Here is a 57,671-nt window from a genome sequence, read left to right as displayed (position 1 = left end):
ACGAGGGTGAACTGATCGAGAACACGCTCGACAGCACCGAGCTGATCGAAAGGTTCACGCAGGATTCCAATGCGCTGCTCGAGGCAGCGGGCTTTCGTAGCTGGACGGACTGCGCCGTTGGCGTTGGCAGCACGGTCGCTGCATGTGGCCAGGCCTGGGCCTCGAAGAAGGACTGGAAGGCCTGGACGGCGTGTGCGGCCACTGGCGGAGGCGCGGCGAAGACGTGCTACGACGCTGCGAAGGAGTCGGTCGGCGGTGGAACCGGCGGCACCGGGGGCACCGGGGGCACCGGCGGCGGCACGCAAGGTACGGACGGCGGCTCGGGTGGTACGGACGGCGGCTCGGGTGGTGGCTACGGCTCGGATGGTGGCTACGGCTCGGACGGTGGCTACGGCTCGGACGGTGGCTACGGCTCGGACGGTGGCAACGGCTCCGACGGCGGCTATGGCTCGGACGGCGGCGGCTACGGCTCGGACGGCGGCGGCTACGGCTCCGACGGTGGTGGCTACAACAGCGACGGTGGCTACAACAGCGACGGTGGCGGCTACGGGTACGGCTACGCGCCGGTGGAGCCCGGTCGCGGGCGCTTCGCCGCGAGTATCCCGACCGACGGTGCCGTGTTCTCGCCGGCGTTCGGCGACGCTGCCCCCCTGGAGGGGCCCGTCACGATCTCGTCGTGGAACCTCGACGCTTCGCGTCGGCGATGAGCTCGAGCCGCGCGGTCATCCGGGAGCCGGCTGGCCTTCGGTCAGCTGGATCTGCCGCCACGCACCGCTGCGGAAGCGCCAGCCGAGCACCAGCGCCAGCGCGGCCAGATAGGCGACCAGGCACGCGATCGCCCCGACGGGCCCCGCGCCCGTGCGCAGCACGACGAGTCCGGCGAGCGGGACGAACAGCACCCACGCCAGCACGACGCGCGCCCACATGCACCACGCGGTGTCGCCGGCGGCCCGCAGGGTCTCCGACAGCGTGATGCTGATGGCGTCGAACAGCTGCCACGCGGTGCTGACCAGCAGCATCGTCGCGCCGATCTCGACCAGCTCGGCGCTGGCGCGCTCGCGCGCGAAGATCGACATCACGCGGTCGGGCATGAGCGCATAGACCAGCCCGACGAAGAGTTGCCAGCCGCCCGCGACGACCATCGTGCGCCGGACCAGGCCGGGGACCGCGTCGCGATCGTCGCTGCCGATCGCCTGGCCCACGAGGATTGCACCGGCCGATGCGAGTCCGAACGCGGGCATGAACGCGATCGAGTTGACCTGCACCACCGCCATGAACGCCGCGACTGCGGTGGTGCCGAGCTCGGCCACGACCACGTTCACGAAGAAGGTGAACGCCGCGAACTCGAGGAACCAGTTGATGCCGTTGGGCAGCCCGAAGCGCAGCATGCGGGCCAGCTCGGACCACCGCAGCGGCCCTCGACTGCCCTGCGCGACCACGCCGATGCGGCGCCAAAACGCGAACGCGACCAGGGCGAATGCGCACCAGCTGGCGAGCGCGCTGGCCCACGCCGCCCCCGCGACGCCCAACGCAGGGGACCCGAGGTGGCCATGGATGAACACCCAATTGAACCCGACGTTCAGCACCATCGCGACCAGGTTCACCATCATCGGCAGCCGCGTGTTGCCGACGCCGGCGTACCACGCACCCAGGGCTTCGATCCCGATCACTGCCGCGCAGGAGGTCAGGCGGATCGCCATGTAGTCGACCAGCAGCTGCTGCACCGCGGGTGTGTAGCCGAGCAGCGCGACGGTGCCGGGCAATGCCAGCGTCGCGAGCCCGGTGAGCAGGCCCGCCGCCAGCGCCACGCCGAGGCCGTACCACGCGAAGCGACGCGAGCCGGCGGCATCGCCCGCGCCGGTGAGCTGCGCGGAGAAGCTCTGCACGATGAACGCGATGCCCATCGGCAGGATGAACACGTTGAACGAGTTCGAGGCACCGGTGGTCGTGGCTGCGATCGCCTCGTCGCCCAGCGACGCCACCATCGCAGCGTCCGAGAAGCCGATCACCGCCTGTGACGCGCGCGACAGCACCACCGGCCACGCCAGGCGCAGGAGGGTCGCGTAGTCGTGCCGTGCCGCCATCCGAAGCGGCGGGACGATAGCAGCGGATCACCGCCCGCGAGCGTGGGCGAACGGTGGTGAAAGCGTCATCGTTGCCGGCTCGGCTTCACAGCCGCGCCACGCACTCGACACAGGACCACGCCCGCGGCGCCGTGGGGTCGTCGCGCAGGCCCACGAAGGCGCGTTCACCCGCGGGCAGGGCCGCGCCACAGCGCGCACAGGTCGACGCGCGGTTGGGCACGACTTCGTTCCACGCGTAGACATCGGCGAGATCGTTGGACGTCGGCGAGCGGGTCGCGCCTGCTGCGGGCGCGGCGGTGTCGCCGGGTGCGGCCGCATCCACGCCGGCGGTGGCGCTGGCATCGTCGGCGCTGGTGGGGTCGTCGGTCGCGCTCGCATCCGTGGGTCGGCGGCCCCGCGCCCGCGCGACACCCTGACCGACTTGCCGACCGAGCTCGATCGAGTCCTGCACGATCGCGTCGACGCCATCGACCACGCTGCCGACCATGTGCAGCGTGTCCTCGAGGATGTTGCGGACCAGCTGCGAGACCGGCAGCCGGCGCCGCGTGGCCTCCTGCTTGAGCGCCGACTCGAGGCTCTCGGGCACCCGCGTCTGGATCAGCCGGTCCTTGCGCTCGCGGTCCGTCATGGCCTGCACTGTACCGCGTGCCGCCGACGCGAGGACAGTGATGACATCGTTTGTATGACAAAATATACGTGCGATTCCAGACAGTTTGGAGATATCGCTTGCCGTTGTTCGCGTTCGTATTACAAACGATGACATGAAACAGCGCAACACGCGCCAAGCCGAGCCGACGCTCCCCCGGGACTTCGTGTCGCTCGATGACCCCCGAGTCGAGCCCTTCGGACGCGATCTCGACGAGCTACGGCAGCGCATCGAGGCCGAGGTCGGGGCGGACGATCTCACCCGCGTGCGTCGGCTCGATCGGCTCTCCCGCGGTCTCGAGATCACCGGCCGCGTCCTGCTCCACTTCAGCTTCGAGCCCGTCGGCTTCGTCGCCGGGGTCGGCGCGTTGTGGCTGCACAAGCAGCTGCAGGCGACCGAGATCGGACACACCGCGCTGCACGGCGCCTACGATCGCATCGAGGGCGCCGGCCGCTTCCACGCCAAGCGCTTTCGTTGGGACGTGCCGATCGACGAGCGCGCGTGGCACCACAGCCACAACGTCGAGCACCACCAGTACACCAACGTCGCCGAGCGCGACCCCGACCTGCGCTACGGCATGGTGCGGCTCAGCCCACGGGTGCCGTTTCGTGCCCATCATCGGCGGCAGCTGTGGTCGGTGGTGTACACGTGGCTGGGCCTGGGCTTCTTCATGAACCTGCACGCCACCGGGCTCGACCGCGTGATCATCGACGGTGACGCGGGGCCCCAGCGCGCCGACGAGCCGGCCGGGCAGACGCTTTCCGATCGCCGTCACGCAGCGTTGCGAAAGTACGCGCCGTACTATCTCTACAACTTCGTGCTGTTCCCCGCGCTCGCGGGTGCAGGCTGGTGGAAGGTGCTGCTCGGCAACTGGATGGCCGAGACCCTGCGCGACGTGTACTCCGCGGCGTCGATCTTCTGTGGGCACGTCGGTGCCGACGTGAGGGACTGGCCCGCCGACACGCGACCCAAGGGGCGCGCGCAGTGGTACGCGATGCAGGTGCAGTCGGCGAACGACTTCCGGGTGCCGTACGTGCTGTCGGTGCTGTGCGGCGGGCTCGACTATCAGATCGAGCACCACCTGTTCCCGCGGCTGCCGCCGGAGCGCCTGCGGCAGATTGCGCCCGAGGTCGAGGCGCTGTGCGAGAAGCATGGCATGCCGTATCGCGTGGCCTCGTGGCCCGCGACGCTGGGCAAGGTGTTCCGACGTCTGCGCAGCCTCACTGCCGAGTTCGTCGCGCCCGCCGCCGGTGTCGCTGCCACGCGCGAGCAGGCCGACGCGGCGTGACGGCGACGGCCGCCCGGTGTGCAGCCACGCGGTGCGAAAGTTGGCTATCGTGCGCGCCACGATGATTCCGCGGCTGCTGCTCACCGTCGTCCTCGCTGCCACCGCTTGCACCGGCAAGACCTCCGAGGGGGCACCTGCCGGTGACGCGGCGCCGACGGCCGATGGCAAGGCCGCCAATCCCAAGCCCGCCGCCGACCCCAAGCTGCTCGATCCCGACGCTGCCACCGCGCAGGCGCCCGCGACCTATCGCGTGAAGTTCGACACCACCAAGGGTCCGTTCACGATCGAGGTCGTGCGACAGTGGGCGCCCATCGGCGCCGATCGCTTCTTCAATCTCGTCGAGCTCGGCTTCTACGATGACGTCGCGTTCTTCCGCGCGATCGATGGCTTCATGGTCCAGTTCGGCCTGCACGGACACCCCGATGTGACGCGGGCGTGGAAGGCCGCAGATCTGCGCGACGATCCCCGCACGCAGCGCAATGCGAAGGGCACCATCAGCTTCGCCAACCGCGGACCCAACACGCGCTCGACGCAGGTGTTCATCAACTTCAACGACAACGCGCCGCTCGACAGCATGGGCTTCGCGCCGTTCGGCCGCGTCGTCGAGGGCCTGGACGTGGTCGAGTCGCTGCACACCGGCTACGGCGAGGGCGCGCCACAGGGCGCGGGCCCGGATCAGATGCAGATCGAGCGCGAGGGCAACGACTACCTGCGGCGGCGTTTCCCGAAGCTCGATTGGATCAAGACCGCGGTCGTCGAGAAGTAGGCGCGGGCGAGGCGCGGGGTGCGCTACAGGCGCCGAGCGAGACGGCGCCGCAGGGGCGGGCGTGGGCGCGAGACGGCGGGGACTTGCCCGCCGGCCCTGGATCGTGCGAGAAAACGCCCACGACTTTGACTGACACCGGTGTCAGTGACGGTCGTGTCCAGTCGGACTCCCGCTCCCGCACTGCCTCGAGGACTCCCCATGGCGACCACGTCCGAACATCGCAACGACCTGCTCCGCGTCATCCAACAGCCCGCCGTGCAGCAGCTGCTCGACGACGCCCGCGAGCGCTTCTCCGCCGAGGCCGGCGTCAGCTTCCGGTCGATCAACACCCAGTTCCAGCGCCCGGTCGAGTTCGACTTCACCGCGCAGCAGCGGGCCACCACCACGCTGCTCTTCGGCGGCTTCACGTTCCGGCACGAGTACCTCATCAAGTGCGCGTTCGAGAACCTCGGCTACAAGAGCGCGGTCCTGCCGACGCCCAACACCGATGCGTTCCAGGCCGGTAAGGAGTACGGCAACAACGGGCAGTGCAACCCGACGTACTTCACGGTCGGCAACCTCGTGCAGTACCTGCAGTGGCTGCGTGACGAGAAGGGTCTGTCGACGCAGGAGATCATCGACGGCTACTTCTTCATCACCGCCGGTGCCTGCGGCCCGTGCCGCTTCGGCATGTATGAGGCCGAGTACCGCCTCGCGCTGCGCAACGCCGGCTTCGATGGCTTCCGCGTGCTGCTGTTCCAGCAGAAGGGCGGCCTCAAGCAGGCCGACGTCGAGGCGGGCCTCAACCTCAACACCGACTTCTTCATGGGCATCGTCAACGCCATCAACATGGGTGACCTGCTCAACGAGCTGGCCAACCAGATGCGACCCTACGAGGTCGTGGCGGGCGAGACCGATCGCGTGCTCGATGCCTCGCTGGCGTTCCTCGGCGAGGCCATGAAGCAGAAGCGACCCGCGGCGCTGTCCGGCAAGATCCGCGAGCTCATGTCGGACTCCGCCGACAAGCTCGACCTGCTGGTCAAGTTCCTCGACATGGTCACGACCGACGACTACACCGCGCCGCTGCGCGAGGTCGCCCGTCGCATGAACGAGGTGCAGCTCGATCGTCTGCAGCCCAAGCCGATGGTGAAGGTCACCGGCGAGTTCTGGGCCCAGACCACCGAGGGCGACGGCAACTTCAACATGTTCCGGTTCCTCCAGACCGAGGGCGCCGAGATCATCACCGAGCCGATCGCGACCTGGCTGACCTACATGTTGTGGCAAGAGAAGATCAAGGCGCGCGACCGTCGGATGATCGACGAGACCGAGGCGGATCTGAAGTGGTGGCAGGTCGGCAAGCGCCTCAAGCTCGACAGCAAGTACCTGAAGAAGCGCACCGCGATGGAGATCGCGGACCGCATCTATCGCCGCGAGTACGATCGCATGCGCGAGGCGCTGGGTGGCACCACCCACGAGATCGTCGACATGTTCGAGATGGAGAAGCTCGCGCACCAGTTCTATCACACGCGTTCCGAGGGCGGCGAAGGCCACCTCGAGGTCGCGAAGAACATCTACTACACGGTCAAGGGCATCGCGCACATGGTGCTGTCGCTCAAGCCCTTCGGCTGCATGCCCTCGACGCAGTCCGACGGCGCGCAGTCGGCCGTCATCAACCACTTCAAGGACATGATCTACCTGCCCATCGAGACCTCGGGCGAAGGCGAGATCAATGCCCACAGCCGCGTGCAGATGGCACTCGGCGAGGCGAAGGCGAAGTGCAAGCGCGAGTTCGCCGACACGCTCGCGAAGCTGCCGTACTCGCTCGACGAGCTGCGCGCGTGGGCGGAGCGCAACCCCGAGGTGAACCGGCCGCTCTACCACCTGCCGCACTACGAGGGTCTCACCGGCACCGCGGCTCGCACGGCGCGTCACATCGCCGAGCGCATGCAGGCCGAGGGCATCGCGCCGGGCGCTCGTCGCCCGAGCGACGCCGAGCTCGCCGCCGAGTGATTCCACCGTGGGGGCCCCGCCGGCCCCTGTAGTGTTGGTACGGACGATCGCGGCCGCTGGCCGCGATCGTCGTTTGTGCGCTCGATCGCGTGGCCTTGGCGAACCGCGGCGATGACGGGGTCACCAACAGCATGAGTGGCCGCTCCCCGCACCTCCGTCGTTGCTCCGTGGGTCCCATGCCGCCGATGGCGCTGTGCCTGGCCGCTGTCCGCGGCGCTGGCGTGCACCGTCAGCGGCCACGCGGAGCTCGAGGTCTCGGCGACCGACGTCGCCAGCACCGACGACGGCTCGGACGCGACACAGGGCGAGAGCGCTTCGCACGGCGGCAGCATGTCCGCGAGCGCGGCCGACGGTGACAGCTCGCAGGGCGACGGCGGTGACGCGAGCGCCGACAGCAGCACCGGCGAGGGCAACGACACCGATCCACCGCCGGAGTGGCTCGGCGCCTCGATGGGTTGTGGTGGGCAGCCGGGGTCGATCCTCGACGGCGTGATCGACGTCGGCGGCGTCGCACGCGAGTACATCATCGAGCTGCCGACTGACTACGATCCCACGCGGGCGTACCCGCTGGTGTTCGGCTTCCATGGTCTCACCGAGAACATGTCGACCTCGCAGAGCCGCTTCCGCGTGCAGCAGGAGTGGGACGGCGAGGCCATCGCGATCTACCCCAATGGCCGCATCCTCGCGCAGTTCGGTGGCGTCAGCGGCTTCGAGTATGGCAACCCCAACTCGGCCGATGTCGACATGTTCGACGTGCTCGCCAACACCGCGGCCAACCAGCTGTGCGTGGATCTCGACCGCCTGTTCGTGATGGGCTTCTCCGACGGCGGCTACTTCACGCACTCGCTGATGTGCTATCGCGGCGCGTACGTGCGCGCGGCCGCACTCGGAGGTGCAGGGCTCGGCGGCACCTCGGCGCAGCCCGAGAACTGCCACGGGCCGGTGCCGGCCTGGACGATGCACGCGACCAACGACGAGATCGTGCCCTTCGTCAACGGCGAGGCCGTGCGCGATTTCTGGCGCGCCGAGGACGGCTGCGGCACCGACACCACGCCGATTTCGCCCACCGACCGCTGCGTCGAGTACCAAGGTTGCACCGGCGAGAACCAGCTCGTGTGGTGCGAGTCCGATCAGGGCCACTGGTGGGTCGAGGACTGGGCCTCACCGGCCGCGGCCGAGTTCCTCCAGCGCTTCAGCTCGCCCAACTCGCCCGACTGACCCCCGCGGGGCGGGCGATGGCTTGACACTGCGCGCGCGCGGGTGATAGCCCGATTTCCGCATGCGCATCCTCGTCACCGGCGGTGCCGGCTTCGTCGGCAGCCACGTCGCCGAGGGGCTGGTGGCGCAAGGACACGAGGTCGTCGTGGTCGGTGTCGCACGCGAGGAGGGCCCCAATCGCGTGCCCGACGGCGCGGCCTTCGAGCAGGTCAGCGTCACCGATCGCGAGGGCATCGAGCGCGCGTTCGCGACGTGGAAGCCCGAGGTCGTCAGCCATCACGCGGCGGTCGCAAACGTCACCCGCAGCGTGCGCGACCCGCTGCACGACGCCGAGGTCAACGTCATGGGCTCGCTGGTGGTCCTGCAGGCGTGCCTGCGCCACGGCGTCTCACGGCTGGTGTTCGCGAGCACCGGCGGGGCGATCTACGGCGACGTGCCCGAGGGCACCAAGGCCAAGGTCGACTCACCGGTGTTCCCGATGAGCCCGTATGCCTGCAGCAAGCTCGCGGTCGAGTACTACCTGCGTGCGGCCGCGCGCGAGCACGGGCTGGCGGTCAACATCCTGCGCTACGGCAACGTCTACGGCCCGCGGCAGAGCAAGCACGGCGCGGCCGCGATCGCGGTCTTCTGCGCGCAGATCCTCCGCGGCGAGCCCATCACGATCACCGCGCGGCGCGACAGCGGTGACGACGGCTGCATCCGCGACTACGTCTACGTGCGTGACTGCGTGCGCGCGAACGTCATCGCCGCCGCCGGCGAGCTCGACGTGCAGGTGCTCAACGTCTGCACCGGCGTGCCCGCGACCACCGCCGACATCGCGCGCGGCCTGATGCGCGCGCTCGGGCGTGAGGTGCCGTTGCTGCGTGCGCCGCGTCGCCCCGGTGACGTCGAGCGCTCCGCCATCGACGAGCGCGAGTTCGTGCGACTGGTCGGCGAGCCGACCCCGCTCGACGAGGGGCTTCGCCTCACCGCCGAGTGGTTCGCGGCCAACGTCGATCCCAACGCGCCGCTCTGAGCGGCCGCGCGCGAGCCCGCACTCACCGTCGGGGCGCTTCGCCGGTCGCCCAGCGCGTGAGTACGTCGGCGACGCCGGCCGGCAGCGGCTGGTCGGGTGGCATCTCGCCGGCCGCGACGCGTCGACCGATCGCCGCCGAGTGCAGCAGCGCGGCGGCATCGCTCTCGAAGGTCGCGAAGGCCTCGGCGGTGCCGTCGGTGCCGTGACATCGCACGCAGTGCTCGCCGAGGATCGCCCGTACTTCGTCGGGCACGCGCGCGGTGCTGGGGATCGGCTTGCTCTCGACCTTGGGCATGTCGTCGAGCGTCAGCGGCTCACGGCTGTAGAGCGTGGTGAGCGGGACCTCGCTGGTGTACGCGTGGCACACCACGCAGTTGCCGAGGTCGCTCGGCCACGGCGGCATCAGCTCGAGCTTGCCGTCGTAGTAGTCGAGGTTGCGCAGGCGCTCGGCCGCCACGAATGCGATCTGCTGCTTGGGGCGCGTGATGGGCTCGCGCAGCTGCGTGAGCTCCTCGTAGATCGGTCGCGCGCGGTCGAGCTCGCCGAGCGTCACATGCCCCTCGGCCAGCTCGAACATGAAGTTCTCGTAGGTGTTGGGGCATTGCTCGGGATCGCGGGCACCCTCGCGCAGCTGGGACCACCGCGCGCGCAGCTGGGTGAAGTAGTTCACCGCATCGCGCACGCGCTGCTTCTTGCCGCTGGGAATGTTGCCGGCGAAGAAGAACGAGAAGTTGCCCGCGACCGCGAGCAGCTCGATGTCCTCGGGGTCGCGGGTGGTCCGCTCGCGCAGCTGGTCCTCGAGCTGCTTGACCACGCCGTAGGCCGCGAGCAGGCGGCCGCGGTTGCGTAGCTCGAGGATGCGGCCCAGCTGGGAGAACGCGTAGGCGACGAACTGCTCGGAGCGCATCTCGCCGACCGCGACGTCGCCGAGGTACGCACGGTAGGCCTCGATCTGCGCCCCCGCCTTGCTGCCGTCGCGCTCGACCGCGCGCATGTTGTAGAAGCGACCGAGCGCGCGTGCCAGCTCGCGATCGTCGCGATCGAGCCGGAGCGCGGCCTCGAGGTCGAGCTCCGCCCGCTCGCGCAGCGACAGCACGCCCGAGAGTGCGAAGCGCATGTGGGCGAGGCCCGAGGCCTTGCGGGCCTGCGCATCGTCGGGGTGCGCGTCGGCGTTCGCGGCCAGCTTCGCGAGGTACTCGGTCTGCGCGGGCGTCAGCGCGAGGTCGCGTCGCAGCGCCGGGTCGGGCGCGCGGTGGTCGGTGCCGGTACGCGTGGGCTCGCCCCGGGGATGGCAGCCGAGCAACACCGCCAGCGCCCCCAGTGCGAGCACCCGCGCCCGCGCATGGCCGCTCATGTCTGGTCTTCTTCGCGCAGGCGAATCGGGCCGAACTTCTCCGGGTCCTGGGCCATCGGCGCGGCGTTGCCGTAGAACGCTCGGATGCGGTCCATGTCGACGTGCACGTCGCCGGTCATCTCGATCGGGTCTGCGAAGCCGCCGACCTTGTTGCGATAGTCGAGGAAGCCCGGCACCACCGGCACCTTGGCCCCGAGCGCGATGCGATAGAAGCCGGACTTCCAGTACTCCGTCCGCTTGCGCGTGCCCTCGGGCGGGATGACGAGGTAGAAGTCGTCGCGGCGCTCGAACTCCCGCACCATCTGATCGACCATGCCGTGCTTCGCGGAGCGATCGATGGGGACCCCGCCGACGCCGCGCACGAGCGGGCCGGTCAGGCCCTTGCCCCACGCGTCCTTCACCATCCACGAGATCGGCAGGCCCACGGACTGCGACAGCAGCACCAGCAGCACCCCGTCTTGGTTGGCGGTGTGCGGCACCGCCAGGCACACCGCCTTGCGCGGCGCAGGCAGCTCGCCCACGTAGCGCCAGCCTCCGAGGGCGGCGAGCCCTGCACGCGCGATGCGTGCGTTCCAGCTGTCGCGGTTGCCCTTGGCCACGGTGCTCCTCGGCGCAGCGGAGCGTAGCGCGGCCACGGCGACCCAGGGGGAAAGCCGCCGTGGGGCCGCGTGCGCCCACGCAAGCGGGGCACCAGGGATCGAACTGCCGCCCCGCACGACTACGAAGCGCACGCGATGGCCGCGATCGGACGCTTCTGGGTCGGGACCCTCAACGCAGAGACACTGTGCCATGCGGGACAGCGTCTGCTGCAGACGCCCACGTGGCCGGGCTACGACCGCGGCAGCTACGGCGCCAAGGTGGCGTGGCTGGCCCACATGCTCGACGAAGGGCCGCTCGACGTGTTGGGTCTGCAGGAGCGCCACAGCCGTCAGGCCCTCGACGACGTGCTGCATGCGTCGAAGCTCCGGGGGGCCGAGGTCTTCGCGCCCGGCCTCGACGCCGAGGTGCCCCACCACGACGATGGCGTGGCGTTCGTCGGCGGACCCCACAACGCACTGGTCACACGCGTGGAGATCGTCGACGCCGAAGCCATCGTGGACTTCCCGGCCAGCGTCCGCGCGGGGGTCTGCGAGCTCGCCGACGGCGACCCTGCGCACCTGCGACGCTTCGGTCGCGCGATGCTGCGGGCCACGCTGCGGCTGCACGGCGGCGCGGCGGTGACGGTCTTCGTCGCGCATCTGCACTCGCGACGCGGCCGCTTCGACGATGGCGTCGATCGCTCTCACCCGGTCGGCGTCGCGTTGGCGGCCGCGCGGGCGCACGTGGTGCGCACCGCCGAGGCGGTCGCGCTGCGGGCCCTGGTGGTCGAGCAGCTCGAGACCAGTGAGCAGCCGGTCATCGTGCTGGGCTGCTTCAACGACACGCTGTGGTCGACGACCACCCAGCTGGTGGCGGGGCCGGTCGCCGCACGGCTCGGCGACATCGAGGCCGGCGAACGCCTGCTCCACAGCGCCAACGAGCTCGACGACGGAGGCGACTGCGACCCCGACGAGTACTCGCACGTGTTCGATGGGCGCGCGCAGCTGCTCGATCACGTCTTGGTCAGCGAGCAGCTGCAGCGGCGCAATCCCAACCGCATCGGTCGGGTCCGCAACGTCCGGGTGCTCAACCAACACCTCCTCGATGCCGGCCACTCGGTCGCCAGCACCCCGCCGCCCTCGGTCCGCACCGACCACGCGTTGGTCGCCGCGCAGATCTCGTTCGACTGACGGCGTCGCGCTCCAGGATCGCGGCCAGCGGGCTCTGCTACGCTGCGGGCGTGTCGTCGCGGTCGCTGTGGTTCGCCGCACTGTTCCTGCTCGGCTGTCGCTCGCAGGGTCTCGCGCTCGTGTCGGTGGCCCCTGCGCCCCCGCAGCCGTCGATGCCTGCGCCGGTGCCCGCCGCACTGCCGCCCCCGGTCGCGACCACGGCGGCCGACGAGTGCAACGCCGAGGTTGCCCAGCTCGAGCGCCACGACGGTGATCTCACCGTGCACGCACCACCGGACCCGCCCGCGCAACGCGAGTTCCGCGGCCGCCTGCGCACGCACGTCGAGGGTGGACTCGCGAACGGCATGGCGCGCACGTGGGTCGGACCCAACGTGCCGCAGTTCGTCCCGCTGATGACCGACGGCGCGGAGCTGTTCCTGCTCGAACGCGATGGTGACGACTACGTCGCGCTCTACCGCGAGCCGTACGACCGCGGCCGCTGTGGCGGCAGCGATGCCCGCAACTGCACCTTCGTGGTGCGCGGCTTCTCCCGCTGCGGCGAGGAGCGCTTCCGGCTCGACCTCGATCGCTACCTCTCGCGGCCCGATCACCTCGAGGTGCAGGACCTCCGCGTCGCGGGCGGCGTCGTCTACTTCAACGAGGCCTGTCAGAGCTACGCCGCCGAGGCGCGGGGCCGCTGCTCCGCGCTGGTCGCGGTCGACGCCACCAGCGGCGAGCTGCGCTGGCGCAGCGCAAACCTGGTCTCGAACAACCGCTTCCTCGTGCTCGGCGACTGGATCGTCAGCGGCTATGGCTTCACCGCCGAGCGCGACGTGCTCGTGCTCGTGCGGCGCAGCGACGGCGAGGTCGTTCAGCGCGTGCGGCTCGCGAAGTCCCACGAGGATCTGTGGGTCGACGACGACGGCCAGCTGGTGGTCGTGCTGTACGGCGGTCAGCAGCGGGTGTTCGAGCTGCGCGGCTTCGATGGCGACGCTGCCCGGCTGGTACCGCGGTAGCGGCCGCGCAGCGCCCGTGCAGGGCGCCCGCTATCGCTTCGACCGCGAGGCGCGGCCGTCGGGGCGGGCCTCGCTGGTCACGCGCACGCTGCCGGCCTTGCCGGCCTTCTCCTGCTGTCCACGCTCGGCCACGAGCTGGGCAAGCTTCGATCGGGCCGAGGGCGAGGCACCGATCTCGCGCTCCAAGATGTCCATCAGGGTCGTCAGACGCATCGCAGATCGAGGTACCGCGATCAGGGAGATCGGATCCATCGTCGCGCTTCGCACAGATCCTCCGAGATCTGCATCGCAGCGCCGATCTGCGATCCCGACGTCGAATCTTGGCTCGATCCGATCTCCGATCAGATCTCGGCGACCGCTCGCGGCGACGCGAGATCTCGGGTTGGAGATCGCTTCGAAGGCAGCGATCTCGCTGCTTGTTCGTGCAGTCCTGACGCCGACACGCTCGCGCCGCTAGCGATCTGCGCGCGACCCAGGTGCACGACGTTGCCGCGCGCGAGTCGGTGCTCCGCGCCGCCGGCCAGTCGCACCAGCTCGGCGTGGCGCGACGATACCGACAGCGCGACGTGAGCCTCCAACAGCAACTTGCCGTGCGCGACGTGGAACCGCGCGGAGCGAGGGGGACAGTCGGCGATGCGGAGATCGTCGTCGGGACCGCTGCCGACCCACAGCCCGCGCTCGCCCACACCGAAGATGCCGCCCCCACTGTGGCGCAGAACCCACGAGGGGGCGAGCGCGTCGACGCTCGTCGATGCCCTGAGCGTCACCGTCAGTCCGGGGAACGTCGACGAACGTCACGACGCGATCCCGTCAGTACCCGAGGTCGTGTTTCTGCGCCTCGGCGAGCGTGTGATGGAGCCGTCGGGCCACGCGCCGAGGCTCGCGAGCACGAAGTGGCCGGCCGCCGTCGACACCCCAACGCCTCATTCGCGCAGCCCCGGTGGCGGCAGCACGGGCCCCCCGCCCGGTGCGTCGTCCTGCACGGCGAGGCACTGCGCCACCGCACCGAGGCCCGGGATCGCATCGAACACGGTCGCGAGCGCCGAGGAGGCGTCGGTGAGCATGCCTTCGCCGAAGCCGACCAGCACCGGATCGATGATGTTGAGGTAGCAGGGGTTGGCCGGTGCCAGCACGGCCTTGGCCTCGTCGCGCCACCAGAAGTAGAGCGAGCGCGCGGTCCACAGGTACGTGAAATCGTAGGCGGTCGGGTTCGGTCGCCACGCGGCGATGCGATCGGGGTCGACGCGATAGTTGGCCTCGTGGGCCAGCACCAGCGCTTGCGCGTCGTCGAGGGCGTCGCGGGCGACCTGCAGCCGCGCCGCGAGCTCGGCATCGTCCTGGTCGTAGATGCCGTCGACGTAGTTGTAGAGCGCATGCACCTGACGGGCACGCAGGGCGGTCATGCGCGCACCGACGGCGAGATCGGCGAACAGCGGCGCGGCCTCGCTCGGGATCTCGGGCGCGAGTTCTTCGAGCTGGTCGGCGATGTCACCGAAGCGGGTCTCCATCTCGGCCAGCAGCGGATCGAGCTGCGACGAGTAGGCCGGCGGTGAGTGCAGCGGGTTGCGCATCTCGACCAGGCCGAGCTTCTCGGGCTGGGTCATCGTGAAGCTGATGCCGGGGATGTCCTGCCCGAGATCGGTGAGGTCGTCGAAGGGCTCCCAGCCCTGCAGGTAGGCCTGCCCATTGCGTCGCACGATGTCCGACGGCGCCGTGCCATTCACGCGGCCTTCGATCAGGAGCTCGTGCTCGGCCTTGGACAGCTGCACCAACAGCGACGCGACCTGGGGCCCGACGGTGCCGAACGGCTGCACGATGGGCTCGAGCGCGGCGAACAACGCCGCGTCGTCGTCGAGATCGGTGCGAGGGTTCCATGCCGCTCGGGCGGCGACGACCTCTTGCACCCAATAGCCCCACTCCCAGCCGCTCGAGAAGGTGAGCTGGCCGTCGATGGGCGCGCCAGCGTGCTCGTCGCAGCCAGTGAGGCCGGCGTCCTCGGCCTGTGCGATGAGCCGCGCGTCGTGCAGGCGTCGCTCGGCGTACACCGGCAACAGCAGCGGCACGTCGACGTCGAAGCTCACCCAGTACGCGGCCTCCGGGTGCCACACCACCGTGCGTCGGCCGGCCTCCTCGGCGAGGAACTCGAACATGAACGCGAAGTCGGTGTTGCCGTAGGTCGGCGCCGGATCGTCGACCGCGTAGTGCTGCACGGTGTGCGGCATGATGCCGAGCCGCGCATCGGCGTAGTGGGGCAGGAAGTTGAAGTTGAGCGGCTCGCCGGTGTCCGGGTCGGTGTAGTTGGCGACGGTCTGGCCGCTCGACGTGTGGATCTTGATGAGCGCGGTGCGGCCGTGGGCCTCGTCGAGGTGGCGCGCGAGCTCGTCCATCCACGCGACCATGCGGGTGTCGTCGGGCGCGGTGAACTCGGTGGTGCCGCTCTCGGTGGCGAGGTAGTCGAACTGCGCCGCCATCAGCCAGTCGACCCGATCGCGCAGCTCGGCGAGCTCCTCGTCGAGCACGCCCGAGTCGGTTCGCACCAGCCGCCAGGTGTTCTGCTGGTGCAGGCGGATCGGCACGTCGACGCCGACCCAGATGCCGAACGCGTGGGCGCGCTCGACCATCGTCTGCAGCCGGCCGCGTCGCTCGTCGCTGTCGGCGAAGGTCGCCCAGCCCTCCGAGTACAGCAGCAGCCAGTGCACGCGGTTCTGTCGGTTTGCGAGCATCCACTCGAGGAACGCGTCCCACTCGCCAAGGCTCGCCTGCCAGCCGGCGAAGTCGTCGGGGCCACCGGGGCCCCAGCCCTGCAGCATCTCGGTCAGCTCGAGCGGGTGCATGGTGTGCAGCTGCACGCCGCGAATCGGCCATCGCGGCGCATCGGTGCGGTCGATGCTCGGCAGCGTGTCCGGCAGCGCCGCGGGGCGCGTCGGTGCCAGCGGGTGGAGGAACGCGAAGCCCAGCGACTCGAGCAGTGCATAGCTGCCGTAGCCGAGCCCGAGCTCGGCGTGTCCGAACGGATCGGGATCGATCGCGGCGCCGTCGGTCACCAACGCCGCGGCGCCGGCCACCGTGCCCGAGCGCAGGATGAAGCCTTCGCTGGGTACGCCGGCGAGCTCGTCGGCGCTGATCAGCGCGCGCGTCGAGCTGTTGTCGCCAAAGCCCAGCACCCAGCTGTCGGGATGCACGTCGTCGATGCTGTCGCCGGCGTCGAGCTCGACCACGGGACGATCGGCCACGGCTTCGATGTGCTCGACGACGCGGGCGCGCACGGTGGTCGAGACGTCGTCGCCGAAGTGCAGCAGGATCTGGGGTGTCCCGGGATCGACCCCGGTGGTGCCGCCGTCACTGCTGTCGGCGGGGCTGGTCGTGGTCGACAGGGTCCCCGACCCGGAGCCCCCCGTGGTGTCGGCACCAGTGCTGTCGTCGCCCGAGCCATCGGCGGCGCTCGAGTCGTTGCGGCAGGCCGCGAGGGCCAACAGGAGCGGAATCGAACCGTGGAGCCGTGCGCAGCCGCGATGCATGGGACGCCCATGATGCCCGGGATGCGCGGCGGTTGCCTCGCACCGACGCGAGCTGTCGCACGCGATCTCATCGCATCCCCGCCGCAGCGGCGACCTGCTCGCGCGCCCACGCCAGGAACGGGTCGTGCTCGTGTCGCTCGTGCCAGAACATCGACACCGGGAAGCCCTCGATCGGCAGCGGCGGCGCGACCACCTCGAGCGCGAGGTAGCGTCGCACGGACTCCGCGGATCGCTGGCCGCACGTCAACACGGCGTCGGAGCCCGCGACGATCTCGGCCGCGACGTGGAAGCTCGGCACCACCGCGGCGATGCGACGCCGCAGGCCTCGCTTGCGCAGCGCGAGGCCGACCGAGCCGATGACCTTGCCGGCCGGCGAGATGAGCACGTGGTCGAGCGCTGCGAAGCGCTTGACGGTGAGGCGCGTGCGCAGGGCGGGATGCCCGCGCCGCAGCACGCACACGAAGGGCTCGCGGTGGATCTCGCGGCTGCGCAGGCCGGTCACCGTGCGCGAGCCCGAGATGCCGAGATCGATCTCGTCGCGGGCGAGCGCGGCCGCGGACGCAGGCTGGAACGGCAACACCACCAGATCGACGCTCGGGGCTTCCCGCTGCAGCGCGCGGTGCAGCGGCGGCACCACCAGAGCCTGGGCGAAGTCCACCGCCGCGAGCCGCAGCGGGCGACGCTCGGCGGCGGGATCGAACCGCTTGGGCGCTGCGACCACGCGCTCGAGCAGGGCGAGGCCGTCGCGCAGGGGCACTGCCAACGCCTGCGCGCGCGCGGTCGCGGCCATCTGGCGTCCGACGCGAACGAGGATGGGGTCGTCGAGCAGCGCGCGCAGGCGGGCCAGCGTGTGACTCATCGCCGACGGGCTGACCGACAGCCGCCTCGCCGCACGCTCGACGTGACGAGTCTGCAGCAGCGCGTCGAGGGCCACGAGCAGGTTGGTGTCGAGCGCGGCGAGTTGGCTGCGTTCCATGCTGGCCGAGCATACCTGCATGCGGTGCAGGTATGGGCCTGAGTATCTTGCATTTGGATTCATGCCTGGGCGGCCGCAGCTTGGGGCCCACCAGAGGGACCACGACCATGCGACACACCATTGCCCATGCATTCTTCTCGCTCCTGCCCGTGATGGGCGCCTGCACCACCGACGACCCCCAGGACGACGACGTCGGCAGCAGCACCGGCGCGGACACCAGCGGCAGCACCGGCGCGGACACCACGACCACCGCGACGACCACGATGAGCACCGACGGCACCGGCAGTACCGATGGCGGCAGCACCGACGGCGCTTCGAGTGACGGCGGCTCGGACTCGGGCTCGACCGGCGGGGGCGCACCGCTCGAGCTCGAGCCGGTGGTGGTGTTCGATCCCGCCGCGTTCGAGCTGCCCGAGGGGCTCGCGATCGACGGCGGCGACGCGCTGGTCGGCTTCGCGTTCACGGGCGCGATCGAGCGCATCACGCTCGCTGACGGCGCTCGTTCCGTGGTGGCCACGACCCCGCCGCCGCCGCCGAACACGAGCTTCGTCACCGGCATCACCACCGACGGCGACGGCCAGATCTACGCCGCGGTGGTCTCGTTCACCGCCGAGCTCGCGGCCGGCATCTACCGTGCGCCCGCCGAGGGCGGCGACGCGGTGTTGTGGGCCAGTGATCCCGCGATGGTGTTCCCCAACGGCTTCGCGTGGTCGGCCGCGGATACCCTGCTCGTGACCGACTCCGTCTACGGCGGCGTGTTCGAGATCGATGCCGACGGCCTCGCGACGCCGTGGCTGCAGCTGGCCTCGCTGGAGGGTGATGCGAGCAACTGCGGCGGCACCAGTGACATCGCGGTTGGGGCCAACGGCATCGCGCGCGATGGTGATGTGCTGTGGGTGGTCGGTGGCGACCAGGGGGTGGTCGTGCGCGTGCCCATCGAGCCCGACGGCAGCGCCGGCCTGCCCGAGACCGTCGCGGGGCCGGACTGCGAGCTCGCGGGCCTCGACGGCATCGTGCTCGACGACGACGGCAGCGTGATCGCGGCCGTCAACCGCAGCAACCGCATCGTTCGCGTCACCGCCGACGGCGACGTGGCGGTGCTCGCCGAGGGCCCACCGCTCGACTTTCCCGCCAGCGTCGCGATCACCGACGATGGCGGCGAGCGAGCGCTCGTCGTCACCGGCTTCGCGCTCGGGGAGTTCCTCGCCGGCGGTGCGCCGGCGCCAGCACTGCTGCGCGCGGCGTTGCCGTAGCCGCCGCGTACGCCCGGCCCCGCGGCTGCAGCTGCGGGGCCGTAGGGCGGTCGCACCGTCCGCCTGCGACTGTCGCCGTGAGTGCTGCGGTCGCGTGCATTCCGACGATCGCTCCAGCAGCGACCGCTCGTGCCGCGCCGCTCGATCGCAGGAACAGTGGGCTGGCGCGGGCAGTCGACCCATCGCCGGCACGAACGGCGAAGGGGCGACAGGAGATGGCGGGAGGAGCATCGGGGGCGATCGCGTTGTGGGCGAGGGACGTCAACCGTCAGCTTCGCGAGCTCAATCGCGGCCGTGCGAAGCGAGTTCACGTGCGACCAACCGGTGTGGGCGCGCGCATGCACGATGCCGTGCCCGTGGATCTGTCTGGGCTGCGGTTGGCTCGACGACGGGCCGCGCGCCGGTGATCCGATGCGCACGGAGGGCACGCGTACGCCAACGTACCCGTGTCGTCACTGCGGCAGTCCGGCGTGGCTCGATCTCGGCGATGCGGCCGCGGCCGCGAACCTGCGGGAGCTCGAGCTCGCCGACCTCGGTGCGCGACGACGACGACTGACCGACGGCGCGCGCACGCTGGCCCTCGCGGTCGGAGGGCTGACGCCGGCGCTGCTCGGTGCGCCGCTCGGGGTGGCGATCGTCGGCGGGGCCATCGGCTGTGCGATGGCATCGCGCAGGTTGATCGCGTTGCTCCGCGATTCAGAGCGAATGCGCAGCCCGTGGCGCTGGCGATTGCCCGAGCTGGCCTCGCCGCGTGTCGGCGAGGTGACACGTACCGGCGTCGTGACGGCGGACAGCCGCACGCGCGCGCCGTTGAGCGGTCGGCCGTGCGTGGCCTGGCGCGTCGACGTTCGCCACGCCCGCGCCCAGCGAGGCGCGGTCGCCCTCGCGGAGCAGGGCAGCGTGCCGCTCGCGATCGACGGCACGTGGCTGCCGGCCGCGCCGCTGCTGGCGCTGCCGCTCGAGCCGTGCCCCGGCTCCGAGGCAGCATCGACGTTCCTCGCGTCCAGGGGCCTCGATCCCAATGATGCGCTCACGCTGCACGAGGCGGTGCTCGACGCCGACACCGTGGTGGCGCTGCACCACGTCCATCACCGCGGCGCGGGCATCCTCTGCGCCCATCGCGGGTGATGCCACCGCAGGCGACGGCAGCGTGTGCGTCGGCGCCTCGCCACCCGCGAGCTCGCGCCCGGCAGCCGGGGCTGCGGCGAGCGCCTCACAACGCCGCCATCCGCAGCACACCGGCGGTGTGATTTCGCAAGACATCAGGGGTGCCACGGGACTAGCCTCGCCGCCCACGTGGCCGAGCACGACGACCCCGAAGAACCCGGCGACTCGTCGCGTGCGAGTCATCGCGAGACCTCCGCGCGCATGCGAGCGATCGCCTTGCTCGCAAATCGCCTGATCGGACTCAAGCCCGGGGTGCTCGCGAGCGTGCCGCTGACGCCCGAGCTCGACGAGGCCGTGCGCGCGTGCCAGGGCTTCACCAAGAACGCCCGCGCGCGCCAGCTTCGACGCATCGGCTCGCTGCTGCGCGCCACCGACCTGGCACCCATCGAAGCCGCCATGCGGGAGATCGAGACCGGCCGCGGCGAGCGATCGCGTCGCGAGCAGAGCTACGAACACTGGCGCGTGCGGCTGCTGAAGGAGGGCGACCCCGCGATGACGGCGTTCGTGCGCGCGCACCCCAGCGCCGATGTCCAGGCGCTGCGACAGCACGTGCGCATGGCCGTGCGTGAGCCCGAGAGCCCGCGGGGCAAGGGCGCCGCGCGTGAGCTGTTGCGGGCGATCCGTGCGCTCGGCGAGGGCGCGCAGGCCAGCGCCGAGCCGGACGCATCGACCGACGACGACGACGCGACGTGACACGTCGCCGTCGCGCTCGACGGCTCACGGCGTCGTGAGGGTGATGGCGACCCGATGGGTGACGCCGCCGCCGTCCCAGCAGTCGACGTCGGGAAGCTCGGTCGCATCCGCCACGTCGCTGGGCTTGGTGGTCACGTTGAGGCCCGCGAGGTTCTTCGAGAGATCGACGGCGCCCTGGCGGAGGTCCTTTGCAGAGTGGCGACCTTCCAGCACGTGGGTGAGCACGAACTCGCCGGCCGCTTCGGCGTCCTTGGGACCGTCCTTGCCGAAGTGCGCCGCGATCGCCTCATCGGAGGGCACCAGCACCGTGATGCCCTGCTTCGAGGCCAGCCAGCCGCCGAGCCCCGCGAACTCCACGAGCTCGCCGAAGCGCCACGCACCAGTCAGCGTGGTGCCAGACTCGCGGCAGTCCGGCGGCGGCACGCTCGGATCGGAGATGGGCGCGAGTTCCGAACAGACCTCGTCGTAGAGACCATCATCGTCGGCGGCTCGCAGGCACAGCCGCGTCTTGTCGGGATCGAGCTCAGCCATCACCGCGCGTGGCAACACAGCGCGAATGCCATGGGCGATGATCTCGCGGTTGCCTTCTCCGTCGAGCAGGTACCAACGGAAGTCACTCGCAGGTGCGCCGAGGTCGTCGTAGGTGCCGCTGCCGTCGAGCACCAGCGGTCCCATCGCAACGCCGGTGTCGACCACTGCCATCCGCGGAACCGGCGCTCCCGAGAAGAACCGCACGTAGATGTCCGCGTCGAGCGTCACCTCGAGCGTCGAGCCGTCGTCGAGCGCGACACTGTCCCGCAACACGCCGGTGAACGTCATGTGGGGATCGAGCGAGCCACGACGAAGATCGAACGCACCACCGGGCCCGTCGTCGGGGGCGGCCAGCGGGCGCCGCCACGCCAAGGGACCCGAGTTCTCGGCGCCATCGAGACCGGCAAGGAACTGCAGCGGCAGCTCGCTGTGCTCGGGTGTGTCCGCCAGCAGGTCCCAAGCATCGGGTGCGGCAGGATTCGGCAGTACCCGCGCGCTGGTGACCATCGACTCCACGTTGGTGAGCACCAGGCCATCGAGGGTGTGACCGGCGATGTCGACGGGGCCCGCGATCTCGACGCGGATGTCATTGATCGACAGCTCACAGCCGGGCGGGGCGTCGCAGTTGCCGCCCTGGATCGTGACCGGCGTGCCATCGACAGGGTGGATCTCGGCGGTCGTGCCGATGCCGTCGATCGTCAGCTGGAGCGTGGATAGCTCGGCGACCACGTGGCCGTGACGCACCGCGTCGGCGGGTACCTCGGGAAAGAAGAACTCGCGTGGAGGATCGTCGAGGGTCGAGCACCAACCAACGGAGGCATAGGACGCGGAGAGGACCTCGGTCTCGGTCGTCACGTCGGGGGCGAAGCGGGGATCGGCGCACGCGGCCTCGCAGACGGCGGTCGGATCGCCCTCGAAGGTCGTGCACGGCCGGATCCCGCCCATGGTGACGAGCTCGTCGAAGCAGTCGGTGCCACCGCAGGGCTCTGGTCGGCAGCCGTCCTCGTCGCAGTCCCAGTCCACGTGGGGGATCAGCTGAGTCCATTGACACTGACAGGCGTAGCGCTCGCCCTCCAGCGGGAGCGTGTGAGAGGCGTAGCAACCGGAGACAATCGTGACGCCGGCGCACAGCGAGGTGATGGCGCGCGCCGATCGCCGGCGCTTCGCATGAAGGTTGGTCTGCATGGCGGCGGTAGGCCCGGGTCGCCGCGTTTTGATCACGACGATCGCATCGCGATCTCGATGATCGAAGCCGGTGTGCGAGCTGGCCGATCGGCCGCTACGATCGACGGGCGTAGCGGTGCGCTCGTCGCCTCAGCGTGGAGCGGCGAGCCACGCGTCGATCTCATCGATCTCCCGCTGCCACTGCGCGGCATCGGTGCCGTACAGCGCGCGTGCCTGCTCGCCGAGTGCTCGTGCGTCCGCGCGAGCGCGGGCGTCGGTGGCGAGGCGCCAGCGTGCCTTGGCCAACGCGAAGAGCGTGTCGCCGAAGAGGGTCGGGTCGACTTCGACCTTGCCCTGCAGCGCAAGCGCCTGCTCGAGCGCCATGCGAGCACCCTCGGCATCGCCGGCGGCGAGCCGCGACATGCCGAGCGCGTTGCCGGCGTAGACGATCATCGGATGCTGGCCACCTACGGTGGCCTCGAACATCGCGAGCGCGCGCTCGTCGATCGGCACCGCCTCGCCGGGGCGCCCAGCTGCGACCAGGGTGTAGCCGACGTTGAGCAGCGAGATCGCGAGGTCGGGATGGGGATCGCCGAGGCGCTCCTCCCAGATCGAGAGCGCCTCGCGGTGTCGCTGCAGCGCGAGCTCGAGGTCGCCGCTGCGACGCGCGATGCGACCGAGGTCGTCGAGCAAGGTCGCGACCGCGATGCTGCGCGGGCCGCGACTCGTGCGGGTGGCCGCGAGCGCCTGCGTGAGCGGCTCGACCGCGAGGTCGAGCTTGCCGGCGAGGCTGAGCGCGCTGCCCAGCTCGCGCAGCGAGTCGGCGACGATGGGGTGCTGCTCGCCGTAGTGTGCGGTGCGGATCGCGATTGCGCGGCGGTGGTTGACGATCGCCTCGTCGTAGCGACCCAGTCGCACGAGCGCGGCGCCGATGTCGTCGAGCACGCGCGCGACCTCGAGGCCATCGGGGGCGTGGGCACTCCAGTAGGTCAGCGCACGGCCGTGGGCGACCAAGGCGGCCTCGAAGCTGCCGGCCGCAACCAGCACGCTGCCCTCGGCGCTGTCGAGCTGCGCCGCGCGCTCGGGGTCGCCCCCGCTGCGGCGCACCAGTGCGCGCCCGAGCGCGAGCCAGGTCTCGCCGCCGCCGCGATCGGCCTTCACGAAGCCGACCTCGTGGGTGAGGTTCGTCGCCAGCTCCGATGCGCGTCGCGGATCGTCGGCGGCGAGTGCTGCCGCGAACGCGCGGCGGTAGCTCGCGATGGCGTCGTCGGGATGGCCGAGACGCGCCGCGAGGGCGCCCTCCCAGCCCGCGATCTGCACCGTCAGCGGCGGATGATCCACGAGCGTGGCCGTCACGACCCACGGCGACAGTCGCAGGCGCGCCTCGGCGAAGTGGCCCAACGCCTCGGCGCTGGCGACATAGGCGAGCGCCTGCTCGGCGCGCTCGGTGATCGCGACGGCCTCGCGGTCGGGGGCCGCGGGGGCGGCCTCGTCGGGCGCGTTGCACTGCTCGAGCCGCGCGAGTCCGTGCACTGCGTCGATCGAGTGCTCGACGGCGGCATCGTCGGCGGCCACGAGCCCTGCGAGCAGCGCGTCCAGCTCGGTGCGCCGTCGCTCGAGGCAGCGCATGCGCACATCCATCACGGCTTCGCTCTGCTCGCCGGTGACGCGGGTGGCCGTGCACGCCGCCGTGCGTGCGTCGATCCACGCCGCGGTGTAGTCGTCGATCGCCGCCGTCACGGTCTGCGCAGCAGCGGGGCCGTAGGTGAGCCCGGTGCTACGGAACGCCCGCGCGATCGCGTCGCGGCGAGGGTCGTTCCAGGTCTGCACGATCACTGCCTCGCTGCCGGTGCACGGCGCGGGCCTGCTCTCGACCGGGATGCGTCCGCCGATGCGGCTGCCTGCGATCACGCCGGCGGTCAGCAACGCCGTACCGCCCAGCGCGAGCGCAGCCACGCGACGGCGTCGCAGCGTGCGATCGCGATCGAGCGCCTCGAGCAGCGCGAGCATCGATGGATGCCGTCGACGCTCGTCGGTCTCGAGCCCCCGCACGAGCGCGGCGTGGACGTGACGCGGCACCTTGGTGCCCGCGGGTGGCTCGCGCAGGCGCCCCTGCAGCACGTTCGTCGCCAGCGCGACCAGGCTGTCGCCGGCGAACGGCGGCGCGCCGTACAGCGCCTGCCATAGCGCGACGCAGAACGAGAACTGATCCGAGCTGGCCTGGACCTCGGCGCCGAGGTGTTGCTCGGGCGACATGTACGCGGGCGTGCCCATCACCGCGCCGTCGGCGGTCATCGAGTGCTCGAGGGGGATGGCGACCTTGCGTGCACCGCTCGATCGCAGCAGCTCCGCGCTGGCCTCGCGATCGATCACCACGTTGGCAGTGCTGCCATCGTGGCGCGCGAGGCCGAAGTCGAGCACCCGCACGCGGCCGAAGCTCCGGCCCGGCTGCGGCTGCGCGCCGACCATCACGTTGTCGGGCTTGAAGTCGCGGTGGATGAGGCCGACCGCGTGGGCGGCCGCGAGCCCTTGTCCCGCTTCCGCGAAGCAGGCGAGGATCTCGCGCCAGCTGCGGGGGTCAGCGCGGCACCACTGCGCGAGCGTCATGCCGTCGACGAGCTCCATCGCGACGAACACCAGCTGGCCCTCGATGCCGACGTCGAACACCGGGATGACGTTGGGATGGGCCAGTCGCGCCATCGCCTGGGCTTCGCGCAGCAGCCGGCTGCGCTCGTCGTCGCCGCGTTCGCGATCGACGGTGACGAGCTTCAGCGCGACGCTGCGATCGAGGTCCGGATCGAAGGCACGGTAGACCACGCCCATGCCACCGGCGCCGAGCCGCTCGAGCACGATGTAGCGCCCGACCAGCCGACCGCGCTGCAGTGGCGCGTCGCTCGACGAGTGCTCGCCGCCGTCGGTGGTGCCGGCGAGGTCGTGCGAGTCGTCGCCACCCAGCACCCGGGTGCGCTCCAGTGGTGGGCCCGCGGCGGTGTCTTCGTTGGATCCGGCGGTCACGTGCTGGCTACGAGCGCCGGGCCGGCGCGCCGCCGAGCATGCCAGAGTCGCGTGGTTGCGGTCACGCGCGACGCCGCCGCCGCCGCGCGAACAGCAACCATGGCCGCATCCGCGTGAACGACAACACCTGCGTCGGCTGCCACCAGGGATCGAGCTCGCCGGACTGCGCAACCCCGTGCGAGACATGCGTAGCGCGGCCGAGCCGGAGCCGTCGACGGTTGGACGGTCGAGCCGCGTGCGACTAACCTCGTGCGCGATGCCTCGCTCGATTCTCGCCCTCGGCCTCGGTCTGCCCCTGGCATGCGCCGCGGCATCCACCACCCACGACGATCAGGCACGGCTGGCCGTGGTCGTCGCAGGGATCCACGACGTGGTCGGCCACTATGACGCGCGCACCGGCGAGGTCGCGTTCTTGCCCGGCTTCGTCGAAGCCGCGCCCGAAGCGAGCTTGTGGCTCGACGGCTCGCCGGTGCAGGGATCGCTCGGCGTGACCGCACCCGCGCTCGGGGTCGACGACGTGCTCGTCCTGTCGACCGACGCGGGGCGCGAGATCGATCTGTCGCTCGCGGTCGCCGACGACGATGCCACGTCGTTCCGGGCCCCGTACACCCACTACTTCTGAGTCTCGACCGCGCCGATCACTCGTGCAGCTCGCATGTGATCGAGATGACCTGCAACGCATCGCTGATGCCCGCGGCGAGGTGCTCTTCCTAGGATCGGTCGCGCTCGCTCGTTCGACCGAGGTGCTGATGGATCCGCAGCGTACGCTCGAGCCGACGCGCCAGCGCCCGCACCCGCGGCGGCAGGCGGAAGTCGTGGCTGTATTGGTGTTGGAACGCGACCGCGTCGCCGACGCGTACCGCCACATGACGCCAACGCCCGTCGGTGGCGGCCTGGGCGTCGTACGACGGGCCGTCGGCGAGGCGTCGCGCCTGCCGGCGCGCGCGCGCGAGCGTGGCGCGATCGAGCCGCCAGTCGTGGACAGTGTCGTCGTCGCGCCCGTGCACGCGCCCGTGCTCATCGACGTCGAGCTCGTACGACAAGCAAGACCCCAGACACCCGCTCGCCGTCACGCGCAGTGCGACATCGGGCGGGAGCGCCGTCGCGGGGCCGCGCGGTGCCACGCGTGGTGATGCCGCGAACACCGTCTGCTGCAACAACGCCTCGCCGCCTCGCGGCACCACCAGCACCAGTTGCCTCGCGTGGCGCGCGGCCGGGTCGTGCACCCCCACCACGCACTCGCCGTTCGGCAGGCCGACGAACGTGGCGAGACCGTCGTCGCCGGTGGCCGCGAACGCCTCGGTGCCGCCGCAACTCATGTCGACGGCGATCGAGGGCGCGGGCGCGCGGGCCTGGTGATCTCGCACCTGCACGGTGATTCGCGACGCGCCCGCTGCGGCGTCGACGAGTTGCGGGCGGGATGCCGCCGGGGGCTTGGGGCGCGCGACGCGGGCGGGCGGCGTGCAGGCGAGCAACAGCGCCGAACAGGCGAGCACGAGCGGCGCGAGCAGGGCCGCAGAGCCATCGACGCGGGGCACCGTTTCAGGGTCGCACCCGTCGAGGGCGAGGTCGAGCGTCTGCGGACCGCTACATGGCGCCAAGGTGTTGCGGTCACGCGCGACGACGACGGCGCAGCGCGAGCAGGATGGACGCCGCGAAGCCGCCGCGGGATTGCACGCCGGCGTGCTCGTGGGCCGCTTCGGCGGATACGCCCGGATCGCGACGCCCGTCGCAACATCCGCCGCGGTCGTGCAACCATCCCAGTCGAGCGAGGCCGAGCGGCGCGATCGCGCGCCGCTGTGAGCCCGCGTCGGGAGCCCACGATGTCGTCCTCATTCATCCGCGTTGCATCCCTGTTCGTCGTCGCCGTGTCGATCTCGTTGGCCGCCAGCACAGCCGACGCACGCGACGCGTGCGACCTGCTGCCGACCACTGCGAAGAAGGTCACCAAGGTCGTCGCCTCGCTGGGCGACCCCTACTGCGACGTGACGTGCAACCAGTGGCCACCTGGCTACGGCCCCAAGCCGTCGGCGCCGGTTCCGTCGGGGACTGCGGGCTTCGCGTTCACCAACGGCAGCCACGACAAGTGCTCGATCAAGATCTCGAACAAGCTCGGCTCGGCTGAGTTCTGCAAGGCCGAGACCATCTGCCTCGGTCCCGCGGGTCGGACCAACGACGGCGGCACCCAAAAGTGTCCGACGTTCGAGTTCCAGACCGTGACGTTCAATCCTCGCCAGGACTGCAAAGACAAGACGACCCCGCGATTCGGCATCTCCGGCGTGTGGGTCGATGCATCGTCGTCCCGCGAGGTCCATCGCGCGGTGTCGACCAGCTGCACCCAGACCGGCCTGTCCGATCTGATCATCCAGGGTGAGAACGTCGCGCTCGCCGATCGCATCTCGTTCAGCGACGGCCGCATCACGGCCACACGTCGACAACCCCACCCGGCGTCACCATGTCAGGCGCCCGGGTGCGTCGAATACATGCTCAGCGTCGACGCCGATGCCCCGCTCGGCGATTTCCACGGCACGCTCGGCCTGTGGGGGCGCACCGAGAAGACCTTCGACTTGAAAGTCGTCGCGGCGACGTCGTCGACGTGCCCGACGCAGACCGCTGGACCGCGGCTCACGGGCAGCAGCTCGAGTGCCTCGTCGAGCTCGTCCAGCACCATGAGCAACACCCAACCCGCCGTCCAGTTCGGCGGTACGCGCACGCCGAAGGCCAAGGCTCGCAAGCGTTGCGGCCCCTCGGATCTGACCTACACCCGCGACCCTGCGGTGTTCGAGCTGACCACGGACACGCGCGTGGAGATCGACACGGACCTGGTGACGTTCGGGTGCCCGCAGTCGGCCCCTGCCGGCACGCCATTTTCGGGCGTCAACCTCACCAGCAACGGGATCTTCTATCTGCGCGGGGTCGATGAGTTCGGCCTGGGACGACGGGTCGACTTCGACGCCGAGGCGGTGTGGTTGCCCGCTGGCCGCTACACCATCGTGCTCGAGGAGATGCAGACCGCGCCCGGCGACTACAACCTGTTCTGGTGACGCGCAGCCGCCGGACTGGCGGTGCCCGATGACCGCGCCATCATCGGGCGCTGGCCGTGTTCGACGGTGACGATGCGCGGGCGATGATGGACGACCACGATCGGCGCGCCTCGGGATCGACCCGCGGCCCGGCGTCACGTCGGGGGCATGATGATCTCGGGCGGCCGGCTGAAGGCGGGCGAGCGCACGGTCCTCGGCTTGCCGTCGATCTCGAAGGTCACCTCGAGCTCGAGCTCGCGGCCGCGCGAGGTGCCGCCGCCGAGCTTGGCCTCGACCGCGGACCAGTCGGGCGGCGTGAGTCGATAGCTGGCGTGGAACTCGGCGCCCGCGGCGAGCCGCTCGTCCCACGGCGTGTATGCGCCCGCATCGCTGAACGCCGAAGGCAGCCGCGCGGCGACGGACGCGAGCAGGCCCTTGCCGCGCACGTCGTGGAGCTGGATCGTCGCGATGCGCACCGCGGCGGTGGCCTTGCCGGTGTTGGTGAAGCGCAGCTGCAGCGTCGAGGGCTGGCACGCGCGGCGGTACGCCACCGCCGAGGGCGCTTCGCCCGGACGCGGCGGCATCGGTGGCGAGCGCTTGGCCGGCGGAGGCGGTGGCACGTCCTCGCTGCGCGCCGCCGGGGTCGACGGCGACGGGTTCGCCGCCGGCTCGGGATCGGGGCAGTCCTCGTCGAGCGTCACCGAGGCGATGGCGATCTGCACCGCGCTCGCGACCGGCTCGGGCGGCTTCGGCTTGGGGGCGGTCTTGCCCTCGGGCTTGGGATCGGTGTCGGTGGTGTTCGCCGGCGCGAGCGCCTGGTTCGGCTCGCGCGCGTCGAGCGACGTGCACGCCGCGAGGGCAAGGGCGATGAGGCAGGGGATCGTGGTCGTTCGCATGGCGGTCTCCTCGGGGTGTGAGCATCACTGCGTGCGCAGCCACGCGACCAGTGCGTCGCGATCGTGCGCGGAGAGCTTCGTGCCGTAGGCGTGGCCGGGCACCGCACCAGGGCCCCGAGCGCCGCGGGCGAACCCGGGCTGCAGGCGCGCGCGGTCGAACAGATCGTCGAGCGTCGCGACGCTGCCGTCGTGCAGGTACGGCGCGGCCGCGGTGACGCCGACCAGCGGCGCGGGTCGGTACAGCCCGGTGCCGCGCGAGGTGCCGTTCGCCAGCGCGGGATCGGTGCCGACACGCCGCGCCGACACGGGCACGCCGCTGCGGGCCTCGTCGCCGTGGCAGTCGAGGCAGTGGGCCTCGAACACCGCGCGGCCGCGGGCGATCCGGGCGTCGTCCCCAGCGCCTGCCGAGATCGCCGCGTCGGCGATCGGCGGCGCGTCGAGCGAGTACAGGAACATCGCCAGCGCCCACGCGAGCTCCCGGGGCGGCCGCGTACGCTCACCGTTGGCGTGGATGTACTGGGTCTCCTGGCGGATCGCGAGCACCAGCGGCGTGGCGCTGCCGTCGCGGCGATCGTGGACGATGGTCGCCGCCTGGGTCAGGGCTCGTAGCGATCGCAATCGCCACAGATCGGGGATCGCGACCGGATCGGCGTCGTCGTCCTCGGTGATGTCGGCGCGGCCGGGGCCCCAGCTCGCGAGTCGAGCGGCGAGTCGCGGATCGATCGCGTCGCCGAGATCACGGTGCCACGCCAGGCGCATCGCGCCGTAGTCGAGCTCGCGCCGTGCCCGGCCGACGACCAGCGCACCGTCCTCGAGCGCGGTGTGGCACAGGGCGCAGGTGATCCCGACCTTGGTGTCGCCGTCGACGTCGGCGAACGCGACCACGCCCGGCACCACGCCACCGTCACCGGCGGCGGGATCGCGGCGCAGCCCGATCGCGTCGGCACGGGCCACCGCGAGCGCGTGCGCGGCCGCGGCCTCGGGCCGCAACGGGTAGGTGAAGAACACGCGGCGCCCGAGCGCGACCCACTGCGCCATGGTGTCGGGCGTCTCGCCGTCCCACAGCGGCGCGGCGTCGTCGGGCAGGCGCACGGTGCCGCGCGCCTGCAGCGTCTCGAGCTCGGCGTCTGTGAGCACCACCGTTCGTGGGTTCCACGTCGGCAGCGCGTCCCAGCCAGTGTCGACGCGGGCATACGACGCGACGCGCAGCTTGCCGTACAGGTTGTCGGGGTTGCGCAGCGACTGCAGCACCGCGGCGCGGCGCGCCTCACCGTCGTGCAGGTACGCGTCGGTGAACGACAGCAGCCACGCGTCACTCCACGGCGCGTCGCTCCACGGGGCGTCGGCGACGGGCAAGGGTTCCACCGCTGCCGGCGACGCCTCGGGCACTGCGCGCGGGTAGGGCTCGCCGCCGCCCGCGGACATCGACACGGCCGCGGCGACCAGCACGGTGAGGGTGAGGCGCACTCGCATGGGAGCTCGGCGTTCGCGGGGCCCCGCGTCGGCGGGACGATGGTCGCACGAACGCGCGACGCCGGCGGCGGGTCTCCGGGCGGCCGCTCGCGCCCCGGCGAGCCGCCGCTGCCCGTGGTGCACAGGCGCGAGCCGACTTCGGCATGCTGCGAGGTCTCGCGATCGGAACCAGACCCCGGTGTCGACGCGAGTGATGGCCGCGTTAGCCGCAGACGAGCGTGCGCGCTTGATAGCCGTTGCCGACGGTCGTGACGACGAAGCCCGCGAGCGCTGCGAACCCGTAGCCGTAGGCATCGGCGCCGCCGTCGACCTCCGTACCCGTGTGCCAGCAATGGTCGGCAGCCGTGTAGGCCGCGACGACCGTCGGGTCACTTGCGCCGCACGGCCCATCGTTGCACGTGGGTGACCACGCCGCGAACGCGTCGCCGTTGGGGTGCGCGGCCAGCTGCGTGGGACCGATCGGAGCGTTCGGCGTGCCGAGGATGATCGAGTCGGTCCAGCCGTGCTCGTCGTCGTGCGTCGCGACGCGCAACGACGGTGGACCTCCGGCAGTCGACCACAACGCGTAGCCGCGTCCGCCGATTGCGAGTGTCCTCGCGCTCCATGCGTCGACGGCCGCAGTCGAGCCATACACATCGAGGACATCGGTCTCGCCGACGACGTCCTCGCGCGTGTACGTGTGATAGTTGAGGGTGTCGGCCGCCGCGCCTCCTTCGCTCTCGTTGCCGAAGTACACGCGTCGCATCGTGCCGCCCGCGTAGTCCTGTGGGTACGGCATTTCGATCGCGGGGCCGAGCGTGCCGTCGGCTGCGATGAAGTAGGTCTGCTCGGGAATGTCCGTGGTGGTCACCGGCGAAAACACCACCTCGGCGGGCTCGAGCTCGCGCATCGAGATCCAGAAGATGTAGCCCTCGTAGCCCCACAGGTTCGTCCATTCGCCGGTCGCGGCATCGTGCCGCTTCACCGCGCCGCTGCGCGGATAGACGCCTGTCGCCGGTCCGGTGACGTACCCGACGTAGATGTCGCCGTCGCCCGAGTCGACGATCAGCTCGGCGGCGTCGGCTGAACCGACGGGGCTCGCGACGAGCTCGAAGGGATCGACCTCCCACAGCTCGGTCGCGACGTCGAAGTACGCGAGCGTGAGTTGCTCGGGCTGATCCCACGCAGCGTTCGAGCGCACGAGGACCGCAATGCGGCCGTCGGCGAGCAGCTCGTGATCGGCGATGTAGCGAAACCCGGGGATGTCGGTCAGCTCGACGTGCGTCCACACCTCGCCAGCGAGACGATGCGCAAAGAGATCGCCGTTCGCATGCTCGAGCACGACGGCGCCGTCCTCGGTCGCGACGACGCGCAGCTCGGTGTACTGCTCTTCGTTCCACGGGCCGGGATCGCGCAGCTCGATCGACGAGGTCCATGTACCCGCGTCGGGGTCGAGCACCCCGGCAAACACCGCCTGGTCGTAGTCATGCGTGGCGGCGATGATCCGACCATCCCCGGTCTCGCCCGCGCTGCGGCCCGGGTTGAGCAGCTGCGATTTCGGTACGCCGATGGTCGAAGGCAACGAGAGGGAGCACGCGGCACAGCTCGGCGCCACGCCTGGGTCGTCGACCGGCGCGCCCGTCGAGCCGTCCGGATCGGTCTGCGTGCCTTCGTCGCTCGAGGCGTCCGCACCGGTGCTGGTCGTCGTCAGCGGCCCGGTCGTCGCCGACGGACCACCACTCGTGCTCGATGACGACTCCGAACCACCGGCACCCGCGTCATCACCGCCGCACGCAACGCAGAGCCCGAGCAGCAACGACACGAGGGGGCCACGACGTCCACGCAGTTGCATCGACGCGGTAGATGCCCGACGCCGCGGTTCGATCACTCGCGGGCGAAAATCGCCAGGGCCTGCGTCGAACTGCAGGATCAGCTGCCCTCGGTTCGGTCGGAGCGATCTCGCCGCAGTCACGCGCGACGACGACGCCGCAGCGCGAGCAGCATCAACGCCGCGAAGCCGCCGCGGGGGTCGAGCGGTGCCCCCGCGTCGCACGAGCAACCGCGCCCGAGCGTGTCCGCGTTCTCGGCGGTGCCGTCGCTGCCCTGCGTGCCACCGCTGGTGCCGCCATCGTCGCCCGGGATGCCCGAGCCACCCGTCCCGCCCGGTCCACCGGGACCGCCGGTGCCGGTGTCGGCGGTGCCGTCCGGCGGCATGCACTCGTGCGCGTCGTTCCACGCGTCGAGCGCGTCATCGATGAGCGGGCGATTGTCGACCACCACGATCGGCGCGCCCTTGGGCGGGATGTCCTCGATGCGCTCCGCGTACGGCATGCCGGCGTCGAAGGCGGGCCACGTCCCGTCATCGAGGTAGACCTGGCGACCGTCGGCCAGGGTCGCGATCGCGTCCAGGTCCGCGTCGCACTCGACGCACTCGACGGTCGCCACCGAGACGTTGCCGACCTCCCGCAGATCGGGCGCGGGCTGAAAGGTCGGATCGAGCGTCATCTCGTGGGGTGAGATGGTCGTGAACATGCGCGTGAGGTAGGGCCACGCGCCGAGCAGATCCTTGGCGTGCAGGCCGGGCGCGATGACGCGGTCGCGCATCTCGTTGGCGAACGCAGGGCCGTCCCACAGCGGGAAGTCGGTCTGGTCGGCGTAACACGACAGGCAGCGGTAGAAGTCGTTCTCGGCCACGTCCGCTGGCGCCGGCAGGTACTTGCGCAGCATGCCCACCACCACCGGGTGGCCGACGAAGCAAGGTCCGTTGCGGGTGCAGTTGGCCAGCTGCTGATCGTTGAGCAGGTGGACGACGTCGATCGCGGCCGCCGCGACGAACGCATCGGCGTCCCAGGTTGCGGCCCACAGGGCCGAGTCGTCGATGAGGGCCGAGTCGCCGGCATACTCGGTGACGAAGCCATGTCCGCCCTCGGCGGCATCGACCGCCTGGGTGATGACGTCGGCGTACTCGGGCCCGCTGTAGGACCAGCGGAAGCGCAGCGGGTTGGGCACGACGTGCTGATAGTTGAGCGGCGCCCAGCGCTCGTCGCCGAGCATGAACACCCGCACGGCCATGTCGTCCTTCGCCGCGATCGCGGTCAGGCGCAGCGGCACGCACGGCTCGTCGCCGAGGTAGCGCAGCACGATCGGATGCACCTCGCCCACGTCCGCGGACGGCAGCAAGCGGAACGCGACCAGCACGTGACCATCGGCGAGGTAGCTGTCGAGGATGGGCGCGGCTGCGGGGTCCTGTTCGTAGCCGTTGTCGCCGAGCCACGTCATCACGCCATCGACCGTGCCGCCTTGCAGCACCGTCACCTCGAACGCGCCGACGCTGGTGGTCTGGACCTCGGGATCGACGCTGGCGCCGCTTCCGTCGGGGTCTTGGATGAACCCCCCGCCTTCGTCGCCTGCACCGCAGTAGGGCCCGTTGGTGCCGAACAGCGGCGTGGTGTTGGAGAGCAGCGCGTCGAACAGCGGCTGCGAGCCGACCTGGAACTCCGGCACCGCGGGCATCGGCAGTAGCCACGCGAACTTCTGCGCGTCGGTGTTGGGGTCGATCGCGATCTGGATGTGCGCCTCGACGTAGGCGCCGTCGCGCACGAACACCACGGTCTCGGCGGCCTGATCGACGACGTCGAGGTTGGGCCCCGCGTCGCAGAAGGTGCCGCCGCAGGCCTCGGCCTCGGTGCCGGAGAACAGCACAGCCAGCGAACTAGCCAACACCGACGCGGTACCAAGAAGTCGCATTTTGAACCAATACCTCACATTGCTAGTAAAGATCAACACAATCCTGGCAGGGTGGATCCCCGAGGGCGACGGGCAGTGGCCGGGGCGTAGGCTCGACGGGTCGTGACCCAGCGTTCGGCGTCGATCCAGCGGGCTGCCCCCACCACGCGCGAGCACGTGCTCGCGAAGCTCCGCGCGATCTGTCTCGCGCAACCGGGCGCGCTGGAGAAGCTCTCCCACGGCGAGCCGACGTGGTTTCGCGGACCCAAGGGCAAGGTGTTCGCGATGTTCGACGATCACCACCACGGTGCGCCGCACATCTCGGTGTGGCTCGCCGCCACGATGGATCAGCAGGAGGCCCTGGTCGCGGCCGAGCCCGCGCGCTACTTCCGGCCGCCGTACGTCGGTCATCGCGGCTGGGTCGCCGCCGTGCTCGACGACTCGCCCGACTGGCGCGCGGTCGAGGCGCTCGTGCGCGAGGCGTTCGCACTGGTGGCACCGACGCGTGCGTCACGGGGCGCGTCGTCGTCCGCCGCATCCTCGCGCGCGGCTCGTCCATCCTCGCAGGCCAGCGCTCGGACGACCCCGCCGCGCCGGACGAAATCCGCGACGCGCCCGCGGTAGCTCTGGCACGTGGGCGCGGGCCGCTTCAGGGCGCCGCGTCGGCGCAGTCGCCTCCGCCGAGGCTGGTCTTGTTGGGCCAACCTTGATTGGCGCCGCGGATCTCGTGCGCCGCCTCGGCACCGAGCTCGGCGGCGAGCCGTGACTCGAACTCGGTACCGAGCTCGAACTGCAGTCGTAGCACGCGCTCGCCCGCGCTCTGCTCGGTCGGCGCGGTCGCGAGGCCGGCACGCTCGGCGGCCACGCGCCGTCGCACGTCGGCGCGTAGACCTTCATCGACCACCGCGTCGAGCACCGCGTAGAGCTGCGGCAGGGACAGCCGATCGACCAGCTCGGGAGGGAGCTCGAGTTCGGCGACCAAGCCCCGCAGTCGTCGCGCGACATCGTCACGCAGGCCGCTCGCGGCGGCGGAGAAGCGCGCTGCGTCGCCCTCCGAGAGGCCGGCGGCTTCGATCATGGCGCCGTCGGGCAAGGTATGGTCCGAGAACACGAACTCGGGCGTGTCGAACAACAGACGTCCACAGCGCGCCAGCTCCACCAGATCGTCGTGCGATGGATCGGTCCAGAGGTGAGGCGCGCAGCTGCCCTGCTCGGCGCAGTCCTTGGCGGCGGCGCGACGAGCCTCGGGGCCACCTTGCTCGTCGACGCTGGCCTCGCCGCCACCCGCGGAGTCCCGCACCGCATCGAGCTCTTCCTCGAGCGCGCGCAGTGCTCGGCGCTGCTCCGCGTTCTCGCGCACGAGCGACGCGTAGGGGCTCGCGTTGGGGCCGTGGGTCGAGGCGGTGTTCTGCGCGATGGCACCGCCCGACCCATCGCTGGCCTCGTCGTCGAGCAGCGGTGCGCGGTCGCCCCACGCATGCGCCGACTCGCCGGCGGCGAGCTCGATCGAGCCGCGATCGTTGGCGAGCACGACCTGGCCCTCCTGAACGCTCAGGAACACGCCAGCGGAGACGATCGCGCCGGCGCCGGCGCTACCCAGATGTTTCAGCTTGCTCGACAAGGGGAGGACCTCCACGGTGAAACAGGTGCCCGCCACGCTCACGTGGCCGGCGGGCGTCTCGACGACGAACGCATCGCCGCGGTCGACCCGATAGAACACCGCACCCGCGGATTGTCGGACACGCACGTCGCCGTCGTCGTCGATGTCCCACGCGATCGCACTGCCGGCCTCCGCGACGGCCGTGGCGTGGTCCCCGATTTCGATGCTCTCGCGCGCATCCGTGGTCCGACGCCCCGACTGCGCATGGCCACCGGTGGCCATCGCGCCGACGCCCAGCGCCATCACGGCGGCCGCGGCCATTGCCGCCCAACGCGGCCAGCGGCGCTCTGGCTCGGTGGGATGGCGTCGTGCGACTGCCCGCCATGCAGCGTGCAGATCAGGCGCGGGCGCATCGAGGTGCAGCCGCAGACTCAGCTCTCGGTCCAGGGCCTCGATCGCCGCCAGCTCGGCGCGCAGCTGGGCAGAGCACGCGAGCTCGCGCTCGAGCTGCGCCCGCGCACCGGTGTCGAGCTCGTGGTCCAGGTAGGCGCGCAGCCGCCCCGCGTCGTCATCGTTCATGGTTCACCCTCCGCGCGCGTGGTGCCGAAGCGTTGGTCGTAGATCGCTGCGAACGCCCGCTGCGCCCGCAGCAGCAGCGTCCCGACCGAGCTCGGCGCGACATCGACGATCGCTGCGAGCTCCGCGTAGCTCATGCCGAGCTGGCGCAGCATCAGCAGCTTGGCGGCCCGCGGGTCGAGGGCCGCGAGCGTGGTGCGTACCCGGTCGCGGGCGCGACGGCGCTCGAGCAACGACTCCGCGTCGTCGATGCCGTTGATCTCGGGCGCATGTCGCTCACGCTCGACGCGACGACGGTGGGCACGCAGCGCGTTGAGCCCGCGATTGAGCGTCACCCGCAGCAGCCACGCCCGGACCGCTGCGTCGTCGAGCTCGAGGGTCTGCCGCGACAGGCTGACGAAGACCTCCTGCGCGAGGTCCTGCGCCTCACCGAGCTCGCGCATCAGCTGTGTCGACAGGCGCAGCACGGCCGGGTAATGCCGCACGAAGCAGGCCCGGAAGCCCGCGGGCAGCGAGATCGGGTCAGGGGGAGGGGACCGAGGGTCCATCGCGGTTGGGCGATGGAACACCGCCGCGCGAGGGATTGTGACAGGCCGTCACACGCGACGGCGCAGGGCCGCCGGAACGGTGGGCGGCCGACCATGACGGCGGCCGGAGGATCGTCGACCCGGCGGGAACCGATCGCCTGCGACCTTCGTGCACCCGCAGGCGGCCGCGTCCACCCGCGCGCGGCGCCATTGTGACGGACGCCGGTCCGGGTGGACAATCGCGCCGGCACGGGGACGAAGGCGCGAGGTCCATGACGCAAGCTGCGATCGTCGAGGTCGAGGATGCGACCCGGCACTACCGCATGGGTAGCGACACGATCGCTGCGCTCGACGGCGTGTCCTTCACGATCGCGCCCGGCGAGTACGTCGCTTTCGTCGGTCGTTCGGGCTCGGGCAAGTCGACGCTGATGAACCTGCTCGGCTGCATGGAGCGCCCCAGCGCGGGGCGCGTGCGCATCGCCGGCGAGGACACCCGCGCGGCCAGTGACGACGCGCTGTCGCGGATCCGCAATCGCCACATCGGCTTCGTGTTCCAGAGCTTTCAGCTGCTGCCGCAGGCGACCGCGCTGCAGAACGTCGAGCTACCGCTGGTGTACCGCGGGGTCGCCAGGCGCCGTCGTCGACGCGACGCCGCCGAGGCGCTCGCGCAGGTCGGGCTCGCCGACCGCATGCGTCACCGGCCGCACGAGCTGTCGGGCGGGCAGCGGCAACGCGTGGCGATCGCCCGTGCGCTGGTGGGCGAACCGTCGCTGCTGCTGGCCGACGAGCCCACCGGCAACCTCGACAGCAGCACCGAGCGCGCCATCATGGAGCTGTTCGACGCCCTGCACGGCCGCGGTCACACGCTCGCGATCGTCACGCACGAGCCCACCATCGCCGCGCGCTGCCCTCGCGCGATCCGACTCGCCGACGGCAAGATCGTCGCCGACGGCCGTGGCGTCGAGGTCGCACGCGAGGGCCTCGACGGAGGTGGCGATGCCTGAGCGTCGCGCGATCGTACTGGCCTCGATGCTCGCGGCGTGTACGGCCGCCGACGGCGCAGAACCCGATGCGCATCCGATCGTGGTGGTCGAGCGGGGGTCGATCGCGACCGGCCTGTGGATCACCGGCGAGATCGATGCCGCGAGCTCCGAGTCGCTCTCGGGGCCCACCACCGAAGACTGGCAGCTGTCCATCCGTTGGCTGGCCGAGGACGGCGCGGTGGTGCACGAGGGCGATCGCGTGGTCGGCTTCGACAACGTCGCGGTCGCCAACCGCATCCGCGAGCTCGAGCTCGCGGTCGTCGAGGCCGGCAGCGCGATCCTCGAGCACGACGCCAAGACCGACGTCGAGCGCTTCGACAAGGCCTTCGCCGCGGCCAAGAGCGACACCGAGTTCGAGAAGGCCGAGGTCGACGGCACGACCCCGGCCGAGCTGCTGTCGCGGCGCGAGTTCGAGAAGTATGCGCTGGCGGTCGCGCGTACGAGGGCGGCCACCGTCGACGCCGCCAATGAGCTGCGTGTCACCTCGAAGGCCGGCGCGCTCGAGGCCGAGGTGAAGCTGCTCGCGCTCAGCAAGGCCGAACGCAAGCTCGAGGCCGCACGGGCGCAGCTGGAGTCGCTCGAGCTGCACGCCTCCCGCGACGGCATCGTGCTGGTGGGTCGGCACCCGTGGGAGGGGCGCAAGCTGCAGGTCGGCGACAACGTGTGGCCAGGGATGGAGGTCGTGCGGCTGCCGGATCTCTCGCAGCTGGTCGTCAAGGCGCGTCTCGACGACGTCGACGATGGACGCGTCATGCCCGGGATGACGGCGCGCTGCACCGTCGATGCCTATCCGTCGACGCTGCTGGTGGGCCATGTCGTGTCGGTGTCCGAGGTCGCGCAGACGGTCGCGCGCGACTCGACGCGTCGCCACTTCGACGTCGTCATCACGCTCGAGCCCGTCGCCGCCGTGAGCGAGCTGCGACCGGGCTTGTCGGTGCGGGCGGAGATCATCGGGCCCACGCACGACGACGTGGTCGTGGTGCCGCGGGGCGCACTCGACGCTGCGAGGTGGCCCGTCACCGCGCAACGCGACGACGGCAGTGTGGTCGGGCTGCAGCTCGGGGCCTGCGATGCGCAGCGTTGCGAGGTCCTCGAAGGCGTGCGCGCCGGCGATCGCCTGCGCGTCACGGAGGGTGGCCGATGATGCGACGCGCGTGCTTGGCGTGCGCCGCCGCGCTGGCGTGCGCGCCGGCGTCGGCGGAGTCGAGCACGGTGGTGGTCGAGCGCGGCACCTTGGTGGTGACCGTCGATGTCGCAGGGACGCTGCGGGCGGTCGACTCCGATCACCTGGGCCCGCCGCCGGTGCCGGAGATGTGGAACTTCCAGATCCAGATGATGGCGCCCGAGGGCGAGGAGGTCGCCGAGGGCGCGCCCGTGCTTGCGTTCGACGCCAGCGAGCTCGAGCGAAAGCTGGAGGAGAAGATCGCAGAGCGTGACTCGGCCGCGACACAGCTCGAGCTGAAGCAATCGTCGTCGCGGGTCGCTCGCCACGACGAGCAGCTCGCGATCGCCGAGGCCGAGGCCGCGCTGCGCAAGGCCAAGGTGAAGGCCGACGCGCCGCCGGGGATCACCGCCGTCATCGAGCTGGAGAAGGCCCGTCTCGATCTCGTGCTGGCGCGGAACAACGTCGAGTACCTGGGCAAGAAGGCCGCCGCAGCGGCGCGCCGCGACGCCGCGGAGATCGAGGCGTGGCGCGGCAAGCGGGACCGCGCCGAGGGGCGCGTGCAGCAGATCCGCGCCGCGATCGAGGGCATGGCCGTGCGCGCGCGCCGACGCGGCACGGTGATCCACCAGACCGACTGGGAGGGTCACAAGAAGAAGCCGGGCGACAACGCATGGCGGGCCGAGACGGTGATCCAGGTGGTCTCGCTGGCGAAGATGACCGGCGACGGTGAGATCGACGAGGTCGACCTCGGCCGGGTCGCGCTCGGCCAGGCCGTCGCGCTGCGCCTCGACGCCAGCAGCGACGCCGAGATCGCGGGCACCATCGCCGAGATCTCCCACGTAGTCGGCGTGGCCTCACCGCAGAGTCCGCTCAAGGTCGCACGCGTCGAGATTGCGCTGTCGGACGCCGAGGGCCTGCGCCTGCGGCCAGGCATGCGCTTCCGCGGCGACATCGAGATCCAGCGCGTGGACGAGGCACTACTGGTGCCGCTGTCGGCAGTGACCATCGATGCCGACGGCGCCCACGTCGTGCGCAGCACCGCGACGGGTGACGTTCGCGTCGACGTCGAGCTCGGCGCACGCAGCCGCGAGCGCGTGGTGGTCGAGCGCGGTCTCGACGAGGGCGACCACCTGCTCGCCGAGCCCGGGGAGCCGCCGTGATCGCGGTCCGCATCGCATCGCCGTGGCTGCTCGCGTTGGTCGCGTGCGGGCGACTCGAAGCTGCGGTCGTCGAGCAGGTCCCGACCGTGGTGGTCGAGCCGCGCCAGAGCTTCGTCCGCAAGGTCCGCGCCGACGGCGTGCTGCGACCGGTCGAGGCCACGCAGGTGGCCGCGCCCGCAGACGCCGACGGCCCGCTGAAGATCGCGTGGATCGTCGACGACGGCGCGCACGTGAAGAAGGGCGACGTGGTGGTGCGCTTCGATGCCTCCGACGCCCGCCGCATGCTGGCCGACAGCCGCGACGACCTCGCGACTGCCGAGCGGCAGATCGGCAAGGTCGGCGTGCAGGGCAAGGCCACCCAGAGCAAGCGCGAGCGTGCCGCGACGGTCGCCAAGCGCGAGGCAGAGGTCGCCAAGACCTTCCAAACCACCGACACGACCATCTTCTCGCGCATCGACGTGGCCGAGGACAGCATCGACCTCGAGCTCGCGCAGGCCAAGGCCGGCCACGCCGCGCGCGTGCAGGGGGTCGAGCGCAAGGTCAGTGCGCGGCAGCGGGCGCTGCACGAGATCGCTCGCGAGCAACACGGCCGCGAGGTCGAACACGCGCAGGAGCGGCTCGCACGCCTCGAGGTCACCGCGCCCCACGACGGCGTGGTCGTGCTCGAACGGGGCTGGCGCGGCGAGACTGTGCGTGTCGGCGATACCGTGTGGGGCGGACAGAAGCTCGCCGAGCTGCCGCTCGTCGCCGCCATGCAAGCCGACGTGTTCGTGCTCGAGGCCGATGCCGGCAACGTCGTCGAGCAGCTCGGCGCCGAGCTTGTGGTCGACGCGCACCCCGAGCGCGCCTTCGAAGCGAAGGTGAAGCACATCGACACCCTCGCGCAGCCGCGCAACCCCGAGGTGCCGGTGCACTACTTCGGCGTGGAGCTGGCGGTGGCCGAGCCCGACCTCGCGGTCATGCGCGTGGGCCAGCGCGTGCACGCCACCATCTTCGTCGAGCAGGCCGACGCGATCGTGGTGCCGCGGCAGGCGGTCTTCGAGCGCGACGGCCGACACGTGGTGTTCCGCCGTCGCGGCGACGAGTTCCTGCAGGTCGAGGTCGCGCTGGGCCAGGCCAGCCCGGGCCGGGTCGTGCTCGAAGCCGGGCTCGAGCCCGGCGACGAGGTCGCCTTGCGCGACCCCGAGCAGAGCAACGCCGCCGCGGCCGCCCGCGGCGCGGCGCAGGAGGGTTCGCGATGATGCGCATGACCGATGCGCTCGCGGCCTCGCTCGAGACCTTGAGCGGCCACAAGCTGCGCTCGGCGCTGACCATGCTCGGCATGATGTTCGGCGTCGGTGCCGTGATCGCGATGCTGTCGATCGGCGCCGGTGCTCAGCGACGTGCACTGGGCCTCATCGAGCGCATGGGCGTGCGCAATGTGTTGGTGCGCGCCAAGTCGTTGGAGAAGGACGAGCTGGTCGAGATCCGCAAGAAGTCGACCGGGCTCTCGCTGCGCGACGTCGATGCCATCGAGGAGGCGGTGCCGCAGATCGATCTCGCGGCGCCGCGGGTCGAGATCGACGCCTACAAGATCCTCTCGCACACGGGGAAGACCGAGGCCAAGGTCTACGGCGTGACCCCGGCCCACGCCCACCTCACGGCGTTGACGCTGGCGCAGGGGCGAATGCTCGACGCGATCGACGAACGCACCCACGCGCAGGTGTGCCTGCTCGGATCGGCGACCCGGCGCGAGCTGTTCGGCGCGGCCGAGGCGCTCGGGCAGGCGGTCAAGGTCAACGACGTGTGGCTCGAGGTGGTCGGTGTGCTCGCGCCCGAGGGCGACGACGACGAGCGCATCGAGGGCGTCGCGGTGGCCTCGCGGGCGCGCGAGATCCTCGTGCCGCTGTCGACCGCGCAGCGCAAGTTCGACCACGACCCCCTCGAGGATCCGCTGGCGGAGATCACGGTGCGCACGCTGCCCGATGCCGATCCGCTCGCAGTGGCGGCGGTGGTGGCCGGTCTGGTCGAGCGCCTGCACGGCGGCGCCGACGATTTCGAGGTGGTGGTGCCGCAGCAGCTGCTCGAGCAGAGCCGCGAGACCCAGCGCCTGTTCGATCTCGTGATGGGCTGCATCGCCGGCATCTCGCTGCTGGTCGGTGGCATCGGCATCATGAACATCATGCTGGCCTCGGTGTTGGAGCAGACCCGCGCGATCGGTATCCGTCGCGCGGTCGGGGCGCGCCGTCGCGACATCGGGCTGCAGTTCCTACTCACGGCGTTCTCGCTGTCGCTACTCGGGGGCGCAGCCGGCGTGGGCCTGGGCATCGGCATCGCCGACGTGGTCGCGGCGTGGGCCGACTGGCCGACGGTGGTCACGGCGTCGACCATCGTGCTCTCGACCGGGGTTTCGCTCGCGGTGGGCCTGGTGTCGGGCCTGTATCCGGCCCTACGCGCGGCGCGATTGCAGCCCATCGAGGCGCTGCGCCACGAGTGATCGCGTGTTGGAATTGACAGCCGCCGGATCCGCGCGCACCGGGATCGATCGCGCCGCGCTACAGCGAATGCGGTAGGCGCCCGCCGGACGCGCGCGCCGACCACCGCCTATCCTGGCGGTGGGATGGGGCTCAATCGCAAGGGCGTGCGGGTGCGTTGGTTGGCGACGACGACGCTGGCGTTGGTCGGCGGTTGCTACCAGGGCTTGGCTGGCCAAGGTCGTGGCGACGGCGACACGCTGGGCGGGAGCGATGGCTCGGGCTCGAGCGGCGCTGGCGGCAGCGATGACGGTGGCGGGCCGGCGGCGATCGAGCAGCCGCTGCAGCCGCTGCATCGGCTCAACCGCCTCGAGTACAACAACACGGTCCGCGACCTGCTGGGCACCACGACCCGCCCCGCCGACGCGTTCGGGCCCGACCCCGAGGCCAACGGGTTCGACAACATGGCCGCGCAGCTGTCGATCTCGTCGACCCTGCTCGACGGCTATGCCTCGGCGGCCCGCGACGCGATCGCCGACGGCGTCGACGAGCGCCCGATCTACCGCGAGCGCTTCGCGATGGAGACCCTCGGCGTGCAGGGCGGCTACGCGATCGGGGCCCTGTGGGCGCTGTCGGGTGCGGCCGTCGACGTCACGCTCGACGTCGAAGCGGGCGGCGATTCGGAGCTCGTGCTGACCGCGGGCATCAGCCTGGTCGGCGCCGCGCCCACGCCCGAGGTCGCGATCGAGCTCGACGGCGTGGTCGTGGCGGGCACCGTCGTGAGCGGCAGCGGGGCCATCCCGGTCGACCACGTCTTCCCGGTCGCGCTGACCGCCGGCGCCCACCACCTGCGTGTGATCCCGACCAACTTCATCAACGACCCGGCGGGCAACGTCACCAACAACGTGTTCGTGGCGTCGTTGACCGCACGCAGCATCGCGACCGCGTTCGGGCCTGGTCGCTCGCGGGTGTACGTGTGCGAGCCGGTCGAGCCGACCGCGCGCAGCTGCTACGGCCAGATCATCCGCAACTTCGCGTTTCGAGCCTGGCGTCGACCGCTGCAGACCGGCGAGGGCGAGGGGCTCGAGGCTCTGTTCGACGAGGTCGTCGCCGGCGGCGAGAGCCCTGAGGATGCGCTGCGTCTGGTGATGCGCGCGGTGATGCTCTCGCCGAAGTTCCTCTACCGCATGCGCACCACCGACGACGAGGACGGCGACGGCTGGCTGGACGACTACGTGCTGGCCAGCCGGCTGTCGTACTTCCTGTGGAGCTCGATGCCCGACGACCGGCTCTTCGATGCCGCAGCCAAGGGCGAGCTCGCGACCGACGAGGGCCTGAGCGAGGCGGTCGCTTGGATGCTGGCCGACGACCGCGCCATCGCGCTGCAGGACGGCTTCGCGGAGCAGTGGCTCTCGACACGCTACCTGCAAAACGCCAGCCCCAGCCCCGAGATCTACCCGCAGTTCGACGAGAACCTGCGGGCCGCGATGACCGCGGAGTCGAAGCTGTTCTTCGGTGACTTCCTGTTCAACGCGCTGCCGGCCTCGATGCTGATCAAGCCCGACTTCGCGTACCGCAACGACCGCCTGGCGCTGCACTACGGCGCGGTGTCACCCGGCACCAACGACATGCGGCGTGTGCCGGTGGCGCCCGGCGAGCGCGGCGGTCTGCTGTCGCTGGGTGCGTGGCTGACCGCGCAGTCGGACGCCGAGCACTCGAGCCCGATCCGTCGCGGCCGTTGGCTGTCGGATCGCCTGTTGTGCTCGCCGGTGCCGCCGCCACCCGCGGGCCTGGTCGTGAACCCCATCCACTTCGCCGACGACGCCTCGGTGCGCGAGCAGCTCGAGATGCACCGCTCCGAACCCGGCTGCGCCAGCTGCCACTCGCTGCTCGACGTGCTCGGCATCGGTCTCGAGGAGTACGACGGCGTCGCGGCCCTGCGCACCGAGCCGAACCTCGACAATGCCGGCGAGCTGCCCGACGGGCGCACCTTCGAGGGCGCTGCGGGGCTCGCAGATCTGTACGTCGAGAGCGACGTCTTCGTCGGCTGCCTCACCCAGAAGCTCTTCACCTACGCGGTCGGCCGCGCCCCCGAGACATTCGATCGCGACACGCTCGAAGAGCTCGCCCGCGTCGCGACCGAGCGCGGCGACGACGTTGCCACCATCATCGATGCCATCGTGCACACGCCGGCGTTTCGCTCGCCGGCCGCGCTCGAAGGGGGGTCCTGATCATGCGCGCGTTCACACGACGACGATGGCTGTTGGGCGCGGGTGGGGCGATGCTCGCGCTGCCCACGCTCGAGCTGTTCACGCCCCAGGCGAGCGCCGCTGGCGGGGCCATCCCACGGCTGCTGGTCTACTACTTCCCCAACGGGCGCCGCCCCGAGTGGTGGGTGCCGAGCATGGCCACCGGCGCGCCGGTGTTCCCGGCGCAGTCGGCCGCGCTGCAGCCGTTCGCCGACAAGCTGCTGTCGCTGGTGAACCTCACCAACACCGCGGCGCTGATGAGCCCCGGGGCCGCGCACGCGATGGGCACCGGAACCATCATGACCGGCACCGCAATCCCCGATGTCGCGGGCGGCGTGTTGCACAACAACGTCTCGCTCGATCAGATCATCGTGCAGCAGCGGATGCCCGACACCCGCTTCTCGTCGCTGCAGTGGAGCGCAGGTGAGCCCGGGCCCTGCGATGTCGGTGGCTCGTCGTGCGCGTACACCCAGAGCATCTCGTGGGCGGGGCCCGGTGAGGCGCTGGGGTTCGGCATCGATCCGCTGGCGGCGTTCGAGCGCGTGTTCGGCAACGGCGTCGACGGCCTGCAGGGCGCAGCCGCGGAGCTGCGCCGCAAGTCGAACAAGTCGGTGCTCGACTTCGTCGACGACGACGCGCGCGCGCTGCAGCAGCGGCTCGGCGCCAACGACAGCGTGCGGCTCGAGGGCTACTTCGACGCGCTGCGCGAGCTCGAGAAGAGCTTGACCACGGCGGCGGCCAGCTGCGAGGCCCACCCCGAGCCACCGCTCGGGGGCCTGCAGTACGCCGAGCGGGTGGCGGCGTTCCATCAGCTCATCCGCCTGGCGCTGCAGTGCGACCAGAGCCGCATCATCAGCTTCATGATCGAGTTCGGCCTGAGCGGCCGCTCCCATGACTTTCTCGACGCACCCGGTGGCCACCACGCGCTGTCGCACTTCGGCGATCAGACCGGCAAGGACCGGCTCGAGCGGGTCGAGACCTGGCACGCACAGCAGCTGGGCGCGATGCTGCAGCTGCTGCGCGACACCCCCGGGGAGTCGGGCGGCACGCTGCTCGACGACACCGTGGTGCTGGCGATCGGCAGCATGGGCGAGGGCAGCTCGCACGACCACGCCCGGAACTGTCCGCACATCTTCGGCGGTGGCGGCATCGTGCAGGCGACCGGCCGCCAGATCGCGTTCCCGGCCAACGGTCCGGCGCCGCTGGCCAACCTGCACGCCACACTGCTGCAGGGCTTCGGCGTGCAGGGCAATTTCGGGCTCGGGGGTGCGGTGTTCGGCGACGACGGCACCGGCATCATCGACGGCGTGCTGGTCTAGCCGAGCGTCAGCCGGAGACGATCGTGATGAGGAAGGCCGCGCTCACGGCGATCGCCAGCGTGATGCCGTAGCTGATGGCGAGCAGCAGCGCCCGCCACCACGTCGCCGCCCACGACAGCTCGAACGCGCGGCGCAGGGCGAGCGTGGTGTGGATCATCGTCGCCAGCACCAGCAGATCGCCGATGCGATCGGGCAAGATGGTCGTGAGCGCGACGACCACGAACCACAGCGCATGCACGTGCAGCCCGAACACCAGGCAGTCGACGTAGGTGTGGCGGATCGCGCGACGCCAGAGCAGGAGCTCGACCAGCAGCGCGAAGATCGGCACCGCCAGGAACAGCATGCGCGGGACGTGGGTGGTCATGCCCTCGAATGCCCGCTTGCGCTGCTCGGTCGGGGTCAGCTGGGCGAACCTCCGCGCCTGCCCGGTGATGCGACGTCCCAGTCGCGGGCCCCATCCGTCACCGGACGGCGCGTTGGCGTCGGCGCCCGGCACGATCTCACCGTCCTGCACGTCGGGGCGCACGAGCATCGGGGTGTCGCCGTCGAAGCTCGATGCATCGACACAACCGCGGATCGCGATCGACGAGAACGCCAGCACGCTCATCGCCAGGTACAGCCGTAGCGGTGAGGTGTAGCGGGCCCGCCGGCCGTGGCGGAACTCGGCGGTCAGCAGGCCCGGCCGGGTGAACAACGCCCGCAGCGTGGTCGCGAGGCGGCCGTCGAGCACGAAGGTCTCGACCAGGAACTCGCGGATGATCGCCCACAGCGGTCGCCCGGGATCGCGGTCGCGCTGGCCGCACGCGCTGCAGAAAGGGCCATGCAGTGGCGCCTCGCAGTTGTGGCAGCGGCCCCTCGACGTCGGCGGGGCAGCGGCCTCGCCCACCGCGTCGTCGCTCACCGCGTCGTCGCTCACGTGCGCTTCGACCCCGTCGGGGGCGTCGTGGTTGCACCGACGTGGACCGCCAGCCATCGCGCGCCGGCCGAGGTCGCGAGTACGCGGTGGCGCGCGTGGGCCGGCAGCAGGATCCAGTCGCCCGCGCGCAGCACGTGCGCGCGGCCCTCGACCTCGATCGTCGCGTTGCCCGCGAGTAGCACCACCCACTCGTCGTGGGGCTGATCGTACGCGCCGGCGTCGGGGGTCGCGGAGCTGACGATGGACTCGATCGTCACGCCACCGAGCTCCGCCAAGCTCGTGAAGCGCTCGCCGTGGTTCGGCGCGTCGGGGGTATCGAGCAGATTGCCTGTGGCCAACCGCGGCATCGCGCCGCAAGCATGCCGGCAAAGCCGCGCGAGGGTCAAAGCGCGGCCGCGGCCCTCGGGGATGCGCTGCGTCAGGAGCCGCGCGCGTTCGGGTCGCCCGAGCTGTCGATCGTCGCGGCCCGCCGTTCGAGCGCTGCGAGCTCCACGAGCTCGTCGTCGCCGAGTCGGTCGCGACCGCGCCGCGCGAGCGCCAGCGCAGCCACGGCGGCTGCGAGGTCGCCAGCGGCCGGCCCGGCCGCGAGGTGGGTGCGCGCGCTCGCCAGCGCGAGGCCTGCCAGATCGGCATCATCGCGACCGATCGCAACGAGGCCCGCGAGCACGTCGGCGTACGCCGCTGCGGCGGTCCGGACGTCCCCGCGGGCCTCGGCCACGCGTGCGACCAGCTCGACGAGATCCTGTCCGATCGGCTCGTCGAGGCCGAAGTGGGCCGCGATGTTGTCGCGGTGGATCGCGAGCATGCGCTGCGCACCCTCGAGATCGCCGCTGTCGAGCAGCATCTCGATCAGCTGCAGCACCCCGTTGGCGCGCTCCGGGTGGTCGACCGTCAGCACCCGGGCGCGCAGCTCGTTGGCGGCGGCCAGGCGTGCGAGCCCGCCGACCACGTCACCCGCGGCGACGTCGAGGTCGGCGAGCTGGCTCAGCACCCGTGCGTTCTCGACGGATTCGGATCCGAAGGCGCCATCGCGCAACGCGAGCACCTGCTCGAAGTTCGTGCGGGCGGCCGCGTGCTCGCCGAAGCGGAGCTGCGCGGTGGCGAGGTTGGAGCGCGTGCGCAACGCGGTGGGGTGGGTCTCGCCGAGGGTCTCGACGGTCTCGTCGAGCAGCCGTGCAAACTCGTCGATCGCGGAGCGATCGCCCATGGTCGCGGCGAGGCTGGCCCGGTTCTCTCGCAGCGCCCGCGTGCGCGCCGGCGGCAGCTCGCGGGCCTGCGCGAGCGCATCGGTGATCACCGCGCGCGCGTCGACGTGGCGGCCGGCGACGAACAGCATCGCGCCCTCGGCGTTGGCGAGGTCGGCCACGACGGTTGCTGGCAGCTCGCCGCGCGCGACGTGGGCGTAGCCGCTACGGACCCATCGTTGCCCATGCTCGAGGTCGGCGCCGTGGATGCCGTGGACGAATGCGAGTCCGACCGCGGCGCGGGCGGCCGCGAGGTCGTCGCCGGCCGCCTCGGCGCTGCGGAAGACCGCGTCGAAGGCGACGCCCGCCTCGGCGTAGCGGCCCATCTCGCGCAGCAGGCCGCCCCGCGTGATGCCGAGCTCGTGTGCGAGCGCGTCGATCCCGGCCTGCGGCAGCGCGTCGATGCGGGCCAGCGCGGCCGCTGGATCGCCGGCATCGTCGAGCGCACGCGCGGCGACCAGCTCGGCCCAGGCCCGCCACGCCCGCGCGTCGTCGAGGGCGATCCCCGGGGCCTCCGAGGCGTACTCGCCGTCGACGCATGCGAGCGGATCGGACAGTCGCGACAGCACCGCGAGCACGCGACGGCGATCGCCGACGCCGTGTGCGAGCACGTCGGCGATCGCTCGCGTCTGCGCGTCGACCTCGGCCACGCATGCCGACGCCTGCAGGGAGCCACCATCGCAGGCGAGCTGATGCAGGTCGCGCAGGGCGGCGTCGTGGTGGCGCATGCGGTCGACGGCACGCTCGGCGACGAACGACATGCCCGCGTCACGCAGGGCCGCGCCGAGCTCGCGTTGCAGCGGTTCGCCGAGCTCTGCCAGCTCGGGCGCGGGGCAGGTGGCGTCGCGGGGCCCCGCGAGCCCGCCGAGGCCGAGCACCGCGGCGACGGCCACCATCGCCGGCCCACGCCGGCTCCGACGACCGCGCAGGATCGCGTCGAGGGCGACACGGGGACCGCCGTGGCGCTGCGCCGGATCGCCCGCGAGCCCGCGAGCCAGTGCACGATACGCCGCGCGCGGCAGCCGTGCGCTCGGCTGCCGCGGTGCACCGGTCCCGCTTTGCCTGCAGCCAAGCCGCGGGCGACTGTCCGCCGTGGGGCGCGTGGCCGAACAGCGCCTCGAACAGCGTCACCGCGAACGCGAACTCGTCGGCGCGAGCATCGATGCGTTCGCCGAGCATCTGCTCGGGCGCGACGTAGCGCAGGGTGCCGCCGGCCGGATGGCTCGCGTTCGTGCGCGCGACGTCACTCTCGAGCGTCGTCGCGTCGACGCCGGCTTCGGATCGCAGCGCGACCGCCTCACCCAGCGCCCGGGTTGCATGGGCGAGTCCGAAGTCGGCCAGCTTCACCCGCGCGCCGGCGACGAGGATGTTGGCGGGCTTCACGTCGCAGTGCACCAGGCCCGCGCGGTGCACCGCGGCGAGTGCATCGGCGACCTGCGCCATCACGCCGAGGACCTCGTCGACGCTCCGTGTCGCGCGCGCGAGCCAGTCGGCCAGGGTCTCGCCGTCGACCAGCTCCATCACCGTATAGAGGACCGTGCGATCTCCGTCCTCGCCGAAGTGCGCCGCCGGACACAGGCCCAGGTCGTAGACCGCGACCACACCGGGGTGGGTGAGGCGCCCGAGGGTCCGCGCCTCGCGACGCAACCACGCCTGCGCCTGTGGGCTGGCGCGCGTCAGGTGCACGGTCTTGATCGCGACCTCGCGCGCGAGCTGCTCGTCGTAGGCCCGCCACACCGCGCCCTGCCCACCCGCACCGATGCGTCCCAGCCGTCGGTAGCGATCGTCGATGCGGGCCACCGACGACGGGCTGCCGAACAGCTGCCGCGCGACCTCGGCCTGCGCATGCCGTGCCGCGCACTCGAGCTCGGCCGCGGCGGCCTCGAAGTCGTCACGAATGGTCGCGGAGCGCATCGCCTCGGACACCCGAGGGATCGGACGCCCACACCTGCCGCCATCTTGTGCCTTCTGTTTGGCCGCCCCCCGCGGATCGGCCTCCGGGGCTTGCGCGCGTTGTCCGCAGGCCTCGAATTCCTTGCCCAGCACCCCCAAAGGTGCCAAAAGCATGCGAACGCTTTGACTAGACACGCGTGTCAGTGACACTCGCGTCACCCGACGAGGACCCCCTCGGACAGGACCGCCCCATGACGACCGCACGCTTCCGCATCGGCTTCGACCTCGGCTCCACCACCGTGAAGGCGGTGGTCATCGACGCAGTCACCGACGAGATCGTCTGGAAGGACTACCGCCGCCACGACAGCAAGCAGCCCGAGAAGGCCTTCGAGATGCTGAAGGACATCGAGCGCGATGCCGGCGTCACGCCCGACAACGCGCGCGTGTTCATGACCGGCTCGGGCGGCACCAACGTCGGCCGCTTCATCGGTGCCAAGTTCGTGCAGGAGGTCAACGCGGTCTCGCTGTGCGTCGAGAAGCTGCACCCCGAGGTCAACTCGGTCATCGAGCTCGGTGGTCAGGACGCCAAGATCATCGTCTTCAAGCCCGACAAGGATTCCGGCCGCAAGAAGAAGATCCCGTCGATGAACGACAAGTGCGCCGGCGGGACCGGTGCGGTCATCGACAAGATCAACGCCAAGCTCAAGCTGCCGCCGCAGGAGCTCTGCAACGCCGGTCATGCCGGCAAGAAGCTGCACCCGGTCGCCGGCAAGTGCGGCGTGTTCGCCGAGACCGACATCAACTCGCTGCAGAAGATGGGCGTGCCGGCCGACGAGCTGATGGCCTCGCTGTTCGAGTCGATCATCCAGCAGAACCTCGCCGTGCTGACCCGCGGCCACACGCTGATGCCGCACGTGATGCTGCTGGGCGGACCCAACACGTACATCAAGGGCATGGTCGAGGCGTGGAAGGCCAACATCCCGCCGATCTGGGCCGAGCGCAACGTCGAGCTGCCCGAGGGCTACGGCGAGGGCGGCAAGGACCCCGCCGAGCTCATCATCGTGCCCGACAACGCGCAGTACTATGCGGCCATCGGCGCGGCCGAGTTCGGCAAGGACGAGGACGAGCACGTCGGCCGCTACAAGGGCACCGAGGGCCTGCAGTGGTACATCGAGGTCGGGCGCACCGAAGAGAAGAAGAAGGCCGGCGGCCGCGGGCTCTCGAACAGCGACGCGGAGCTCGACGCATTCCTCGAGCGCTACAAGCCGCCCAAGTTCGTGCCCGCCAGCTTCCAGCCCGGCCAACACGTGCAGGCGTACATGGGCATCGACGGTGGCTCGACCTCGAGCAAGGCGGTGCTGCTCGACGCCGAGGGCACCGTGCTCGCGAAGGTCTACCAGTTGTCGAAGGGTAACCCCATCGAGGACACCAAGGACCTGTTCGCCGACCTACAGGCGCAGGTCGAGGGCGCCGGCGCCACGCTCGAGATCCTCGGCATCGGCACCACCGGCTACGCCAAGGACATCCTGAAGGACGTGCTGCGGGCCGACGCTGCCATCGTCGAGACCGTCGCGCACTGCGAGAGCGCGCTTCACTTCTACGACGACGTCGACGTGGTCTGCGACGTCGGCGGCCAGGACATCAAGATCATCATCTTGAAGAACGGCAAGGTGAAGGACTTCAAGCTCAACACGCAGTGCTCGGCCGGCAACGGCTACTTCCTGCAGGGCACCGCGGTCGGCTTCGGCTACGACGTCAAGCAGTACGCCGACATCGCCTTCAAGGCCGAGAGCATGCCGATGTTCGGCTACGGCTGCGCGGTGTTCATGCAGTCCGACATCGTCGACTTCCAGCGCCAAGGCTGGTCGCCCGAGGAGATCATGGCCGGGCTCGCCAACGTGCTGCCGAAGAACATCTGGCTGTACGTGTCGCAGATCCCCAACCTCGCCAAGCTGGGCACCCGCTTCGTGCTGCAGGGCGGCACCCAGCACAACATGGCGGCCGTGAAGTCGCAGGTCGACTTCATCGAGGAGCAGTTCCGCCAGAAGGGCGCCAAGCCCGACGTCATCGTGCACAAGCACTGCGGCGAGTCGGGGGCCATCGGCGCGGCCAAGGAGGCCCGCCGTCTGCATCTCGAGCTCGGCAAGCAGACCGAGTGGATCGGCCTCGAGAAGGTCCCGACCATCGGCTACACGCAGAAGCGCGACGAGAGCACCCGCTGCTACTTCTGCAAGAACAAGTGCCTGCGCACCTTCATCGACGTCGACCTCGAGATCGCGACCTCCGAGGCCGAGCAGCGCATGGCCCAGGGCCAGCTGGTGCAGATCAAGAAGCACACCGAGTCGACGCACATCGCGACCAAGCGCCTCATCATCGCCACCTGTGAGAAGGGCGAGGTCGAGGACGTCGAGAAGATGCGCAAGATCAAGAGCGGCCTCGACCAGGCCAAGAAGGACTTCCCGAACTACGCCGCGGTGGCCGCCAAGGACATCTGGCGCGCCGTGAAGCCGCCGCTGGTCGCCGACGATCCCGAGCACGTGCTGCGCGGGCTCGGCCTGCCCGAGACCGTCGAGCTGCCGCCCGCGCTGGCCGGCATGCAGGCGAAGGTCGATGGCTGGCTGACGAAGCTGAACCGCAGCCCCAAGGTCGCCGAGCTGGTCGCCAAGACCAAGGACAAGCTCGAGCTGGCCCGCGTGGTCGCCGAGCGTCGTGCTGCCACCGAGGCGCGCGCCGAGAAGATCCGCCGCCGCAAGAGCCTGCGCATCGGCATCCCGCGCGTGCTCAACCAGTACTCGCAGAACCCCTTCTTCTCGGCCTACTTCGAGGCGCTCGGCATCCCCGCCAAGAACCTGGTGTACTCGGACTTCACCTCCGAGGAGCTCTACAAGGAGGGCGCCAAGCGCGGTGCGATCGATCCGTGCTTCCCATCGAAGGTGTGCATCGCGCACATGCACAACCTGCTCGAGGTGAAGCACAAGAAGAAGCCGCTCGACCTCATCGTGTTCCCGCAGGTCGACTCGATGGACACGTGGCTGACCAACAACGTCGGCGCGCGTGCGTGCCCGACCGTGGTGGGCTCCGCCGACACCACCAAGGCGGCCTTCCTCAAGGAGAAGGACATCTTCAAGGAGCGCGGCATCGAGCTGGTGGTGCCGTTCGTGCACATGCGCGAGCCCAAGCTCTGCAAGAAGGAGATGTTCGGCTACTTCGGCGAGCTGCTCGGCCTGTCGGAGGAGGAGAACGCCCGCGCGATCGAGCAGGGCTACCTCGCGCAGGAGCAGTTCGTGGTCGAGCTACGCGCGCAGGCGCGCGAGACCTTGAAGCAGCTCGAGGCCGAGGACCGCATCGGCATCGTGCTGCTGGCGCGCCCGTACCACAACGATCCGGGCATGAACCACGAGATCCCGGACGAGCTGCAGAAGCTCGGCTATCCGATCTTCACCATCCACTCGCTGCCGATCGACGACGACATCGTGCGGCCGCTGTTCCAGGCCGACATCGACGCCGGCTTCATCCAGACGCCGTTCGACATCTACGACGTGTGGAAGAACAGCTACTCGGAGAACACCAACCAGAAGGTGTGGGCCGCCAAGTACACCGCGCGTCACCCCAACCTGGTGGCGCTCGAGCTGTCGAGCTTCAAGTGCGGCCACGATGCGCCGATCTACTCGGTCATCGAAGAGATCGTCGAGACCTCGGGCACGCCGTACTTCTCGTTCAAGGACATCGACGAGAACAAGCCCACCGGCTCGATCAAGATCCGCGTCGAGACCATCGGCTACTTCCTCAAGCGCTACCAGGAGGACCTGCGGCGCGAGAAGGGCAAGCGCCTGGCGGTGGCCGAGCGCCTGCAGCAGTACCAGGCCGAGCTGCTCGCGAAGCTCGAGGCGGCGCAGCAGCGGCTCGGCGCCGAGCAGGCCGCGAAGCCCGACCTGCTGCTGGCCGAGGCCGGGCTCTCGCGTCCGCTCGAGGAGCGCTACGCGCGGCTGCACCACGGCAAGCAGGTCAACGCGGCCCAGGCCAAGGTCCTGGCGAAGACCGCCGGTGCCCATCGCGGCGCCGATGCGCCGGTGGCCTCGAGCGCGGGCCCGCGGCCCGCGGTCGCGCCCGCCAGCGCGCCGGCGGCCGAGCACGACGACGAGTAGGCCGTCGCGGCCGCCAACGGCCGGATGCTCGGTGACGTCGTACGACCCCCCGAGCTCCGGCCGGCCCCGGATATCGCTCTCGCGGGTCACCACGATCCACGACCACGGTCGCGCACGGATCGTGCGTCTGCCCGCTCGCCGCGCGAGCTGGCATGGTTGGGCATGGCCGCACGTCGATCCACCATCGATGCCGTCCTGCTCCATCTGCGTGCGTTCGGCCTGGCGTATCCCGGGGCCCACACCAAGAGCCCGTGGCCTGGGCACCTCGATCTCGCGGTGAACGACAAGACGTTCGCGTACCTGAGCCTCGAGGGCGAGCCGCTGCGGATCTCGTGCAAGCTGCCGCACTCGGGGCCCGCGGCGTTGCTGCTGCCGCACACCGAACCGACCGGCTATGGCCTCGGTCGCAGCGGTTGGGTCACCGCGAACTTTCCGGAGGGTGTGCTCCCGCCCGCGAGCGTGCTCGAGGCGTGGATCGACGAGAGCTACCGTGCGCAGGCGCCGAAGCGGCTGATCGCACAGCTCGCCGCGCGCGATGGGAGTGCCGCCGTGACCAAGCCGCCGGCGAAGACGAAATCCGTCGCGAAGAAGAAAGCGGCGAAGACGAAGGCCGTGACGAAGAAGCAGCCCGCGCGTGGTCGCAAGGTCCGCGGTCGTTCGGCGTGACCGCAGGCAAGGCCACCGCATCGCAACTCGAGGGCAAAGGTGTCGGCGACGATCGCCGGAGCCCACCGCGGCGCCGGTGCGCCGGCCGTCGGCGGTGGGCCGTCCGCGACTACAGACAGTCCGGCGACGCGTCGCCGGGGCAGCCGTTGTTCACGTCGCGTGGGAGGCTGACGTGGCATGCCGGCGCATCTGCGAAGGTGTTGCCCTCGAACCATGCCTGCGCGGTCGCGCCCGGGCTCTCGTCGAGCCAGCCGATGATGACCTGGGTGTCGCCGCCGGCGTCCTCGAAGGTGACGTCGTGCAGGAACGGCGTCATTGCCTGCGCGGTCAGCAGCAGCACGCTGGCATCGTTCTCGGCGGGGCCGCAGCCCCAGCCCTGGGCGCCGCTGGGCGCACCTGCGTTGGCGATCGTGACGTGCTCGAGCAGGTTGCCGTCGGTCGGGCTGTACCGGTAGTAGAGCCCCAACCAGTCGGCGGGACCCGGGCTCGGCTGTGCCGAGCGCATCACGATCGGCGCGTCGACGGTGCCCTGCGCGACGATGCGGGCCTGGTGGTCGTCGTCGAGTCCGATCGTGATGCCGCTCGAGGCGCCGACACCGAACAGCAGCTCGACGCCGGGCTCGATGGTGAGGGTCGCCAGCGGCGGACCGCCGATCGATCCGAGGTAGAGCTCGTTGGCGACCACGAGCGGCAGCCCGCGCGCGGGGAAGGTGTCGTCGTCCACGTTGGTGAACGGGTCGATGAGCACCGCGTCGTGGGCGTTACCGGTGGCGGTGAGATCCTGCGGCAGGCTGTGCACGGCGCCGGCCTCGATCCAGATCGGGTAGGCGTCCTCGATCGCACCCGAGCCCTCGATGTGCACGCCGGTGCTGTCGTCGGTGAAGGCGGCGCGCCGCTGCAGGTTGATGCCGTGGGTGCCCGAGCCTGTCACGGTGACGTCGACGAGGCGCAGGTTCGGCGTCGTCGCGCCGTCGAACGTCAGCCCCCACGACACCAGCGTGCCCCGGGTGCCGGCCTCGCCACCGCCGTCGAAGACGACGTGCTCCGCGTCGAGAAAGCCGGTGGGATCGAGTTCGATGGCACCCCAGGCGGCGGCCTCGTCGAGCCGTTCGAAGCGCACCGGTCGCACGGTGCCATCGGCGATCTCGCCGTGCGCGACGATCGAGCCCGGCTCGGGATCGTTGCCCACGAAGATGCGCGCGCCCTCGGCCACCTGCACCACGGTGCACGCCTCGAGGGTGAGCGTCGCCGTGAGGTAGACGTTCGAGGGCACGCGGTAGGGGCTGCCCGCGGCGGTCCAGGTCTCGTCCTGCGTGATGGTGGTGATCACGTCGGTGCCGGCACCGGTCGGCGCATCGCAACCGTCGGGCAGCGGGCTGCTGTCGCCGCTGCTGTCGCCGCCGCTGCTGTCTGCGCCGCTGCCGTCGCTGCCGCTGCTGCCCCCGTCGTCGCCGCTATCGGCCGCGGTGACGCCGGTGTCGTCACCCGTGGGCTCGCTCGGGCACCCGAGCAGCAGGGCGAGGGACAGCGGAAGGTGGGGCGCGAGGGCGGTGCGGGGCAGTGGCATGGGATCGCGGATGAGTGGAGCCACGTCCGAGGATCCGTCTGTGGTGCCCTCGATGCGCGCGAAAAACCGTCGCCGACGTGGTGCGGGTCACGGCGGCGAACGACCCAGGGTCGGGAACCATCGTGCGGGCCGTGCGTACGTCACCGACGTGGAACCGGCACGCCCGCGACGATCCTGGACACCAGCGGTGCTCGCGGTGCTCGCGGTTGGCGCGTGTGCGGGCGCGGGCGGGGGCGAGTGGCGGGGCACCGCCGAGCCCGAGGTGGCGGGCGAGCGCGTCGCGTGGGCGCCGTTCGAGGTCGCGCCCCCGCCGGTGACCACGGGCGAGGCTGGCGATGGGGAGCGTGCGCGGCACGGCGATGCGGATCCCTGCGCGGGCGAGGTGGAGCCGCAGCTGCGCGCGCTGTGCACGGCCACCAGCCACGACGATCACTGCGTGGGTTTCGACTGCGTGCGCACCGAGCCTCGCACCGCGCTCGAGTGCCTGCTCGAGCACGGCGAGCCCGATGCCACCTTCGTCGCGTTGTCGCGCGCGGGCAACCCCGCCACGCGCCTGTACGCGCGCGAGGCCTTGCTGCGCCGCGACGCGATGACGCTCGGGTTGGTGGCG

Annotated in this window: 45 protein-coding genes (2 of these 45 running past the window's edge); 24 read left to right on the top strand and 21 right to left on the bottom strand. The window is 71.0% G+C overall.

Annotated features, from left to right (window positions below; translation table 11 throughout):
- Positions 1-707, top strand: the 3' portion of a protein-coding gene (locus tag IPH07_20435) for a hypothetical protein (GenBank protein MBK6919775.1). Its footprint begins 316 nt before the window's first position; 707 of the gene's 1,023 nt are visible here — the last part of the coding sequence; its start codon lies off the left edge, out of view; its stop codon occupies positions 705-707.
- Positions 708-722: 15 nt separating this feature from the next.
- Here IPH07_20435 and IPH07_20430 read toward each other — a convergent pair whose 3' ends face one another.
- Entirely contained in the window at positions 723-2,084 is a 1,362-nt protein-coding gene (locus IPH07_20430; GenBank protein MBK6919774.1) for an MATE family efflux transporter, read from the bottom strand.
- Positions 2,085-2,169: 85 nt separating this feature from the next.
- Entirely contained in the window at positions 2,170-2,712 is a 543-nt protein-coding gene (locus IPH07_20425; protein MBK6919773.1) for a hypothetical protein, read from the bottom strand.
- A 133-nt stretch (positions 2,713-2,845) separates the two neighbouring features.
- Here IPH07_20425 and IPH07_20420 point away from each other — a divergent pair, with 133 nt between their 5' ends.
- From IPH07_20420 to IPH07_20400, 5 genes are all read left to right on the top strand, one after another.
- The gene (locus IPH07_20420; protein ID MBK6919772.1) at positions 2,846-4,018 is read left to right on the top strand and encodes an acyl-CoA desaturase; all 1,173 of its coding nucleotides are present in this window, start codon (positions 2,846-2,848) and stop codon (positions 4,016-4,018) included.
- A 61-nt stretch (positions 4,019-4,079) separates the two neighbouring features.
- Positions 4,080-4,784 carry a peptidylprolyl isomerase gene (locus IPH07_20415; protein ID MBK6919771.1) on the top strand — a complete coding sequence of 235 codons (705 nt, stop codon included), beginning with the start codon at positions 4,080-4,082 and terminating at the stop codon, positions 4,782-4,784.
- A 198-nt stretch (positions 4,785-4,982) separates the two neighbouring features.
- The gene (locus IPH07_20410) at positions 4,983-6,773 is read left to right on the top strand and encodes an activator of (R)-2-hydroxyglutaryl-CoA dehydratase (GenBank protein MBK6919770.1); all 1,791 of its coding nucleotides are present in this window, start codon (positions 4,983-4,985) and stop codon (positions 6,771-6,773) included.
- Between the two features lie 135 nt (positions 6,774-6,908).
- Positions 6,909-7,991: a hypothetical protein gene (locus IPH07_20405; protein ID MBK6919769.1), complete on the top strand. Its 1,083-nt coding sequence runs from the start codon at positions 6,909-6,911 to the stop codon at positions 7,989-7,991.
- A gap of 61 nt (positions 7,992-8,052) precedes the next feature.
- The gene (locus tag IPH07_20400; protein ID MBK6919768.1) at positions 8,053-9,006 is read left to right on the top strand and encodes an SDR family NAD(P)-dependent oxidoreductase; all 954 of its coding nucleotides are present in this window, start codon (positions 8,053-8,055) and stop codon (positions 9,004-9,006) included.
- A gap of 22 nt (positions 9,007-9,028) precedes the next feature.
- Here the strand turns inward: IPH07_20400 and IPH07_20395 are convergent, their stop codons facing one another.
- Together IPH07_20395 and IPH07_20390 are read right to left on the bottom strand one after the other, a co-directional pair.
- Positions 9,029-10,360 carry a cytochrome c gene (locus IPH07_20395; protein ID MBK6919767.1) on the bottom strand — a complete coding sequence of 444 codons (1,332 nt, stop codon included), beginning with the start codon at positions 10,358-10,360 and terminating at the stop codon, positions 9,029-9,031.
- Positions 10,357-10,959, bottom strand: a complete 603-nt coding sequence (locus IPH07_20390; GenBank protein MBK6919766.1) for a 1-acyl-sn-glycerol-3-phosphate acyltransferase — start codon at positions 10,957-10,959, stop codon at positions 10,357-10,359. The genes IPH07_20395 and IPH07_20390 overlap by 4 nt, the downstream gene beginning before the upstream one ends.
- Before the next feature lie 135 nt (positions 10,960-11,094).
- Between IPH07_20390 and IPH07_20385 the strand changes: the two genes are divergently transcribed.
- The gene (locus IPH07_20385; GenBank protein MBK6919765.1) at positions 11,095-12,129 is read left to right on the top strand and encodes a hypothetical protein; all 1,035 of its coding nucleotides are present in this window, start codon (positions 11,095-11,097) and stop codon (positions 12,127-12,129) included.
- Positions 12,130-12,179: 50 nt separating this feature from the next.
- Positions 12,180-13,124 (top strand): hypothetical protein, encoded by a 945-nt coding sequence (locus IPH07_20380; protein MBK6919764.1) that lies wholly within the window; start codon positions 12,180-12,182, stop codon positions 13,122-13,124.
- Between the two features lie 30 nt (positions 13,125-13,154).
- Here IPH07_20380 and IPH07_20375 read toward each other — a convergent pair whose 3' ends face one another.
- The 4 genes from IPH07_20375 to IPH07_20360 form a co-directional block, all read right to left on the bottom strand.
- Positions 13,155-13,337 carry a hypothetical protein gene (locus tag IPH07_20375; protein ID MBK6919763.1) on the bottom strand — a complete coding sequence of 61 codons (183 nt, stop codon included), beginning with the start codon at positions 13,335-13,337 and terminating at the stop codon, positions 13,155-13,157.
- Between the two features lie 128 nt (positions 13,338-13,465).
- The gene (locus tag IPH07_20370) at positions 13,466-13,891 is read right to left on the bottom strand and encodes a hypothetical protein (protein ID MBK6919762.1); all 426 of its coding nucleotides are present in this window, start codon (positions 13,889-13,891) and stop codon (positions 13,466-13,468) included.
- Positions 13,892-14,047: 156 nt separating this feature from the next.
- Positions 14,048-16,642 (bottom strand): hypothetical protein, encoded by a 2,595-nt coding sequence (locus tag IPH07_20365; protein ID MBK6919761.1) that lies wholly within the window; start codon positions 16,640-16,642, stop codon positions 14,048-14,050.
- A gap of 67 nt (positions 16,643-16,709) precedes the next feature.
- Positions 16,710-17,618 carry a LysR family transcriptional regulator gene (locus IPH07_20360; GenBank protein MBK6919760.1) on the bottom strand — a complete coding sequence of 303 codons (909 nt, stop codon included), beginning with the start codon at positions 17,616-17,618 and terminating at the stop codon, positions 16,710-16,712.
- A gap of 107 nt (positions 17,619-17,725) precedes the next feature.
- Between IPH07_20360 and IPH07_20355 the strand changes: the two genes are divergently transcribed.
- From IPH07_20355 to IPH07_20345, 3 genes are all read left to right on the top strand, one after another.
- Complete coding sequence (locus IPH07_20355; protein ID MBK6919759.1) at positions 17,726-18,871, top strand: hypothetical protein; 1,146 nt, start codon at positions 17,726-17,728, stop codon at positions 18,869-18,871.
- A gap of 294 nt (positions 18,872-19,165) precedes the next feature.
- Positions 19,166-19,999, top strand: a complete 834-nt coding sequence (locus IPH07_20350) for a hypothetical protein (GenBank protein ID MBK6919758.1) — start codon at positions 19,166-19,168, stop codon at positions 19,997-19,999.
- A gap of 168 nt (positions 20,000-20,167) precedes the next feature.
- Positions 20,168-20,731 (top strand): DUF615 domain-containing protein, encoded by a 564-nt coding sequence (locus IPH07_20345; protein MBK6919757.1) that lies wholly within the window; start codon positions 20,168-20,170, stop codon positions 20,729-20,731.
- A 24-nt stretch (positions 20,732-20,755) separates the two neighbouring features.
- On the opposite strand, the gene IPH07_20340 is transcribed toward IPH07_20345, so the two are convergent.
- Positions 20,756-22,447 (bottom strand): fasciclin domain-containing protein, encoded by a 1,692-nt coding sequence (locus IPH07_20340; protein MBK6919756.1) that lies wholly within the window; start codon positions 22,445-22,447, stop codon positions 20,756-20,758.
- Positions 22,448-22,576: 129 nt separating this feature from the next.
- Positions 22,577-25,441, bottom strand: coding sequence for a serine/threonine protein kinase (locus IPH07_20335; GenBank protein MBK6919755.1), 2,865 nt, complete (start codon positions 25,439-25,441; stop codon positions 22,577-22,579).
- Between the two features lie 256 nt (positions 25,442-25,697).
- Here IPH07_20335 and IPH07_20330 point away from each other — a divergent pair, with 256 nt between their 5' ends.
- Entirely contained in the window at positions 25,698-26,063 is a 366-nt protein-coding gene (locus IPH07_20330) for a hypothetical protein (protein ID MBK6919754.1), read from the top strand.
- 88 nt (positions 26,064-26,151) lie between these two features.
- Here the strand turns inward: IPH07_20330 and IPH07_20325 are convergent, their stop codons facing one another.
- The gene (locus IPH07_20325) at positions 26,152-26,979 is read right to left on the bottom strand and encodes a hypothetical protein (protein MBK6919753.1); all 828 of its coding nucleotides are present in this window, start codon (positions 26,977-26,979) and stop codon (positions 26,152-26,154) included.
- 285 nt (positions 26,980-27,264) lie between these two features.
- Between IPH07_20325 and IPH07_20320 the strand changes: the two genes are divergently transcribed.
- Positions 27,265-28,485 (top strand): hypothetical protein, encoded by a 1,221-nt coding sequence (locus tag IPH07_20320; protein ID MBK6919752.1) that lies wholly within the window; start codon positions 27,265-27,267, stop codon positions 28,483-28,485.
- Positions 28,486-28,619: 134 nt separating this feature from the next.
- Here the strand turns inward: IPH07_20320 and IPH07_20315 are convergent, their stop codons facing one another.
- From IPH07_20315 to IPH07_20300, 4 genes are all read right to left on the bottom strand, one after another.
- Positions 28,620-29,360 carry a hypothetical protein gene (locus tag IPH07_20315; protein MBK6919751.1) on the bottom strand — a complete coding sequence of 247 codons (741 nt, stop codon included), beginning with the start codon at positions 29,358-29,360 and terminating at the stop codon, positions 28,620-28,622.
- A gap of 24 nt (positions 29,361-29,384) precedes the next feature.
- Positions 29,385-30,833 (bottom strand): c-type cytochrome, encoded by a 1,449-nt coding sequence (locus IPH07_20310; protein ID MBK6919750.1) that lies wholly within the window; start codon positions 30,831-30,833, stop codon positions 29,385-29,387.
- A 202-nt stretch (positions 30,834-31,035) separates the two neighbouring features.
- Complete coding sequence (locus IPH07_20305) at positions 31,036-32,664, bottom strand: hypothetical protein (GenBank protein ID MBK6919749.1); 1,629 nt, start codon at positions 32,662-32,664, stop codon at positions 31,036-31,038.
- Positions 32,665-32,780: 116 nt separating this feature from the next.
- Positions 32,781-34,559: a DUF2330 domain-containing protein gene (locus IPH07_20300; protein ID MBK6919748.1), complete on the bottom strand. Its 1,779-nt coding sequence runs from the start codon at positions 34,557-34,559 to the stop codon at positions 32,781-32,783.
- A 156-nt stretch (positions 34,560-34,715) separates the two neighbouring features.
- Between IPH07_20300 and IPH07_20295 the strand changes: the two genes are divergently transcribed.
- On the top strand, positions 34,716-35,162 hold the full coding sequence (locus IPH07_20295) for an MmcQ/YjbR family DNA-binding protein (GenBank protein MBK6919747.1): 447 nt from the start codon (positions 34,716-34,718) through the stop codon (positions 35,160-35,162).
- 25 nt (positions 35,163-35,187) lie between these two features.
- Here the strand turns inward: IPH07_20295 and IPH07_20290 are convergent, their stop codons facing one another.
- A complete protein-coding gene (locus IPH07_20290; protein MBK6919746.1) occupies positions 35,188-36,717 on the bottom strand; it encodes a FecR domain-containing protein in 1,530 nt (509 codons plus the stop codon).
- Positions 36,714-37,262 carry a sigma-70 family RNA polymerase sigma factor gene (locus IPH07_20285; GenBank protein MBK6919745.1) on the bottom strand — a complete coding sequence of 183 codons (549 nt, stop codon included), beginning with the start codon at positions 37,260-37,262 and terminating at the stop codon, positions 36,714-36,716. The genes IPH07_20290 and IPH07_20285 overlap by 4 nt, the downstream gene beginning before the upstream one ends.
- A gap of 251 nt (positions 37,263-37,513) precedes the next feature.
- Here IPH07_20285 and IPH07_20280 point away from each other — a divergent pair, with 251 nt between their 5' ends.
- The 7 genes from IPH07_20280 (at position 37,514) to IPH07_20250 (ending at position 46,630) form a co-directional block, all read left to right on the top strand.
- Positions 37,514-38,245 (top strand): ABC transporter ATP-binding protein, encoded by a 732-nt coding sequence (locus tag IPH07_20280; GenBank protein MBK6919744.1) that lies wholly within the window; start codon positions 37,514-37,516, stop codon positions 38,243-38,245.
- A complete protein-coding gene (locus tag IPH07_20275) occupies positions 38,238-39,428 on the top strand; it encodes an efflux RND transporter periplasmic adaptor subunit (protein ID MBK6919743.1) in 1,191 nt (396 codons plus the stop codon). Before IPH07_20280 ends, IPH07_20275 begins: the two co-directional genes overlap by 8 nt.
- Entirely contained in the window at positions 39,425-40,609 is a 1,185-nt protein-coding gene (locus tag IPH07_20270; GenBank protein ID MBK6919742.1) for an HlyD family efflux transporter periplasmic adaptor subunit, read from the top strand. Before IPH07_20275 ends, IPH07_20270 begins: the two co-directional genes overlap by 4 nt.
- A complete protein-coding gene (locus tag IPH07_20265) occupies positions 40,606-41,850 on the top strand; it encodes an HlyD family efflux transporter periplasmic adaptor subunit (protein MBK6919741.1) in 1,245 nt (414 codons plus the stop codon). Before IPH07_20270 ends, IPH07_20265 begins: the two co-directional genes overlap by 4 nt.
- Positions 41,847-43,085 carry an ABC transporter permease gene (locus tag IPH07_20260; protein MBK6919740.1) on the top strand — a complete coding sequence of 413 codons (1,239 nt, stop codon included), beginning with the start codon at positions 41,847-41,849 and terminating at the stop codon, positions 43,083-43,085. Before IPH07_20265 ends, IPH07_20260 begins: the two co-directional genes overlap by 4 nt.
- A 123-nt stretch (positions 43,086-43,208) precedes the next feature.
- Positions 43,209-45,293, top strand: a complete 2,085-nt coding sequence (locus IPH07_20255; protein ID MBK6919739.1) for a DUF1592 domain-containing protein — start codon at positions 43,209-43,211, stop codon at positions 45,291-45,293.
- Between the two features lie 2 nt (positions 45,294-45,295).
- Positions 45,296-46,630 (top strand): DUF1552 domain-containing protein, encoded by a 1,335-nt coding sequence (locus tag IPH07_20250; protein ID MBK6919738.1) that lies wholly within the window; start codon positions 45,296-45,298, stop codon positions 46,628-46,630.
- 7 nt (positions 46,631-46,637) lie between these two features.
- On the opposite strand, the gene IPH07_20245 is transcribed toward IPH07_20250, so the two are convergent.
- The 3 genes from IPH07_20245 to IPH07_20235 form a co-directional block, all read right to left on the bottom strand.
- The gene (locus IPH07_20245; protein MBK6919737.1) at positions 46,638-47,546 is read right to left on the bottom strand and encodes a DUF3667 domain-containing protein; all 909 of its coding nucleotides are present in this window, start codon (positions 47,544-47,546) and stop codon (positions 46,638-46,640) included.
- The gene (locus tag IPH07_20240; GenBank protein ID MBK6919736.1) at positions 47,543-47,893 is read right to left on the bottom strand and encodes a cupin domain-containing protein; all 351 of its coding nucleotides are present in this window, start codon (positions 47,891-47,893) and stop codon (positions 47,543-47,545) included. Before IPH07_20240 ends, IPH07_20245 begins: the two co-directional genes overlap by 4 nt.
- Before the next feature lie 71 nt (positions 47,894-47,964).
- Positions 47,965-49,686, bottom strand: coding sequence for a tetratricopeptide repeat protein (locus IPH07_20235; GenBank protein ID MBK6919735.1), 1,722 nt, complete (start codon positions 49,684-49,686; stop codon positions 47,965-47,967).
- Positions 49,687-50,934: 1,248 nt separating this feature from the next.
- Here IPH07_20235 and IPH07_20230 point away from each other — a divergent pair.
- Both IPH07_20230 and IPH07_20225 read left to right on the top strand, forming a co-directional pair.
- A complete protein-coding gene (locus tag IPH07_20230; protein MBK6919734.1) occupies positions 50,935-54,828 on the top strand; it encodes a CoA activase in 3,894 nt (1,297 codons plus the stop codon).
- A gap of 162 nt (positions 54,829-54,990) precedes the next feature.
- A complete protein-coding gene (locus IPH07_20225; GenBank protein ID MBK6919733.1) occupies positions 54,991-55,494 on the top strand; it encodes an MmcQ/YjbR family DNA-binding protein in 504 nt (167 codons plus the stop codon).
- A 109-nt stretch (positions 55,495-55,603) separates the two neighbouring features.
- Here IPH07_20225 and IPH07_20220 read toward each other — a convergent pair whose 3' ends face one another.
- Positions 55,604-57,061, bottom strand: coding sequence for a hypothetical protein (locus IPH07_20220; protein MBK6919732.1), 1,458 nt, complete (start codon positions 57,059-57,061; stop codon positions 55,604-55,606).
- A 187-nt stretch (positions 57,062-57,248) separates the two neighbouring features.
- On the opposite strand from IPH07_20220, the gene IPH07_20215 reads away from it, so the two are divergent.
- On the top strand, positions 57,249-57,671 hold the 5' end (the start) of the coding sequence (locus tag IPH07_20215) for a hypothetical protein (protein MBK6919731.1). Its footprint extends 486 nt past the window's final position; 423 of the gene's 909 nt are visible here — the first part of the coding sequence; the start codon lies at positions 57,249-57,251; its stop codon lies off the right edge, out of view.

The organism is Deltaproteobacteria bacterium (assembly GCA_016709225.1).
Lineage (GTDB): Bacteria > Myxococcota_A > Polyangia > Nannocystales > Nannocystaceae > Xiheibacterium > Xiheibacterium phototrophicum.
The sequence above is the reverse complement of the archived record's forward strand: the minus strand, read 5'-3'. Positions and strand labels throughout refer to the sequence as shown.

Bases quoted from the DNA above. Each gene is read 5' to 3' on its own strand.
- IPH07_20430 (MBK6919774.1), bottom strand. From the start codon at position 2,084: ATGGCGGCACGGCACGACTACGCGACCCTCCTGCGCCTGGCGTGGCCG.
- IPH07_20425 (MBK6919773.1), bottom strand. From the start codon at position 2,712: ATGACGGACCGCGAGCGCAAGGACCGGCTGATCCAGACGCGGGTGCCC.
- IPH07_20420 (MBK6919772.1), top strand. From the start codon at position 2,846: ATGAAACAGCGCAACACGCGCCAAGCCGAGCCGACGCTCCCCCGGGAC.
- IPH07_20415 (MBK6919771.1), top strand. From the start codon at position 4,080: ATGATTCCGCGGCTGCTGCTCACCGTCGTCCTCGCTGCCACCGCTTGC.
- IPH07_20410 (MBK6919770.1), top strand. From the start codon at position 4,983: ATGGCGACCACGTCCGAACATCGCAACGACCTGCTCCGCGTCATCCAA.
- IPH07_20400 (MBK6919768.1), top strand. From the start codon at position 8,053: ATGCGCATCCTCGTCACCGGCGGTGCCGGCTTCGTCGGCAGCCACGTC.
- IPH07_20395 (MBK6919767.1), bottom strand. From the start codon at position 10,360: ATGAGCGGCCATGCGCGGGCGCGGGTGCTCGCACTGGGGGCGCTGGCG.
- IPH07_20385 (MBK6919765.1), top strand. From the start codon at position 11,095: ATGGCCGCGATCGGACGCTTCTGGGTCGGGACCCTCAACGCAGAGACA.
- IPH07_20375 (MBK6919763.1), bottom strand. From the start codon at position 13,337: ATGCGTCTGACGACCCTGATGGACATCTTGGAGCGCGAGATCGGTGCC.
- IPH07_20365 (MBK6919761.1), bottom strand. From the start codon at position 16,642: ATGCATCGCGGCTGCGCACGGCTCCACGGTTCGATTCCGCTCCTGTTG.
- IPH07_20360 (MBK6919760.1), bottom strand. From the start codon at position 17,618: ATGGAACGCAGCCAACTCGCCGCGCTCGACACCAACCTGCTCGTGGCC.
- IPH07_20355 (MBK6919759.1), top strand. From the start codon at position 17,726: ATGCGACACACCATTGCCCATGCATTCTTCTCGCTCCTGCCCGTGATG.
- IPH07_20340 (MBK6919756.1), bottom strand. From the start codon at position 22,447: ATGCAGACCAACCTTCATGCGAAGCGCCGGCGATCGGCGCGCGCCATC.
- IPH07_20330 (MBK6919754.1), top strand. From the start codon at position 25,698: ATGCCTCGCTCGATTCTCGCCCTCGGCCTCGGTCTGCCCCTGGCATGC.
- IPH07_20320 (MBK6919752.1), top strand. From the start codon at position 27,265: ATGTCGTCCTCATTCATCCGCGTTGCATCCCTGTTCGTCGTCGCCGTG.
- IPH07_20315 (MBK6919751.1), bottom strand. From the start codon at position 29,360: ATGCGAACGACCACGATCCCCTGCCTCATCGCCCTTGCCCTCGCGGCG.
- IPH07_20310 (MBK6919750.1), bottom strand. From the start codon at position 30,833: ATGCGAGTGCGCCTCACCCTCACCGTGCTGGTCGCCGCGGCCGTGTCG.
- IPH07_20305 (MBK6919749.1), bottom strand. From the start codon at position 32,664: ATGCAACTGCGTGGACGTCGTGGCCCCCTCGTGTCGTTGCTGCTCGGG.
- IPH07_20300 (MBK6919748.1), bottom strand. From the start codon at position 34,559: ATGCGACTTCTTGGTACCGCGTCGGTGTTGGCTAGTTCGCTGGCTGTG.
- IPH07_20290 (MBK6919746.1), bottom strand. From the start codon at position 36,717: ATGAACGATGACGACGCGGGGCGGCTGCGCGCCTACCTGGACCACGAG.
- IPH07_20285 (MBK6919745.1), bottom strand. From the start codon at position 37,262: ATGGACCCTCGGTCCCCTCCCCCTGACCCGATCTCGCTGCCCGCGGGC.
- IPH07_20280 (MBK6919744.1), top strand. From the start codon at position 37,514: ATGACGCAAGCTGCGATCGTCGAGGTCGAGGATGCGACCCGGCACTAC.
- IPH07_20275 (MBK6919743.1), top strand. From the start codon at position 38,238: ATGCCTGAGCGTCGCGCGATCGTACTGGCCTCGATGCTCGCGGCGTGT.
- IPH07_20270 (MBK6919742.1), top strand. From the start codon at position 39,425: ATGATGCGACGCGCGTGCTTGGCGTGCGCCGCCGCGCTGGCGTGCGCG.
- IPH07_20260 (MBK6919740.1), top strand. From the start codon at position 41,847: ATGATGCGCATGACCGATGCGCTCGCGGCCTCGCTCGAGACCTTGAGC.
- IPH07_20255 (MBK6919739.1), top strand. From the start codon at position 43,209: ATGGGGCTCAATCGCAAGGGCGTGCGGGTGCGTTGGTTGGCGACGACG.
- IPH07_20250 (MBK6919738.1), top strand. From the start codon at position 45,296: ATGCGCGCGTTCACACGACGACGATGGCTGTTGGGCGCGGGTGGGGCG.
- IPH07_20240 (MBK6919736.1), bottom strand. From the start codon at position 47,893: ATGCCGCGGTTGGCCACAGGCAATCTGCTCGATACCCCCGACGCGCCG.
- IPH07_20235 (MBK6919735.1), bottom strand. From the start codon at position 49,686: ATGGTGGCCGTCGCCGCGGTGCTCGGCCTCGGCGGGCTCGCGGGGCCC.
- IPH07_20230 (MBK6919734.1), top strand. From the start codon at position 50,935: ATGACGACCGCACGCTTCCGCATCGGCTTCGACCTCGGCTCCACCACC.
- IPH07_20225 (MBK6919733.1), top strand. From the start codon at position 54,991: ATGGCCGCACGTCGATCCACCATCGATGCCGTCCTGCTCCATCTGCGT.
- IPH07_20220 (MBK6919732.1), bottom strand. From the start codon at position 57,061: ATGCCACTGCCCCGCACCGCCCTCGCGCCCCACCTTCCGCTGTCCCTC.